General features: G+C 61.2%; 40 protein-coding genes, 1 tRNA gene and 1 riboswitch (1 of these 42 running past the window's edge). Of the genes, 18 read left to right on the top strand and 23 right to left on the bottom strand.

Going from position 1 to position 57,671, the window contains the following annotated elements:
- The 8 genes from QQL64_RS07710 to QQL64_RS07675 form a co-directional block, all read left to right on the top strand.
- Positions 1-205, top strand: the final stretch of a protein-coding gene (locus QQL64_RS07710) for a TonB-dependent receptor family protein (protein WP_284397798.1). Its footprint begins 1,985 nt before the window's first position; 205 of the gene's 2,190 nt are visible here — the last part of the coding sequence; its start codon lies beyond the left edge, outside the window; the stop codon is at positions 203-205.
- Positions 206-435: 230 nt separating this feature from the next.
- The gene (locus QQL64_RS07705; protein WP_284397796.1) at positions 436-3,663 is read left to right on the top strand and encodes a WD40/YVTN/BNR-like repeat-containing protein; all 3,228 of its coding nucleotides are present in this window, start codon (positions 436-438) and stop codon (positions 3,661-3,663) included.
- A gap of 285 nt (positions 3,664-3,948) precedes the next feature.
- Positions 3,949-5,595 (top strand): OFA family MFS transporter, encoded by a 1,647-nt coding sequence (locus QQL64_RS07700; protein WP_284397794.1) that lies wholly within the window; start codon positions 3,949-3,951, stop codon positions 5,593-5,595.
- A 10-nt stretch (positions 5,596-5,605) separates the two neighbouring features.
- Entirely contained in the window at positions 5,606-6,106 is a 501-nt protein-coding gene (locus QQL64_RS07695) for a formate dehydrogenase subunit gamma (RefSeq protein ID WP_284397793.1), read from the top strand.
- Entirely contained in the window at positions 6,103-7,662 is a 1,560-nt protein-coding gene (locus QQL64_RS07690) for a formate dehydrogenase beta subunit (protein ID WP_284397791.1), read from the top strand. The genes QQL64_RS07695 and QQL64_RS07690 overlap by 4 nt, the downstream gene beginning before the upstream one ends.
- Before the next feature lie 14 nt (positions 7,663-7,676).
- Positions 7,677-10,556, top strand: coding sequence for a formate dehydrogenase subunit alpha (gene fdhF / locus QQL64_RS07685; RefSeq protein WP_284397790.1), 2,880 nt, complete (start codon positions 7,677-7,679; stop codon positions 10,554-10,556).
- Entirely contained in the window at positions 10,537-11,388 is an 852-nt protein-coding gene (gene fdhD / locus QQL64_RS07680) for a formate dehydrogenase accessory sulfurtransferase FdhD (RefSeq protein WP_284397788.1), read from the top strand. Before fdhF ends, fdhD begins: the two co-directional genes overlap by 20 nt.
- Positions 11,385-11,627, top strand: coding sequence for a formate dehydrogenase subunit delta (locus QQL64_RS07675; protein WP_284397784.1), 243 nt, complete (start codon positions 11,385-11,387; stop codon positions 11,625-11,627). Before fdhD ends, QQL64_RS07675 begins: the two co-directional genes overlap by 4 nt.
- 8 nt (positions 11,628-11,635) lie before the next feature.
- On the opposite strand, the gene QQL64_RS07670 is transcribed toward QQL64_RS07675, so the two are convergent.
- The 11 genes from QQL64_RS07670 to yccS all read right to left on the bottom strand — a co-directional run bounded on the left by QQL64_RS07670 (position 11,636) and on the right by yccS (position 21,717).
- Positions 11,636-12,619: an ABC transporter ATP-binding protein gene (locus QQL64_RS07670; RefSeq protein WP_284397783.1), complete on the bottom strand. Its 984-nt coding sequence runs from the start codon at positions 12,617-12,619 to the stop codon at positions 11,636-11,638.
- Positions 12,619-13,380 (bottom strand): ABC transporter permease subunit, encoded by a 762-nt coding sequence (locus QQL64_RS07665; RefSeq protein ID WP_284397781.1) that lies wholly within the window; start codon positions 13,378-13,380, stop codon positions 12,619-12,621. The genes QQL64_RS07670 and QQL64_RS07665 overlap by 1 nt, the downstream gene beginning before the upstream one ends.
- The gene (locus QQL64_RS07660; protein WP_284397779.1) at positions 13,377-14,294 is read right to left on the bottom strand and encodes an extracellular solute-binding protein; all 918 of its coding nucleotides are present in this window, start codon (positions 14,292-14,294) and stop codon (positions 13,377-13,379) included. Before QQL64_RS07660 ends, QQL64_RS07665 begins: the two co-directional genes overlap by 4 nt.
- Positions 14,291-14,647 (bottom strand): hypothetical protein, encoded by a 357-nt coding sequence (locus QQL64_RS07655; RefSeq protein ID WP_284397775.1) that lies wholly within the window; start codon positions 14,645-14,647, stop codon positions 14,291-14,293. The genes QQL64_RS07660 and QQL64_RS07655 overlap by 4 nt, the downstream gene beginning before the upstream one ends.
- Positions 14,644-15,213, bottom strand: coding sequence for a molybdenum cofactor guanylyltransferase (gene mobA, locus QQL64_RS07650; protein ID WP_284397773.1), 570 nt, complete (start codon positions 15,211-15,213; stop codon positions 14,644-14,646). Before mobA ends, QQL64_RS07655 begins: the two co-directional genes overlap by 4 nt.
- Complete coding sequence (locus tag QQL64_RS07645; RefSeq protein ID WP_404601029.1) at positions 15,197-15,712, bottom strand: molybdenum cofactor biosynthesis protein MoaE; 516 nt, start codon at positions 15,710-15,712, stop codon at positions 15,197-15,199. The genes mobA and QQL64_RS07645 overlap by 17 nt, the downstream gene beginning before the upstream one ends.
- Entirely contained in the window at positions 15,709-15,969 is a 261-nt protein-coding gene (locus QQL64_RS07640) for a MoaD/ThiS family protein (protein ID WP_284397769.1), read from the bottom strand. The genes QQL64_RS07645 and QQL64_RS07640 overlap by 4 nt, the downstream gene beginning before the upstream one ends.
- Positions 15,966-17,219: a molybdopterin molybdotransferase MoeA gene (locus QQL64_RS07635; protein WP_284397767.1), complete on the bottom strand. Its 1,254-nt coding sequence runs from the start codon at positions 17,217-17,219 to the stop codon at positions 15,966-15,968. The genes QQL64_RS07640 and QQL64_RS07635 overlap by 4 nt, the downstream gene beginning before the upstream one ends.
- Positions 17,216-18,184 carry a bifunctional molybdenum cofactor biosynthesis protein MoaC/MoaB gene (moaCB, locus tag QQL64_RS07630; protein ID WP_284399697.1) on the bottom strand — a complete coding sequence of 323 codons (969 nt, stop codon included), beginning with the start codon at positions 18,182-18,184 and terminating at the stop codon, positions 17,216-17,218. Before moaCB ends, QQL64_RS07635 begins: the two co-directional genes overlap by 4 nt.
- 27 nt (positions 18,185-18,211) lie before the next feature.
- On the bottom strand, positions 18,212-19,195 hold the full coding sequence (gene moaA / locus QQL64_RS07625; protein WP_284397764.1) for a GTP 3',8-cyclase MoaA: 984 nt from the start codon (positions 19,193-19,195) through the stop codon (positions 18,212-18,214).
- Positions 19,188-19,328, bottom strand: a riboswitch (molybdenum cofactor riboswitch). (Overlaps the previous gene by 8 nt.)
- Before the next feature lie 223 nt (positions 19,329-19,551).
- Positions 19,552-21,717: a YccS family putative transporter gene (yccS, locus tag QQL64_RS07620; RefSeq protein ID WP_284397761.1), complete on the bottom strand. Its 2,166-nt coding sequence runs from the start codon at positions 21,715-21,717 to the stop codon at positions 19,552-19,554.
- 145 nt (positions 21,718-21,862) lie between these two features.
- On the opposite strand from yccS, the gene QQL64_RS07615 reads away from it, so the two are divergent.
- From QQL64_RS07615 to QQL64_RS07600, 4 genes are all read left to right on the top strand, one after another.
- Entirely contained in the window at positions 21,863-22,633 is a 771-nt protein-coding gene (locus QQL64_RS07615) for an ATP-binding cassette domain-containing protein (protein ID WP_284397759.1), read from the top strand.
- A complete protein-coding gene (locus tag QQL64_RS07610) occupies positions 22,630-24,111 on the top strand; it encodes an ABC transporter permease/substrate-binding protein (RefSeq protein ID WP_284397755.1) in 1,482 nt (493 codons plus the stop codon). Before QQL64_RS07615 ends, QQL64_RS07610 begins: the two co-directional genes overlap by 4 nt.
- A 188-nt stretch (positions 24,112-24,299) precedes the next feature.
- Positions 24,300-24,650 carry a response regulator gene (locus tag QQL64_RS07605; protein ID WP_284397754.1) on the top strand — a complete coding sequence of 117 codons (351 nt, stop codon included), beginning with the start codon at positions 24,300-24,302 and terminating at the stop codon, positions 24,648-24,650.
- Positions 24,651-24,780: 130 nt separating this feature from the next.
- Positions 24,781-26,064, top strand: a complete 1,284-nt coding sequence (locus tag QQL64_RS07600; RefSeq protein ID WP_284397752.1) for an NAD(P)/FAD-dependent oxidoreductase — start codon at positions 24,781-24,783, stop codon at positions 26,062-26,064.
- Positions 26,065-26,187: 123 nt separating this feature from the next.
- On the opposite strand, the gene QQL64_RS07595 is transcribed toward QQL64_RS07600, so the two are convergent.
- Positions 26,188-26,262, bottom strand: a tRNA-Val gene (locus tag QQL64_RS07595).
- Between the two features lie 136 nt (positions 26,263-26,398).
- Between QQL64_RS07595 and QQL64_RS07590 the strand changes: the two genes are divergently transcribed.
- The gene (locus QQL64_RS07590; RefSeq protein ID WP_284397749.1) at positions 26,399-26,731 is read left to right on the top strand and encodes a lipid-A-disaccharide synthase N-terminal domain-containing protein; all 333 of its coding nucleotides are present in this window, start codon (positions 26,399-26,401) and stop codon (positions 26,729-26,731) included.
- Between the two features lie 44 nt (positions 26,732-26,775).
- On the opposite strand, the gene metH is transcribed toward QQL64_RS07590, so the two are convergent.
- The 3 genes from metH to QQL64_RS07575 are packed head-to-tail and all read right to left on the bottom strand — an operon-like array spanning position 26,776 to position 31,567.
- Complete coding sequence (gene metH, locus QQL64_RS07585) at positions 26,776-29,526, bottom strand: methionine synthase (protein WP_404601007.1); 2,751 nt, start codon at positions 29,524-29,526, stop codon at positions 26,776-26,778.
- A gap of 8 nt (positions 29,527-29,534) precedes the next feature.
- Positions 29,535-30,620 (bottom strand): homocysteine S-methyltransferase family protein, encoded by a 1,086-nt coding sequence (locus QQL64_RS07580; RefSeq protein WP_284397744.1) that lies wholly within the window; start codon positions 30,618-30,620, stop codon positions 29,535-29,537.
- Positions 30,621-30,640: 20 nt separating this feature from the next.
- A complete protein-coding gene (locus tag QQL64_RS07575; RefSeq protein ID WP_284397741.1) occupies positions 30,641-31,567 on the bottom strand; it encodes an ArsR/SmtB family transcription factor in 927 nt (308 codons plus the stop codon).
- A gap of 154 nt (positions 31,568-31,721) precedes the next feature.
- Between QQL64_RS07575 and QQL64_RS07570 the strand changes: the two genes are divergently transcribed.
- Entirely contained in the window at positions 31,722-32,882 is a 1,161-nt protein-coding gene (locus tag QQL64_RS07570) for an acyl-CoA dehydrogenase family protein (protein ID WP_284397739.1), read from the top strand.
- A gap of 116 nt (positions 32,883-32,998) precedes the next feature.
- Here the strand turns inward: QQL64_RS07570 and QQL64_RS07565 are convergent, their stop codons facing one another.
- Complete coding sequence (locus QQL64_RS07565) at positions 32,999-36,181, bottom strand: efflux RND transporter permease subunit (protein ID WP_284397738.1); 3,183 nt, start codon at positions 36,179-36,181, stop codon at positions 32,999-33,001.
- A gap of 11 nt (positions 36,182-36,192) precedes the next feature.
- Complete coding sequence (locus tag QQL64_RS07560) at positions 36,193-37,389, bottom strand: efflux RND transporter periplasmic adaptor subunit (protein ID WP_284397736.1); 1,197 nt, start codon at positions 37,387-37,389, stop codon at positions 36,193-36,195.
- Between the two features lie 475 nt (positions 37,390-37,864).
- Between QQL64_RS07560 and QQL64_RS07555 the strand changes: the two genes are divergently transcribed.
- The 3 genes from QQL64_RS07555 (at position 37,865) to QQL64_RS07545 (ending at position 44,771) form a co-directional block, all read left to right on the top strand.
- Positions 37,865-42,784, top strand: coding sequence for an NAD-glutamate dehydrogenase (locus QQL64_RS07555; protein ID WP_284397734.1), 4,920 nt, complete (start codon positions 37,865-37,867; stop codon positions 42,782-42,784).
- A gap of 254 nt (positions 42,785-43,038) precedes the next feature.
- The gene (locus QQL64_RS07550) at positions 43,039-43,800 is read left to right on the top strand and encodes an NAD kinase (RefSeq protein ID WP_284397732.1); all 762 of its coding nucleotides are present in this window, start codon (positions 43,039-43,041) and stop codon (positions 43,798-43,800) included.
- A 44-nt stretch (positions 43,801-43,844) separates the two neighbouring features.
- Positions 43,845-44,771 carry a 5'-nucleotidase gene (locus tag QQL64_RS07545; protein ID WP_284397730.1) on the top strand — a complete coding sequence of 309 codons (927 nt, stop codon included), beginning with the start codon at positions 43,845-43,847 and terminating at the stop codon, positions 44,769-44,771.
- A gap of 16 nt (positions 44,772-44,787) precedes the next feature.
- Here QQL64_RS07545 and QQL64_RS07540 read toward each other — a convergent pair whose 3' ends face one another.
- The 6 genes from QQL64_RS07540 to QQL64_RS07515 all read right to left on the bottom strand — a co-directional run bounded on the left by QQL64_RS07540 (position 44,788) and on the right by QQL64_RS07515 (position 56,330).
- Complete coding sequence (locus tag QQL64_RS07540) at positions 44,788-45,663, bottom strand: aldo/keto reductase (protein ID WP_284397725.1); 876 nt, start codon at positions 45,661-45,663, stop codon at positions 44,788-44,790.
- A gap of 36 nt (positions 45,664-45,699) precedes the next feature.
- Entirely contained in the window at positions 45,700-47,154 is a 1,455-nt protein-coding gene (locus QQL64_RS07535) for an efflux transporter outer membrane subunit (RefSeq protein WP_284397722.1), read from the bottom strand.
- On the bottom strand, positions 47,151-50,459 hold the full coding sequence (locus QQL64_RS07530) for an efflux RND transporter permease subunit (protein WP_284397719.1): 3,309 nt from the start codon (positions 50,457-50,459) through the stop codon (positions 47,151-47,153). Before QQL64_RS07530 ends, QQL64_RS07535 begins: the two co-directional genes overlap by 4 nt.
- Positions 50,456-53,563: an efflux RND transporter permease subunit gene (locus QQL64_RS07525; protein WP_284397716.1), complete on the bottom strand. Its 3,108-nt coding sequence runs from the start codon at positions 53,561-53,563 to the stop codon at positions 50,456-50,458. The genes QQL64_RS07530 and QQL64_RS07525 overlap by 4 nt, the downstream gene beginning before the upstream one ends.
- Before the next feature lie 187 nt (positions 53,564-53,750).
- The gene (locus QQL64_RS07520; protein ID WP_284397714.1) at positions 53,751-55,007 is read right to left on the bottom strand and encodes an efflux RND transporter periplasmic adaptor subunit; all 1,257 of its coding nucleotides are present in this window, start codon (positions 55,005-55,007) and stop codon (positions 53,751-53,753) included.
- A 447-nt stretch (positions 55,008-55,454) separates the two neighbouring features.
- Positions 55,455-56,330, bottom strand: coding sequence for a DMT family transporter (locus tag QQL64_RS07515; protein WP_284397712.1), 876 nt, complete (start codon positions 56,328-56,330; stop codon positions 55,455-55,457).
- 242 nt (positions 56,331-56,572) lie between these two features.
- On the opposite strand from QQL64_RS07515, the gene QQL64_RS07510 reads away from it, so the two are divergent.
- A partial coding sequence (locus tag QQL64_RS07510; protein ID WP_284397709.1) for an acyl-CoA dehydrogenase family protein occupies positions 56,573-57,671 on the top strand: 1,099 nt, incomplete at its 3' end.

Below are 57,671 nucleotides of genomic sequence, written 5' to 3'. Positions count from 1 at the left end.
CAGCGGCGAAACTTATATGCCGGCGCGCATGCCGGCGTATACGGTGCTGGACCTGGCGTCGGATTGGCGGTTGAATCGTTCGCTGAAGTTATTGGCCGGTATCAGCAATCTGGGCAATCGCAAGTACTTCGATCGCGTTTGGCAGAACGGGCTTGAACCGGCCTTCGGTCGAACGTGGTACACGGGTTTTGATTTGAGTTTCTAACGCACTGCAAGCATTACTCCCTCTCCCCCTAGGGGAGAGGGCTGGGGTGAGGGGCCAATCTTGCGAAGATGATGATTCAGAGCATCGCTTCGATGTAGGTTTTGGCAAGAATGTCCCCTCACCTCGATCCTCTTCCTCGCTCCTCAAAACGGGGCCATCCATGGCCCCTCCCCGCGTCCCAAGGGGGAGAGGAGGAAAGGCGGCTATTTTTCCTATAACAGGAACTCATCATGTCGACACGCTCTCTGCTTCGTCCTCTTTCGGCAATCGCATGCGCATGGCTGCTTGCCAACGCTGTGCCGTTGCATGCCGATGCGTTGCCCACGCCAGATCATGCGACCGGCGCGCTCGAGTGGCGTCAGGTCGGTCCTTTCCGCGGCGGCTGGGCGACCATGGCGGCAGGCGATCCCAGCAAGCCGGATACGTTCTATATCGGCACCGCTGGCGGCGGCGTGTGGAAGACCAACGATGCCGGACGCACCTGGGAGCCGACCTTCGACAACGTGGCGACGGCGCCGATCGGTGCGTTGGCCGTCGCGCCGTCGAATCCGAACGTGGTCTACGCAGGCAGCGGCCAGGTCGCCGCGCGCTACGACGTGGCGGCCGGCAACGGCGTGTATCGCTCGGCCGACGGCGGCAAGAGCTGGCAGCACGTGGGCCTGATCGAGAGCAAGCACATTGGTGCCATCGTGGTCGATCCGCACGATGCGAACACCTTGCTGGTCGGCGTGCTCGGCCATTACTTCGGCCCGAATAAAGAGCGCGGCGTGTATCGCTCGACCGACGGTGGCAAGACCTGGACGCAGACCTTGTTTATCGACGCCGATACCGGCGTGGTGGATATGGCCACCGATCCGTCCAATCCGAAGATCGTGTACGCGGCGGCGTGGCAAGTGCGCAACTATCCATGGCTGTCGTATTTCCAGCCGAACGCGGGGCCGGGCAGTGGTCTGTACAAATCCGTCGATGGCGGCGTGACCTGGAAGCGCATAAGCGGGAACGGTTGGCCGACCGGCTCGCTGGCGCGCGTCGGTCTTGCTACCACCAGCGGCGGTCGTGTGTACGCCGTGGTCAACGACGCAACCTCGCATCAGCAAAGCGGCTTGTACCGCTCCGACGACGGCGGCGCGAACTGGCAGGCGGTGAGCCACGAATCGTGGTTGCCCAACGATTACTTCAGCCGCATCACCGTCGATCCCAGCGATCGCGATCGTATCTATTCGGCGGGTCAGTCGATCCGTCGTTCCGACGACGGTGGCAAGCATTGGGAAGTGTTCAAGGGTGCGCCGGGTGGCGACGATTACCACTTCCTGTGGATCAATCCGAAAAATCCGCAACGCATGATCGCCGCGAGCGACCAGGGCGCGGTGGTGAGCGTGAATGGCGGACAGAGCTGGAGCAGCTGGTACAACCAGCCCACCGGCCAGTTCTATCACCTGGGTGCCGACAATCAGTTCCCGTACTGGATTTATTCCGGCCAGCAAGATTCGGGCACGGTCGGCATCGCCAGCCGCAGCGATTACGGTGCTATTTCCTATCGCGATTGGCGACCGGTAGGTGGCGATGAGCGCGACTACGATCTGCCTTATCCGGGTGATCCGAACATCGTCTTCGGTTCCGGTCTTGGCGGTCGCGTCTCTCGCTGGGATCGCAACACGGGCGTCGTGCAGAATGTGACGGCGTGGCCAGTGAACAGTTACGGCCAGCGACCGACCAACTTCAAATATCACTACACGTGGATCACGCCGATCGCCTTTTCGGCGAAAGCGCCGTATGCGTTGTATTTGGGCGCACAGGTGCTGTTCCGCAGCACCGACCAGGGTCAGCACTGGGACGTCATCAGTCCCGATCTCAGCGGTAAGAAAGCAGATGCCAAAGATTGCGACGGCAATCCGACCGCGCAGCAGGCGCATGACTGCGGTTATGGGGTGATCTACAGCATCGCACCGTCGCCGCTCAGCAATGACGAAATCTGGATCGGCACGGACGACGGTTCGGTCCAGCTAACCCGCGACGTAGGCAAGAACTGGCAGAACATCACGCCGAAGGATCTACCGAGCTGGGGCATTGTCAGCTCGGTCGATGCGTCCGCTTTGCATGCGGGAACGGCTTATATCGCTGTCGATAACCACCGGCAGGACGATTTCCGTCCGCACGCCTGGCGCACGAGCGATTACGGCAAGACCTGGACGGACATCGCCGCGGGCTTGCCGCAAGATGATTTTGTCAGCGTGGTACGTGTCGACACGCAGCGCGAAGGTCTGCTGTTCGCCGGCACGGATCGCGGCGTGTTCGTGTCGTTTGACGACGGCGCACATTGGCAATCCTTGCAGCGCAATTTGCCGACTGCGTGGGTGCGCGATTTGCTGGTGCATGACAACGACCTGATCGTCGGCACACAGGGACGCGCGATCTGGATCCTCGATGACATCACGCCGCTGCGCCAGGCCAATGCAAATGCGGGACGCGAAACCGTGCTCTACAAACCGGCGTCCGCGGTGCGCGTGCGCGCCAACGAAAACCGCGACACGCCGCTGCCGCAGGATGAACCGCTAGGCAAGAATCCGCCGGCCGGCGCGATCATCGATTACCAGCTGGCGAGCGCCGCCAAGGGATCGGTAACGCTGGATATCCTCGATAGTGACGGCAAGACCGTGCGTCACTTTTCGAGTGCGGACAAACCGGAAAAGCTCCCAGCAGAGCGCTACTTCACCAAAGGCTGGCTGGGTTCTCCGGAAACACTGGGCACCACCGCCGGAGCGCATCGCTTTGTCTGGAACCTGCGCTATCCGCGCCCGCAGGCGCTGCTGTATGGCTACAGCATTGCCGCGACCTGGGATTCGGATACGCCGCTTACGCCCGAAGGCCCGCTGGTGTTGCCGGGCAACTATCAGGTCGTGCTCACCGTCGATGGCAAGTCGTATCGCGCGCCTCTGACGGTGACGATGGATCCGCGTGTTACGCCCGATCACGACGCGCTGGCCGCTGGCCTGGCGTTCTCGCGCGAGATCGGCGCCGCCTTGCAGCAAGTCTGGCAGGGGGATGGCGAACTGGAATCCGTGCGTGGCCAGCTCGACGAGTTGCAGAAAAAACTCGGTCCCGATGCCGCGCACAAACCCTTGCGCGATGAAGTCGACGCGCTGCGCAAGAAGACCGATCCGCTGGTATCAGGTGACGCCGAAACATCCACCAACCTGGCCGCAATGAACGATGCGCTCACCGGCATCGCCACCGACGTGGAAGGTGCCGATCGCGCGCCGACTGCTGGTCAGCAGCAGGCATTTGCCGAATACAAGGCGAATCTCGACAAGGCGGTGACGCAATGGCAGTCGATTCGCACCACGGATCTGGCGGCGCTGAACACGCATTTGCAGGCGGCCGGCATGAAGCCGATCACGGTGCCGGCGGCGAATCAGATTCATGTCGATGGGCCGGCCGATTCGGACGACATGCCCTGAGGCAATACGCGTACGGCAGTCGATGTCGTGCGCGTAACATCGGTAGCCATATTGCGCTGCACGACGGTATAGACTGCCGTGCAGCTGTCCCGTTGCCTTAAAACTTTGCCCGCATACATAAACTTGGAGCGCTGCGGCATGTCTTCTCGAATATGACATGTTGCGCAGCGATAAATAGTCGACTTAAGTCGTAAGCGCTTGCGGCTACGCTTGGGCTAAAGTTAGTCGTGTCGCTAGAGCGATGTATCAGTTGAGTTGTCCCATGCTTAACAAGGGGAAGCAATTATGACTGTCGTGCCTGAGGCTGTATCGGCGCCTAGTGGAAAAGCGCCGGGATTGTTGGCAAGGGAACGCACCATTGCAGGTCCGCGCTTCAATCGGTGGCTGGTACCACCGGCGGCTTTGGCCATCCATTTGTGTATCGGCATGGCGTATGGCTTTTCGGTGTTCTGGTTGCCGATGAGCAAGCTGGTGCCCGGTGCGGCCAGCTGCGAAAGCTTAGGTTTCTTCGCCCAGCTGTTTGCGACATCGTGCAACTGGACCGTGCCGGCGGTCACGCACATTTTTGAAACCTTCATCGCGATGCTGGGTATTTCAGCGGCGATCTGGGGCGGCTGGCTTGAGCGCGCCGGTCCTCGTAAGGCCGGTTTCATCGCCGCGCTGTGCTGGGGCGGTGGACTGGTCCTCGGCGGTATCGGCGTGTCGATGCACCAGTTGTGGCTGGTTTTCCTGGGCTGCGGTGTGCTCGGCGGCGTGGGGCTGGGCCTCGGCTATATCACGCCGGTGTCTACCTTGATCAAATGGTTTCCGGATCGTCGCGGTATGGCGACCGGTTTCGCGATCATGGGCTTCGGCGGTGGTGCGATGATCGGTGCGCCGATCGCGGTGGCTCTGATGGCGCATTTCACCCGCGGCGACGTGCCTGGCGTGGCCAATACCTTGATCGTGATGGGCATCATTTATTACATTGCGATGGCCGCCGGCGCGTTCGGCTTCCGGGTTACGCCAAATGGCTGGGCGCCGAAAGGCTGGAGCGCACCCGCAGCGTCGTCGAACAAGCTGATCACCCAGCACCATGTGCATTTGAACACCGCCTGGAAAACGCCGCAGTTCTGGTTGCTCTGGATCGTGCTGTGCATGAATGTGACGGCCGGCATCGGCGTGCTCGCGATGGCCAGCCCGATGCTGCAGGATGTATTCGGCGGACGCCTGCTTGGCGTGGGTACGACCGTAGCGCTGACGACGGTGCAGAAGGCTGCGCTTGCTGCTTCCGCGGCAGGGTTGGTCGGATTGATCAGTCTGTTCAACAGCCTAGGCCGTATTTTCTGGGCATCCACATCCGACTTCATCGGGCGCAAGACCACCTATGCGGTGTTCTTCGTGCTCGGCATCGTGTTGTATTGCACTTTGCCGACACTGGGACACCTGGGCCTCGCCGCCATGTTCGTGATTGCCGTCTGCGTGATCATGTCGATGTACGGCGGCGGCTTCTCTACGGTGCCGGCTTACCTGGCGGACATTTTTGGTACACAAATGGTTGGCGCCATTCACGGACGCCTGCTCACTGCATGGTCGGTGGCGGGCGTAGCGGGGCCGTTTCTGATCGCCGCGGTGCGTCAGGCGCAACTCGATGCGGGCGTCGCCAAGAGCCTGGTTTACGACCGCACTTTGTACATTCTGGCCGGTTTGTTGTTCATCGGGCTGATCGCCAACTTGCTGGTCAAGCCGGTCAAGGAAGCGCACCATATGACACCTGAGGAGCTTGCGCGCGAACGCGCGTTACAGCACGAGGCGCCTCTTGTCACGGCAAGTGCCGGCGACGCGGCGCGCGGAAGCTTCGGCGTGGTGGGCATCGTGGCCTGGGCGCTGGTAGGCATCCCGTTCCTGATTGGCGTATGGATAGCCCTCAGCAAGGCCGCTGCACTCTTCTGAGGTCGACTGAATGAAATCCGTAAAAAACGTTACGTCGCTGCCGCAGATCGACGAGAAGATCCGCGATGCGGTACTCGACGTAACCGCCCGGCTGAAGGATCAGCCGGGCGCGCTGTTGCCGGTGTTGCACGGTATTCAATCCGCATTGGGTTATGTGCCGGAGGATGCGATACCGCTGCTAGCACGCGAAATGAACCTCTCGCGTGCCGACGTGCATGGCGTCGTTTCGTTCTATCACTTCTTTCGCACGCATCCGGCCGGCAAGCGCGTCATCTACCTGTGCCGCGCGGAATCTTGTCAGTCGATGGGTGCGATGAAACTGGAACAGCACATCAAGCAACGGCTTGGCGTGGATTTTCATGAGACAACGGCCGACGGCGCGTGGACGCTGGAGCCGGTCTACTGTCTGGGCAACTGCGCCTGTTCGCCGGCGATGATGGTCGATGACGAATTGAAGGGCAGGGTCACCCCCGAAAGTTTCGACGCGTGGCTGCAATCGGAGGCGACATGAGCGTGACGGTTTACGTGCCGTGCGATGCCAGCGCGCTGTCATTGGGTGCCGAGGCCGTGGCGAAAGCGATCGCTGCCGAAGCCGCAGTGCGCAACGCCGACGTACGCATCGTGCGCAACGGTTCACGCGGCCTGTACTGGCTGGAACCGATGGTGGAAGTGGAGACAGGCCAAGGACGCGTGGCCTATGGACCGGTGCAGCCGGGGAATGTCGCCGCGTTGTTCGATGCCGATTTCCTGCATGGCGGCGACGATGTCCTGGCATTAGGTCCCACCGAAGACATTCCCTGGCTAAAGAGCCAGCAGCGACTCACCTTCGCACGCGTAGGCATCGTCGATCCGCGCAGCCTGGACGATTACCGCGCGCATGGCGGTTATCGCGGTCTCGCCGCCGCGTTGAAAATGGAACCTGCTGCCATTGTGCAGGCTGTTACCGATTCCGGTCTGCGCGGTCGTGGCGGCGCGGCGTTTCCTGCAGGCATCAAGTGGAAAACCTGCTTCGATGCGACGGCGGATCAGAAATACATCGTATGCAATGCCGACGAAGGTGATTCGGGCACTTTTTCGGATCGCATGGTGATGGAAGGCGATCCCTTCGTGCTGATCGAAGGCATGACGATCGCCGGCCTGGCGGTCGGTGCGACGCACGGCTATATCTATCTGCGTATCGAATATCCGCATGCGCAACGCGCACTCGAAGCGGCGATCGATGCGGCCAAAGCCGGCGGCTATCTCGGCGAGAATATTTGCGGCAGTGGCAAAGCCTTCCATCTGGAAGTGCGCATGGCTGCCGGTGCCTATATATGCGGTGAGGAAACATCCTTGCTGGAAAGCCTCGAAGGCAGGCGCGGGCAGGTGCGTTTCAAGCCGCCGCTGCCGGCGATCCAAGGGTTGTTCGGCAAGCCGACCGTCATCAATAACGTGATTACGCTGGCCACCGTACCGATCATCCTGGATCGCGGCGCCACGTTTTATCGCGACTTCGGCACAGGCCGGTCGCGCGGCACGATGCCGATCCAGCTGGCGGGCAATATCAAGCGCGGTGGCCTGGTAGAACGCGCCTTTGGTCTTACGCTGCGCGAATTGATCGAGGATTACGGCGGCGGTACGGCCAGCGGTCGTCCGGTGCGTGCGGTGCAGGTAGGTGGCCCGCTGGGTGCGTATATTCCCGTATCACAGTTGGATACGCCGATCGATTACGAAGCCTTTGCCGCCATCAACGGCATGGTCGGCCATGGCGGCGTGGTGGTGTTCGACGATACGGTCGACATGGCCGCGCAGGCGCGTTTCGCGATGGAATTCTGCGCGATTGAATCCTGTGGCAAGTGTACGCCGTGTCGCATTGGCTCTACGCGTGGCGTCGAGGTGATCGACCGCATGCTCGCAGGCAGCATCGCCGAACGCGAACGCAACGAAGTACTGCTGCGCGACCTGTGTCAGACCATGCTTGCCGGCTCGCTCTGTGCGCTGGGCGGCATGGCGCCGTTCCCGGTGCTCAGCGCGCTCGATCACTATCCCGAAGATTTCGCAGGTACGTCGCAACGCAAGGCGTCCTGAGGAGGTAATGCATCATGCTGTCCATCGTCGAAATCGACCGCGGTACACCTGCCGTCAAGTCGGATACGCAGATCACGCTGGAGATCGACGGCCGCAGCATCAGTGTGCCGGAAGGTACATCGGTGATGCGCGCTGCCGCCCAGGCGGGCATCAACATTCCGAAGTTATGCGCGACCGATATGCTCGAGGCTTTCGGTTCGTGCCGCTTGTGTCTGGTTGAGATCGAGGGTCGCAAGGGTTATCCGGCCTCATGCACTACGCCGGTCGCCGACGGTATGAAGGTCAGCACGCAGACGACGAAACTGGCCGATATTCGACGCGGCGTGATGGAGCTTTACATCTCCGATCATCCGCTGGATTGCCTCACCTGTCCGGCCAACGGGCATTGCGAACTGCAGGACATGGCCGGTGTAGTCGGTTTACGCGAAGTGCGCTATGGCTACGATGGCGACAATCACGTTTATGCAAAGACGAAGCAAGGCGAAGCCAATCCGCACTTCGTCGCCAAGGACGAATCCAACCCGTACTTCACCTTCGATCCCTCAAAATGCATCGTCTGCTCGCGCTGTGTGCGCGCTTGCGACGAAGTACAAGGTACGTTCGCGCTGACCATCCAGGGGCGCGGCTTCGAGTCGAAAGTTGCCGCCAGTCAGGACAACCGCTTCCTGGATTCCGAATGCGTTTCCTGCGGCGCCTGCGTGCAAGCCTGCCCAACGGCAACATTGTCGGAAAAATCGTTGATCGATCGCGGTCAGGCCGAACATAGCGCGGTCACGACCTGCGCTTACTGCGGTGTCGGTTGCAGCTTCCGCGCCGAGATGAAGGGCGATGAAATCGTGCGCATGGTGCCGAACAAGGACGGTCATGCCAACCATGGCCACTCCTGCGTGAAGGGCCGCTTTGCCATCGGTTACGCGACGCATCCGGATCGTATCAATACGCCGATGATCCGCAACAAGATCAACGAGCCGTGGCGCATCGCCAGCTGGGACGAGGCGATCGCGCACGTCGCCAGCGAGTTCAAGCGGCTGCAGGCTGCTTACGGGAAATTTTCGATCGGCGGCATCACCTCCTCGCGCTGCACGAATGAAGAAACCTATCTAGTGCAGAAGCTGGTCCGAGCCGGCTTCGGCAATAACAACGTCGACACTTGCGCGCGCGTCTGCCATTCGCCGACGGGTTACGGCTTGAAGGCGACCATGGGGGAATCTGCCGGTACGCAGGATTTCGATTCCATCGAGCAGACCGATGTCGTGCTGATCATCGGCGCCAATCCCACGGACGCGCATCCGGTGTTCGGTTCGCAGATGAAGCAGCGTCTGCGTGCGGGCGCGAAGCTGATCATTGTCGATCCGCGTCGTATCGATCTGGTGCGTACGCCGCATATCAAGGCCGACTACCACCTCAAGCTCAAGCCCGGCACCAATGTGGCGGTGCTCAATACGCTGGCTCATGTGATCGTGACCGAAGGGCTAGTTGACGAAGCATTCGTTGCGGCACGTTGTGATCGTGTGGCGTTCGACAAATGGCGTACGTTCGTCGCGCAAGACAAGTACAGCCCGGAAGCGATGGAAGCCGAAACCGGCGTGCCTGCCGCGTTGGTGCGCGGTGCCGCGCGTCTGTACGCCACGGGCGGTAATGGGGCTATCTATTACGGTCTGGGCGTGACCGAGCATGCGCAGGGTTCGACGGCGGTGATGGGTATCGCCAACCTTGCCATGGCCACCGGCAATATCGGCCGCGAAGGCGTCGGCGTGAATCCGCTACGCGGGCAGAACAATGTGCAGGGTTCGTGCGACATGGGATCGTTCCCGCACGAGTTCCCCGGCTATCGCCATGTCGGCGATGCGGAAGTGCGCGGATCGTTCGAGGCGGCCTGGGGTGTGCCTTTGCATGACGAGCCTGGCCTGCGCATTCCCAATATGTTCGAGGCCGCGATCGACGGCAGCTTCAAGGGCCTGTACATCGAAGGTGAAGACATCGCTCAATCCGACCCCAATACCCAGCACGTCACCGCCGCATTGCAGTCGATGGAATGCGTGGTAGTGCAGGACTTGTTCCTCAACGAGACGGCAAAGTTCGCGCATGTGTTCCTTCCCGGCTGCTCGTTCCTGGAAAAGGACGGCACTTTCACCAACGCCGAACGCCGCATTTCGCGCGTGCGCAAGGTGATGGAGCCGAAAGGCCGTTACGCCGACTGGGAGGTGACGCAGCTGCTGTCCAACGCGATGGGTTATCCGATGCATTACAAGCATCCATCCGAAATCATGGATGAGATCGCGATGTTGACTCCGACCTTCCACGGCGTGAGCTTCGACAAGATCGACCAGCTCGGCTCGATCCAGTGGCCGTGCAACGAGCAGCATCCCGATGGTACGCCAGTGATGCATGTCGGCGAGTTCGTGCGCGGCAAGGGCCGCTTTATGCTGACCGAATACGTGCCAACTTCGGAGAAGGTCAACGCAACGCACCCGCTGATCCTCACCACGGGACGCATTCTCAGCCAGTACAACGTGGGCGCGCAGACCCGGCGTACCGCCAATGTGATGTGGCACGACGAGGACCGCCTGGAAATTCACCCGCACGATGCGGAGGAACGCGGTATCAAGGAAGACGACTGGGCGGGCATTGAAAGCCGCGCGGGCCAGACTGTGCTGCGCGCGCGCATCTCCGAGCGCATGCAGCCGGGCGTGGTCTACACCACCTTCCACTTCCCGGGTTCCGGCGCCAACGTCATCACCACCGAAAACTCGGACTGGGCCACCAACTGCCCCGAGTACAAGGTCACTGCCGTGCAGGTCACGCGCGTTAATCAACCTTCGGAATGGCAGAAGCGTTACCAGGCGTTTTCCGACGAACAGCAGGCACTATTGGATGCTGCCGAAACGCCCTGAAGCACCGTCCATCGACCACGGCTACGTGACGCGTCGCGTAGACCGTTACCGCCATGGCGAGCACGAGCAGTTGAACGATGCCATCACCGAAGAAGTGCCGGTGGCGATGGTCTACAACGATGTGCCGTTCGCCGTGATGATGGTGACGCCGCTGGACTTGGAAGATTTCGCGCTTGGTTTTTCGCTTAGCGAAGGCCTGGTGGCAAAGCCGGAAGAACTGCGATCCATCGACGTGCGTCCGCGCCTGGAAGGTGTCGAGTTGGCCATGCAGGTGGATTCGAGCGTGGTCGAGGATCGCGCCGGCCGCGGTGGCGAACGTCTGCTGCCCGGACGCAGCGGTTGCGGCTTGTGCGGTGCGCGTATGCTGGAAGATGCGGTGCGTCATCCTGCACCCGTCGGCAATGGGCCTCGCATCGAAGCGGCGGCCTTGGAGCGCGCGCTCGATACACTGCGCGCCGCGCAACCCGTCAATGCGGCGACGGGTTCCGTGCACGCCGCGGCGTGGGTGGATGTCGACGGCACCATCCAGATGGTTCGCGAAGACGTCGGCCGGCATAACGCGCTGGATAAGCTGATCGGTGCCATGGTGAAGGCACGCATTGATCCGGCAGAGGGTTTTCTTATCGTGACCAGCCGCGCCAGCTATGAAATGGTGACGAAAGCGGCCAGTGCCGGTATCACGTTCATGGCAGCAATTTCCGCTCCCACCGCGTTGGCGATTCATCTTGCCGAAAGTACTCACCTTACACTGGTCGGTTTTGCACGACCGGGCAGCTTTGTCGTCTACACCCATCCGCAGCGACTGCTGCATGCTGCCGGAGTCCGCGCATGAATATCGAACGTCTGGTCACGATGGCCAATGACATCAGCCGCTACTTTGCCGCGGAACCCGATGAGGCTGCGGGTGCAGCGGGTGTCGCCGATCACCTCAAGAAATTCTGGGAGCCAGGTATGCGCAAGCGGATCGTGGCGCACCTCGCCGCCGGCGGCGAAGGCTTGGATCCGCTGGCGAAGAAGGGAGTAGAGAGATTGGCGGAGCTGGACAGTAAAGCACTTGCCGCCAAGGGATAGGTTGGATCCTATCGCGTCCAACAACGAATCGCGGTAGGCGGCCAGTATACGGCGGGCGATTCCGGTACCTGCATGCCATCGGACATCGCTACCCACAGTCGACTCTGGCCGCAACGAAGCCCCAGCTGCGTGATACGGCCATCGACGTGGCGAACTTCGATCGAAGCCGGGATGGCATTCGGCAACGCATCACGCACATCGGCCAGGCGAATTGCCGCCGGGTCGATCATCCAGTCGACGTGTGCACCTATCGCGGCCTGACCATTGATCGGAAACGAAACACCGCCGTCCGGCCATGCCAGTCGTGGTGCGTTTGTCGTGCCTTCGACATATCCGCGATGCACGTTGCGGTATCCAAGCAATCGCGCTGCCGCACCACTGGCCGGATTCCCGTAGACAGCCTCCGGTGTACCGATCTGGATGATGCGGCGGTCGTGCATCAACACCAGTCGATCGGCAACTGCTGCCAGATGTGGATCGTGACCGACGGCAAGCGTGGGAATACCGAAGTCGTGTACTTCGGCGATCAGTTCGGCGACGACGTCTTCGCGTGTCACCGGATCGAGCGCCGATGTCGGTTCGTCCAGCAGCAATAACTGCGGCCGGCGAGCCAACGCACGAGCCAACGCGACGCGTTGCTGTTGTCCTCCCGACAGCGTGGCGGGATAGCGTTCGGCGAGTTCAGCCATATGCACGCGCTCGAGCAGTTGCATCGCGTGTTCACGGCGTTGCGGCCCACGCAGCGCAAAGGCGACGTTCCGCCAAGCATTGAGGTGCGGAAACAGTGCATAACCTTGCGGCAGATAACCCACCGCGCGATGCTGCGCGGCCATGCCGCCGAAGGGCTCGCCTTGCGCGGAAACCAAACCGGCGATCGCACGCAGCAACAGCGATTTACCTTCACCGCTCGCGCCCAGCAGCACCGTAAACCCTTCGACGTCGAAAGCCGCGCGCAACGCGATAGGGTGCTCGATGGTGTAATCGATGCGCATCAGATCAGTCGCCGACGACGCGCGGCAAGGCCGAGTATCAGTGGCAAAGGCATTGCCACCAGAAAGAACACCCATAGCAAGGGATACACCGCGTTCAAACCGATGTTCTGCAGATTCACCCACAGCTTCACTGGAATACCTTGCGGGTAGTAGGCGACGATCAGCACTGCGCCGAATTCTCCGAGCGCGCGCACCCAGGCCAATGCAACCGCCGCCGCCAAACCGAGGCGTGCCAGCGGCAGGCTGACGTGCAAAAAGCTGCGCCAGGGCGAATGGCCCAAGGTGAGAGCGATCTGCTCCAGTTCGCGCGGCACACCTTCAAATGCAGCGCGCGCAGCGATCACGTAATACGGCAATGCACTGTAGAACTGCGCCATCACGAACGCGGGCGCCGAATTGGTGAGTATCAATCCTGCACGCTCCAGCAGATGGCCTGCAGGACCGTAGGGACCGTACACCGATGCCAGCAACAGACCCATCGCCAGTGGCGGCGTAAGCAGCGCGAGCAGCAGCAACGTATCGATCAACCAAAGGCCACGCAGCTGACGGCGCGCAAGCCACCACGCGAGCGGCGTACCCAGGGCGATGATCAGTACCAGTGCAAGCAAGCTATAGACGAGCGACACTGCAACCGCGTTGCCGTCGCCGTCGGCAAAGCCGAACTCGTTCCAGCGCGTGACGAGCGCAAGGCCTGCAAACGGCGCCGCCAGCAATAGCAAGGTTAAGGTACTGACTGCGGCGGGTAACCGGGCGTGACTCACAGATCGGTTCCGCGCGCGGGACTATAGCCATGCTCGCGCAACAGCGCTTGTCCCTCGGGACTTTGCAGGAAGGTCACGAAGTCGCGCGCCAATGCCGGTTGTTGGGCGTTGCTCAAGACTGCTGCGTAAAACACCAGCGGTTGCACGCGCAACGTCTTGCCGTTGTCGAGCGTGATCGAGGCGCGGTCGTACCATGGCGCCTGCATCGCCGGATCGCCGAGGTTGATCGCATCGGGCAGGGTGATCGTGGGCAAATGATGCGATTGCGCTGCGCTCAGATAGCTGATGGCTGCGTCGATCTGGCCTGCTTCCAGTCGCGACATCAAGGACGGTTCGGTGAAGATTTGTGCCGAGTTCTGCGGCGCACCCGAGATGGTCTGCATCATTCCAGGCCGATGGTAGTAATCCGCGGCAAGCTGCAAGGTAAGCAGTACGTTGGCGCCTTGCGGATCGATGGCCGGATCGGTACGACCCAGACGCAGTCCGGGTTCGCTCAGCACGTCATACCACGGTTTTTCACCACGTGCGGCGGCGGCGAGATCGGCAGCGAAGCGGCTATGCGGGCTGTAGGCAACGACCATCTGCGTGCCGGCGATGGGTACGGCCCGATTCACCAATCCAGCCTGCTTCAAGACTTGCATCGGTCCCGGCGTGATGGTGACGAATACGTCCGCTTGCAGTTGATGCGCGGCCAGCAGGTGCGCCAAGGCATACGATCCCTGGCCGATGCCCTGATAGGTGATGCCGTGCGCGCGGGCGAAGGTCGGGCCGATCGCGCCGTCCATGACCACGCCCATCGAACCGGCATAGGTCACGCGTAACACGGAGCCGGTTTCGGCGGTCGACGCGGATGTTGCGCAAAGAGCGGTCAGCGCAAACGCGATGAAAGCTGCACAACGTTGCATGACCTTCATGCTGCATCTCCTTTGGAGGGTTTGTGCAAACGTTGACGAGCGCTGTCGCGTACATCGACGTCGAACAACACCTGTAGCATCTCGCCATGGGGCGTCGGCAGATCGAAGCGCAGCCCTTCACGTGTGGGTAGGCGTGCACTGAGTGCGCGCACTTCCGACTCGGGTATATCGATGTGCCACACGGCGTCGTTGCGCTGCCAACTCAGACGCGCAGCGAGGCAAAGTCGCTGAATCTCGATGCGGCCGTCGGGTAAACGGGTGTGGTTCTCGACGGCGGTGCCGGCCAGCAATTGCGCCAGCTCGGCTTCGTCGATGCGCAGTCGCAGCGTCTGGCCTTCCAGTTGCACCCTCATTCGCATACCTCGTGCCAGGCTTCTTCAGTATTGCAGTCGATCAACTGCGCGGCCTCGTCGGCGTCCAGAGGGATTTCGCTTACGCCGACGCGGTTCTGCAATGCGCGCAGCGAGCGTGCGCGATCGTCGCCGGTAGCCATCAGTTCTGCCAGGGCCTTGCGGCAAGTCGCGTCCAGTCGAAGTCGCATCGGTAGTACATGGCTATCGAAATGCACGCAGGCAGCTTGGCTCATTTCCGTTCGCAGCCGTTGCAACAGCGAAGGCTGCAGGCGCGGCATGTCCACGGGGACGATGAGCAGTTCACTGTCTTCACAGGCGGCGGCGATGCCGGCGAGGCCGCCGAGAGGGCCGGCATGTGCCGACGGATCGGCGATGCCCTGGTATTGGGGACGGTCACCGCTGACTTTTACCGCATCCACGCCTGCAGCCTGCAGTTGGGCGATCTGATGTTCGATCAACGGCCGCCCATGCCACGGCAGCATGGCCTTGTCGTGGCCCATGCGCGAGGAGCGCCCGCCGGCAAGTACAACGCCGACACAGGGCGCCGGTTCAGTGGCTGTGTCCATGCGCGTCTCCACTGTGTTTCATCGCCAGCAGTTCGGCTTCCTTGTGTTCTTCGCATAAGGAACAGCCTTCGCTCCATGCGCTGTGGCCGTCGGTGTAATGCTCCTGCTTCCAGATCGGTGCCTCATGCTTTACCGCTTCGATAGCGAGCCGGCAGGCGCGAAAGGCTTCGTCGCGATGCGGTGTGGCCGCGGCAATGACCACCGCCAGATCGCCGATGCGCAAGTCGCCTTTGGCATGCGCGATGTACAGCTTCACCGGGCCGCCGATCTCGGACTGCGCACGCGCGCCGATCTCGTGAAATATGCGCAGCGCCAGCGGTTCGAACAGGTCATAGCTGACGCCGGTCACCACGCGCCCGAGATTGTGCTCGCGTACCCGCCCTATAAACGTGGCGATACCGCCGAAGCGTGGATCGGAGACAAAGTCGAGTGCAGCAGCGGGATCCAGCGGTGCACTGCGAATATCGACGATGGCGGTATGGATGTCGGTCACGCTCAGCCTCCACTCACCGGCGGCAACACGGCCAGCTCACCGTTGTCCGGTACGACACGATGGTTGTGCAGAATTTCGTCGTCGCTGGCGAACGCCGAGCGCTGCACCAGGCCGACGCTTATCGTGGGCGCGTGCTCCCGTAGGTGATGTTGCAATGCTTCACGCACAGTCGCGATGGTGCTGTGATCCGGCACGTCCAGTTCGACGAAACCGCGCGCATCGGCATCGCGCAACGCACCGAACAAGGTGATCCGAACTTTCATGCAAGGCTCTCATGGGGCAACGGGAATTCGAGGTGACCGGGGCCATAGACATCGACCAAAGCCCCACTAGGCAGAGCATCGACATCGGCCGGCACGACGACCCACGCGTTCGCATCGGACAACGGCCGGATGCGATAGGACTCCTGTCCATCGAGCACTTCGGCGGCCAGACGGCCTTGTGAATCGATGTGCAAGCGGGATTTCAGGTGAAAGCGTAGGCGTACGTTCTTCTTGTATGTGGCTGCAAGCGGCGCGCGGCGCGGGGTTTCTTTCGGCAGTCCCAGCATCACCCGCAATGCAGGTTCGATGAAAAAGCGCAGACCGACCGCCACCGCGATAGGGTTGCCGGGTAGGCCGAACAGCAGCGCATCACCGGGCAGTCGCGCGAAGAGCAAGGGCTTGCCCGGGCGAATCGCTACCTTATGGAATAAGGTTTTAGCGCCGATATGTTCCAGCGCTTGCGGTACGAAGTCGTAGCGACCCATCGATACTGCGCCGCTGGATACGATCACTTGCGCACCGGCATCCAATGCACGTCGCAATGCAGACTCGAATGCCGACACATCATCGCCGACGGTTTCTATATGCACGACTTCCGCGCCGGCCAGCGGCAGGCGCGCAGCGAGGAACGGCCCATTGGAATTGCGGATCTGACCGGGCGCTAAAGCCTGTGCAGGATCGTCGACGAGCTCACGACCGGTACACAGCACAGCGACGCGCGGACGATGGGTGACGAAAACCTTGGCAACCCCGAGCGCGGCCAGCAGCATCAGGTGTTGTGGCGCCAATACGGTGCCAGCCGCCAACACGGTTTCACCGTGCGGTACGTCGGAGCCGGCGGTGCGCACGTTCTGGCCGTGCGCTACATCGGCGAGCAGTCGTATGCGTGCGGCGGAAGCAAGGCGTTCGGTCTGTTCGACCGGGATCACTCGATCGAGGCCATCGGGCATGCGCGCACCGGTCATGATTTCCCACGCGCCGCCGTGTGCACGGACCACGCCGTCACCGGCGGCCTGTTCGCCTTTGATATCCAGTTCGGTGCCAGCAGTTACGGGGTTGGCATCGCCGCTAAGTGCGAAACCGTCCATCGCGGAGTTGTCGAACGGCGGCAATGCCGTCGTGGTGGTGACGTCGGCAGCGAGTACGCGACCAAGGCATGCGGCGATCGCACCATCTTCAGCAGGCAGACGGACGCTGGCGGCGAGGACGATGCGCAACGCTTCTTCGTAAGCGAGCGTGTCCTGACTCATGCATGCCCTCCGCCTGCGGCCATGCTCAACGCGTGAGCAAGAATCGGTGCGAGGATATCCATGCCCTCGGCTACCGCCTTGACGCTACCGGGCAGGGCGATCACCAGCGTCGTGCCGATCAGCACCGCATCCGCGCGGCTCAACCATGCCATTTGTGTGTGCTGGCCGCTTTCATTGCGAAATAGTTCGCCGATGCCATCGACATGACGATCGGCGACCATCGACAACGCCTCCGGTGTGCGGTCGCGCGGACCCAGACCGGTGCCGCCCGTGCAAACAATAAGTTGCGTGCCGGCAGCGGCCAATTGCAGCAGGCGTGCGGCCAACGGTTCCGGATCGTCCGCGCGCAGCTCCCCGTGATCCACCTCTGCGCCCAGCTCGCGCAGGCGCTCGACCAGCAGCGGTCCGGCAGTGTCGGTGTAGTCGCCGCGGCTGGCGCGATCGCTGAGTGTGATCACCTTGGCGGTTATGGATTCAAGCCTGGCTATCGCACGGGGCCGATAATGCTCGCGCTCGGCGTCGCTCATGCCTTCCGGGTGCAGCCAGAGTCCTTTTTTGCCGCCTTCCTTGAACAGCAATCGCACGCCGCCGAACGACAGCGCGGGCTCGACCGGTTTGGTCAGGTCGTACAAGGTCAGCAACGCAGCGCTGGCACCGGCGAGCGCCTCCATTTCTACGCCGGTGCGCGCGAAAGTCGCTACTTCGCAGTACACGCGGATGGCGTGGCGCTCGCTCACCGGCTCACAGCGCACATTGATGTATTCCAGCGGCAGCGGATGGCATAGCGGCATCAACTGCGAGGCGTTCTTGGCTCCTTGCAATCCGGCGATCTCGGCCATGGTCATGGCATCGCCCTTAGGTAAACGACGTTCGACGATTTGCGCAAACGCCGCTGCGCCTGCGCTCAACTCACCAACAGCGACGGCGCGACGGGCGGTGATGCGCTTATGGCGCACGTCGGCCATATGGAAGTGGGCGCGATCGTGCACAGGTCAGCCTCCGGTGGATGCGAGATGGGGGGTGATGCCGGTGCGGCCTTCGTGCAGGAAGTGGCCCTGTTCCTTGCGGCCGATCTGGCCGCCGACGGCACGCACCAGATCCTCGAGTTGTTCGTCCGCCTGCAGCAGCGGGCGCAGCGGAATACCGAATTCGCCGAACAGGCACAAACGCAGATCACCGGTGGCGGTGACGCGCAGACGATTGCAGCCGGCGCAGAAGTCTTTGGAGTAGGGCGCGATGATGCCGATGCGGCCGGCATAGTCCGGATGCCGATACTCACGCGCAGGACCTGCATCCGCGACACGCGGCAACGCCTGCCAACCGGATTCCAGCAATTGCGTTTCCAGTCCGGCGGCGCTCACGTGGTGGTCGCGGAAGAAGGCGAGGTTATCGCCGGTCTGCATCAACTCGATAAAACGCACGCCGACGTGGCGGTCGCGCAGATAGTCGAACCAGGCCGGCAGCTGGCGATCGTTGACGTCGCGCAGCAATACCGCGTTGAGCTTGACCGAAGGCAGGCCGGCATTGAGCGCCATGTCGACACCGTGCAGGATGTCTTCGAGGCGGTCATGGCCGGTGATGCGCGCGAAAAGCGCGCGATCGAGGCTGTCGACGCTGACATTGATGGCGTTCAGGCCGGCATCCATCCACTCGCCGAGCCGGCGCGTGAGCAGGGTGCCGTTGGTGGTCATCGCCAGTTTGGTCACGCCCGGCACCGCGGCGGCGGTGCGCAAGATCTCGGTAAGATCGTGGCGCACGCTAGGCTCGCCGCCGGTAATGCGCAGCTTGTGCATGCCCAGTTCCGTAAACCCGCGCAGCAAGCGCGTGATTTCCGCCAGCGATAGCGGTTCCGCTGCCTTCGCATCGGCGTGATAGCCATGCGGCAGGCAATACGTGCAACGGAAATTGCACGCGGGTATCACCGACAGTCGCAAATACGGAAACCGACGGCCGTAGCGATCAGCCAGCGGGGACATGGTCTGTGCTCCTTTCCAAAGCCGGGAGGCGAACGCGTTTCCGCGTCCACCCTGGTGATCCGAAGATCACGGACGCCAAGCCATATTCCTTGATGGGGAGCGCAGGCCGGACGCCTCGGAGTTGTGGGTCTATATACATTGTAACTATCCGAGCATCCGGCGAGTACGTCCAGCGATTTGTGGTCAGTTTTGCGCGGCAGTTCATGGTGAATCCTTCTCCCTTCGGGAGAAGGTGCCCGAAGGGTGGATGAGGGTACGGTCGGAGCGATAGATCTAACGACCGCTTCATGCTCCACCATCGCGCAAGCCCCGAACCCTCACCCCAACCCCTCTCCCAGCGGGAGAGGGGCTATGAGTCAGCCGGCCTGGATGTCTCGAACCACGGCCGCCAAGCGATCGCGGTGGGCCATGATCAACGCCAGCTGGCCGAGAACCAGGCGTGCCGTTTCGTCTTCGATGCCGTCCACATGCGGTGTCATGCTTTGCTGTAGTTCGCCATCGGCAGGCGACATGGTCGTGTGAGCGGTGAGGGCATCGGCGAGATGCTCAAGTTGGGTGACCATCAGATTGCCGGCGAGCGTGACCGTATCACGAGCTTGCGGAGATCCGATCGCTTGCCGATGTGCGCCCAGCGCGGAAATATGGCCAAGCATCGTATGCGCGATGGTAAGGAAGCGGAGCAGATCTTCGTTGCCGCGGCGCTGACGGCCGGGTTCGCGCAGCATGTTGGCGAGCACGCCGCTCAGGGCAGCATCGGCGTTGTGCGCTTCGCGCCGCGCGACGCGGTAGGCGAGATCATCGCGCTTGCCGTGGACGTATTGCGCCATGATTTGCTCAAGGTAACGGGCGTCGCTGCGCAAGGTATTGGCGAGCACCTGATCGAGCTGGCGTCCTTGCCAGTCGGGCAAAATCAGATAGATCGACAGCGCGGCGATGGCGGCCCCGATCAAGGTATCCAGCAGCCGTGGCCACATCACCTCGTAGCCGTTGCCGGCCTGGTTGAAACAGAGCACTACGAACACCGTGATCGCCGCCGTGGCGATCGAGTAGCGGCGCAATCGCGCGGCGAAAAAGACGACGCCCGATAACACAATCAATAGCAGCTGCCAGTGTGCAGTGGGCAACAAGCGCAGCGTCGCCCAGCCGATCACGACACCGATGACGGTGCCCAGCACACGCTGCAGCATGCGCATCCGGGTCGCGCCATAGCTTGGCTGGCAGACCAGCAAGGTAGTCAGCAAGATCCAGTAGCCATGTTGCGGATGGACCAGATGCAAGATGCCGTATCCGGCCATCAGCGCAACAGCCAAGCGAAGCGCATGGCGAAAGCGCGACGAGCGGGGCGTAAGCTGGATGGCGACGCGTTCCCACGCTTCACTCAACGACTGCGGCGCGGGATTTTGCAGCGCGCTGTCGTCACCCGTTACGGTCGCCATCGGCGATGTTTCATGCTCCAGCAGCGCCTGGATCGCCGTGATATTGCGCAGCAGGGCATCGAGCGACCGCAGTAAGGGTTTGGCTGGCGGCTGTATCTCGTTGCGCAGCAGCTCGATCGATGCATGCAAATCGGCCTGCGCAGCACGTAGTTCGGTCCCGTTCGCCGGTGCGATGCGCAAACGCAGAGCCTCGGCATGCCGGCGACACTGACGTGCTTCCAGCCGCAGCATGTGTTCGCAGCGAAACAGCAAGTCGCTGTGATAGAACGCTTCAGCGAGTGCGGCGTACGGATAGTGCGAGGAACTGATCCGCTCATGGATGTCCTGCGCCTTGAAATAGAGCTGCAAGCGCGCCGCCGTCGCACCACGCGGGCGACGCATGCCGATGCGATCGATCAGCACGATCCGCGTATCGTTAAGTGCTTCCACGACGCGTTCGTTCTGCATCGCCAGGGTGAGCAGCAAGGCATCCCGATCGGCCCCGCGCACGGGAGTGAACAGGGCAGCCTTGTTGTCCATGTAGTCGGCCAGCCCATCGAACACGCGGGCCAGTGCATGACGCACGGCGAGTTGCGGCGACAACACGCTCCACAGCAGCGAGAGCACGCCGTACCAGGCGGCACCTGCAAGCAATTGCACAGGTTCGCTCAACACATTCGCTGGTGGCCCCTGGGGCTGATCGGTGCCGATCATGGTGTAGACCGCCAGAATGAGCGTGCCGCCGGCGATCGTCGCGTAGCGCGCGCTCACCGCGCCGAGCATGACCAACACGAAGGTCATCAACGGCAATGCAAAGGCGAAGGCCACCGGATAGGGCAACAACCACTCGACGGCGAAGGCGACACCCGCAAAACAAGACAGGGTGATCAGTAACGTGCCGATACGGGTGCGCCAGTGATCCTCAGTCTCGGCCAAGGCGCAGGCGATGACGCCCAACATGGCGGGGACCATCGCTGCGGTCTGCCTCGTAGACAGGCCGTAGACGATCACCCCGTTGAGGGCAAGCAGCACCCTCAGACACTCGGCGAACCGGTCCGAGCCGCGAAGGCTGCGCCAGTAATGGGCGAAGGGGAGCCTGGGAAACATGAGGCAAGCATACGATGTTGCGTCGCACAATGCCGCCATTCGCACCGTTCTTTTCCCCTATTCCCAAAAGGAGAGAGGGAGACAGATGCGTAAATCCACGAGCTATGGGATAGATTGAAACCTTCATCGTCTCCGCGAACCTGGGATGCCTATCACCAGCAACCCCTTATCCGAAGCGTTCGCGCTTTCCGGTGTCAGTAAACGCTACGACACGGTCGTGGCCCTAGACAACGTCACGCTGAGTTTTTCGGCAGGAAGCACCACCGCGTTGGTCGGTAGCAGCGGCTCCGGAAAATCCACTTTGTTGCGTTTGTTGCTTGGTCTGGAGTGGCCAGATCAAGGCGTAGTCCGTGTGGATGGTCGCGTGCTCGGAAAAGACGACGTGCTGGCGCTGCGTCGACGTGTCGGCTACGTCATTCAGGATGGCGGTTTGTTTCCGCATCTCACCGCGTTGGGCAATCTCTCGCTATTGCCCCACCATCTTGGATGGAACAGAGAGCGGATTCGGCAGCGTGCGGAAGAACTGGCCGATCTAACCAACTTGCCGCGAGGTGTACTGGAACGTTATCCGGCTGAACTGTCGGGCGGCCAGCGCCAGCGTGTCGCGTTGATGCGTGGCCTGATGCTCAATCCCGACGCCTTGCTACTGGATGAGCCGCTGAGTGCGCTCGATCCCATCGTTCGGTATGAGTTGCAGGACGAACTCAAACCTATTTTCGACCAGCTCGGAAAGACAGTCATCGTAGTGACGCACGATATGGCGGAGGCGGCATGGTTTGCCGAACGCATCGTGCTGTTTCGGCAAGGCCGGGTCGTGCAGGACGGACGGCTCGCGGATTTTCGCGATCGGCCGACCGATGGGTTCGTCACCCGGTTTTTCCAGTCACAGCGGAGATTGGGAGAATCGTCGGTATGAGATTCTTGCTAACGGCTTTGTTGACACTCACGGTGTTGACGGCGAGCGCCTCTGCAGCACCTGTACGCATCGGCTCCAAGCAGTTCACCGAATCGGTGATCCTCAGCGAAGTGGCGCGGCTCGCTGCGCGGCAAGCCGGCATTCCCGTGCAACATCTGCGCGAGTTGGGCGGCACCAGCATTCTCTGGAGCGCGTTGCAGCATGGCGATATCGACGCTTATCCCGAGTACACCGGCACGCTTACCCATGAATTACTGAAGAATGTGACGCCCGATGCGGATATCGCTACCTTGCGGGCCGCACTCAAGCCACTGGGCATCGGCATTACCGATTCGCTCGGGTTCAACGATACCTACGCTATCGGTATGCGCGAGGATCGTGCGGCACAGTTGGGCATCCAACGTCTATCCGATCTGGCAGCACACCCGGATCTGCGCTTCGGCTTCTCGAACGAGTTCATGGATCGCACCGACGGCTGGCCCGGATTGCGACAACGCTATGGACTGACGCAAACGCAGGTACGGGGATTGGATCACGTGCTGTCGTATCGGGCCTTGTCCAGCGACGCCGTCGATGCGATCGACCTCTACAGCACCGATGCCGAGATTCCCTACTACCACGTGCGCACGCTCGACGACGACAAACACTATTTTCCACATTACGACGCCGTTTATTTGTACCGGCTTTCTTTGCAGCACAGCTCGCCGGCGTTTTTAGAGGTGCTGCAAAAGCTGGCCGGCCGTATCGACGAAAGCGCCATGCGGCGCATGAACGCGGAGGTCAAACTTCAAGGCGAAAAGGAAACGGCGGTAGCGGCGGATTTTCTTGGTGTGTCTCCAGATACCGACGGGGCAGGCTGGTTGTCGCGCTTGTTGCAACGCACGGCCGAACATCTGAAGCTGGTATTCATATCGCTGACCGCGGCTATGCTGCTTGCCGTTCCGCTTGGTGTGTTTTCCGCACGCTCCGCGCGGCTCGGTCACGTGATCATGGCGGTTAGCGGCGTACTGCAGACCATTCCGTCGCTGGCCATGTTCGTTTTCATGATCCCGTTTTTCGGCATAGGGACCTGGCCTGCCATCGCTGCGCTGTTTCTCTATAGCCTGCTGCCCATTGTGCGCAATACGTATGCAGGTCTCGTCGGCATTCCGCCGCATCTACGCGAGTCCGCTGCCGCGCTGGGTCTTCCGCGTGGTGTCCGCCTTCGTCGCGTGGAACTGCCGATGGCGATGCGATCCATCCTTGCGGGCGTGAAAATCGCGGCGGTGATCAACGTCGGTACGGCCACGCTAGGCGCGTTGATCGGCGCTGGCGGTTACGGCCAACCCATCGTCACCGGTATTCGACTGGACGACATCGACCTGATCCTCGAAGGCGCCATCCCGGCCGCGCTGATTGCATTGGCAGTGCAGGCCCTGTTTGAAGGTATCGAACATTGGCTTACGCCGCGTGGCATGCGGCTCGAAGCACGGGACTAGCGGTGACGCATGCTCTCAAAACATGGGTGGAAAGGCCTGGGTGCGGACGCGTCATGCCGCTTGCATTGACCTGATCCTCACGTCTGCCCGCTGCTGTCGGTTTCCTGACGCCGAATCACTACACGCCAACTTAACGTGGAATACCGTTTCATCCCGTTATGGGGGCGACGTATTCAAGTGAGGACGGCATGAAGACGGTTCTGCTTGTCGAGGACAATCGCGATGTTCTGGAGTCCACTGCGTTCATACTCCAGGACGCGGGCTACGAGGTCGTGGCCGCCAACGGCTCGGAGCAAGCCATACAAGTTGCCTCGGTACGCGCGGATATCCGCCTCATTGTCACCGACCTGAATCTTGATGAGGGCATGACCGGCATCGAGATGGGCATTGCCATGCACAAGGACGGGTTGAGATGCCCGCTGATCCTCATGTCCGGAAATGCCGAGCCGCCCGAGGCGGGACTCCAGTCATGGATGACCTATCTGGCCAAGCCTTTCGATCGAAAAGCACTGCTGGCGGCCATCACCGGATACGCGTAAAAAACGCCGAGACGAGGCGTTGAAGTGTCTACTGTGCCAGGGATGGGGCACTCGCTAAACTACGGCCAAGCCATGATCTGGGCTTGCAGGCTTATAGCGCTGCTATGTAGGCACTTCCCAAGGATTCTGGATGCATCGCATTGTGGTTGTCGGTGGCGGCGCAGGCGGTCTCGAGCTTGCGACCAAACTCGGGAAAACACTGGGCCGCGGTGGCATCGCCAACGTAACGCTCGTCGACTGCAATCTCACGCATATATGGAAGCCGCTACTGCATGAGGTCGCGGCGGGTTCGCTGGATGCGGCGACGGAAGAACTTAGCTACGTCGCGCAGGCCAAGTGGAATCATTTCGATTTCATTTACGGTCGGATGACCGGACTCGATCGTCAGCGACGTGCCATCAAGCTGGCCGGCTGGAAAGGAACGTACGGTGAAGTGGATGTACCACCGGTCGAGGTGCCTTACGACACTCTGGTGATGGCCGTAGGGAGTGTCTGCAATGATTTCGGCACGCCGGGCGTGCGAGAGCACTGCATTTTTCTCGATTCGCGCAGCGATGCGGAACGTTTACGCCAGGAAATGCTGGAGCGTCGTCTCGCCGCCACTGCACATGGCAGATCAAGCAGCTTGCGTGTCGCAGTGATCGGCGGCGGTGCCACCGGTGTGGAACTGAGCGCCGAACTGCGCGATGTCAACCGAAAACTGGTCCACTACCAGGGTCGACATGGCACGGTAGAAGACCTCGAAGTCACGCTTATCGAAGCCGGCCCAAGACTGCTTTCCGCGCTGCCCGAACGAATTGGGCTTTCCGTGGAAAACGAGCTGCGCAACAAACTGGGTATTCGCGTACTGACCGGCACGACGATCAAACGAGCGGAGGCGGATGGTCTTTTCGATGCGCAGGGCAACAAGATTCCAGCCGACATGATGGTCTGGGCCGCGGGTATTCGCGCACCTGCATTCCTCAGGGAGCTGGACGGTCTCGAAAGCAACCGTATCGATCAATGGGTAGTACGGCCGACATTGCAAACCACGCGCGATGAAAACATCTTTGCGTTTGGCGATTGTGCAGCCTGTCCGCTGGACGACAGCGGTGCTGGCAACGTGCCGCCGCGGGCACAAGCGGCACATCAGCAAGCCGACCTGCTGGCTCGCAACTTGCGTCTTCGGCTGGAGGGCAAACCTCTGATTGCCTATCGTTACCAGGATCATGGATCGCTGGTCTCCCTGGCTTCGTTCAACACCTTCGGCAACCTGCTTGGAAACCGAACCATCGAGGGCAGGGCGGCGCATTTTTTCTACGCGTCGCTCTACCGCATGCATCAATCGGCGTTGTACGGGAATTGGGGAACGCTGCGGCTCATGGTCGGCAGCATCATTGCGAGAAATACACGTCCGGTGTTGAAGCTGCACTGAGTTAGCCGTGCCATGGTCGTGAAAGTCGAAACACGCGAGCGCACGCATATTCTCAGGTAAGTGGACAGACCGACCCTACGAAAAAGGCCACCCTTGTGAGGTGGCCTAAGTCGTTGAATTCGTTGGTGGGCGGTACAAGGATCGAACTTGTGACACCTGCCGTGTGAAGGCAGTGCTCTACCGCTGAGCTAACCGCCCGCCGGGAACGCGCAACTATACGGATTGTAGGTGAATGGGTCAACCTCCCGGCGGCCGTCGGCGTTCAATGGGAGCGACCCGGTGCGTCTGCGGGGCGGCTAAAATAACCTGTTCCCCTCGCCAAGCGACCCTTCCCATGTCCGTCGATCTATCGCATGTCCTGCAGTCTCTGCAGCATTTCCAGCTGACGCCGTGGAAGCTGGTCGGCTATGTGGGTACGCTGATGTTCACGGGCCGCTGGTTCGTGCAGCTGTACTACACGCGCAAGTTCAAGCGAGTGGTGATGCCGTTGTCGTTCTGGTGGATGTCGGTGACGGGCAGCGCTTTGCTGCTGGCCTATTTCATTTTCGGCAAGAACGATTCGGTGGGCATTCTTTCCAATTTCTTTCCCGTGTTCGTGTCGGTCTACAACCTGGTCGTGCACATGCGCCATCAGAGGAACAATGCGACAGGCGATGAGACGACCTAAAGACAGGTCGGGGTGAGCAAAGCAAACCCCAACCTGCGTTCCGATTATTCGGGGTCGTAGTCGAGGTTGGGCGCCAGCCAGCGTTCGACTTCTGCGCGCGTCCAAGCTTTGCGCTTGGCATAGTCCTCTACTTGCTCGCGGGTGATGCGTCCGACAACGAAGTACTGGCTGCCGGGGTGCGAGAAATACCAGCCGGAAACAGCCGCGGCGGGGTACATCGCGAAACCTTCGGTGAGTTGGATGCCAGCGTTGCGGTGGGCGTCGAGAAGTTCGAACAGCGCGGTCTTCTCGGTGTGATCCGGGCAGGCGGGATAGCCGGGAGCAGGGCGGATGCCGCTGTACTTTTCGTCGATCAACGATTCGTTGTCGAGCGATTCGTCAGGCTGGTAACCCCAGAACTCGCGGCGCACACGTTCGTGCATGCGTTCGGCGAAAGCTTCCGCGAGGCGGTCGGCTAGCGACTTGAGCAGGATGGCAGAGTAATCGTCGTGGCCGGCTTCGAAGCGGGCGACGTGTTCTTCAATGCCGATGCCGGCGGTGACGGCGAAACCACCGAGCCAATCGTGCTTGTTCGCGCTCTTGGGGGCGATGAAATCGGACAGGCAGAAATCGGGGCGCTCGACAGGCTTTTCCGCTTGTTGGCGGAGGTGGTGGAGTTTTACGCGAGGTTGGCCCCTCATCCCGTCCTTCTCCTCGCTCCTCAGAGCAGGCGCCATCCCTGGCGCCTCCCCGCGTGCCCCGCGGGGGAGAAGGAGTTCGATGTCGTCGCCATCGGCGACGGCTTCCCAAAAGCCAATCACGGCGCGTGCCGTGAGCCAACGTTCGGCGATGATCTTGTCGAGCATGGCCTGGGCATCGGCGAACAGTTCGGTGGCCTGTTTGCCGACGATGTCGTCTTTGAGTATCGCGGGATAACGCCCAGCCAGTTCCCACGCCTGAAAGAACGGCGTCCAGTCGATGTAACGGCGTAGTTCGGTGAGGTCGTAGTTGTCGAAAACAGTCAGGCCGGGTTTGTTCGGTTGCGGCGGCGTGTAGTTGGCCCAGTCGCACTGGAAGCGTTGCGCACGGGCGTGCTCCAGCGGTACCAGGGTTTTGGCCGCGCCGCGGTTCTTGTGGCGCTCGCGAATGTCCGCATATTCGGCGCGGATCTTCTCCATGAACTTGTCCACCAGCTCCTTGCTCACCAGCGACTGCGCGACGCCGACGGCGCGCGAAGCGTCTTTCACCCACACGGTGGGCGATTTGTAATGCGGTTCGATCTTCAGAGCGGTGTGCGCGCGCGACGTCGTGGCGCCGCCAATGAGCAGCGGGATGTGAAAATCCTGACGCTGCATTTCGCGCGCGACCTGGCTCATTTCTTCCAGCGAAGGCGTGATCAGGCCGGAAAGCCCGATGATGTCGGCATTGTGTTCGCGTGCAGTGTCCAGGATCTTTTGTGCAGGCACCATCACGCCGAGGTCGATCACTTCGAAATTGTTGCAGCGAAGTACCACACCGACGATGTTCTTGCCGATGTCGTGCACGTCGCCTTTTACCGTCGCCATGATGATGGTGCCGTTGTTCTTGCCAACGTCGCCGGTGCGCAGCTTTTCTGCCTCGATGTAGGGCAGCAGGTAAGCCACGGCTTTTTTCATCACCCGAGCGGATTTGACTACCTGCGGCAAAAACATTTTGCCGGCACCGAACAAGTCGCCGACCACATTCATGCCGGCCATCAAGGGGCCTTCGATCACATCGAGCGGGCGCGTCGAAAGTTGGCGCGCTTCCTCGGTGTCTCCGTCGACGAACTGGTCGATGCCGTGGACGAGGGCGTGAGCAAGGCGTTCTTGCACCGGCTTTTCGCGCCATGCCAGATTTTCGACGACGGCCTCGCCTTTCTTTGCCCTATAGCGATCGGCAATGTCCAGCAAACGCTCGGTGGCATCGGAGCGGCGATTGAGCACCACGTCTTCGACGCGCTCGCGCAGTTCTTCCGGCACGTCGTCGTAGATCATCAGCGCACCGGCGTTGACGATACCCATGTCCATGCCCGCCTTGATCGCGTGGTACAGGAACACGGAGTGGATCGCTTCACGCACGGTGTTGTTGCCGCGGAACGAAAACGAGACGTTGGAGACGCCGCCGGAGATATGGCTGAGCGGAAAGCGCTTCTTCAGCTCGCGCGTGGCTTCGATGAAGTCCACGGCGTAATTGTTGTGTTCCTCGATCCCCGTGCCAATGGCGAAGATATTGGGATCGAAGATGATGTCTTCGGGCGGGAAGTCCAGTTCTTCGGTCAACAGCTGATAGGCGCGCGAACAGATGTCCACTTTGCGCGCGCAGGTATCGGCCTGTCCCTGTTCGTCGAAGGCCATCACCACCACGGCGGCACCGTACTGTTGGACTTTGCGTGCGTGCTCGAGGAAGGCTTCTTCGCCTTCTTTCATCGAGATGGAATTGACCACGCCTTTACCTTGCAAGCAACGCAGGCCGGCTTCGATCACTGTCCACTTGGAAGAGTCGACCATCACCGGTACGCGCGCGATATCGGGCTCGGCGGCGATCAGGTTGAGGAAGCGCGTCATGGCCGCTTCGGAATCGATCAAGCCTTCGTCCATGTTGACGTCGACGATCTGCGCGCCGTTGGCGACTTGCTGGCGCGCGACTTCGACCGCTTCTTCGTAACGGTCTTCCTTGATCAGTTTCTTGAACTGCGCTGAGCCCGTGACATTGGTGCGTTCGCCGATATTGACGAACAGCAGATCCGGGGTGATGACCAACGGCTCAAGGCCGGAAAGACGGGTGTAGCGTGGCATTGTGACGCTCATGCGGCCTGGGCAGTTTCGGAGGGAAGGGCGCGGGGTGCGCACTGGCTTACGGCTTCAGCGATCGCCTTGATATGCGCCGGCGTGGTGCCGCAGCAGCCGCCGACCATGTTGAGCAGACCATCGCGCGCGAAGCCGCCGATCACGGACGCCATTTGCGCAGGTGTTTCGTCGTACTCACCGAAGGCATTAGGCAAGCCCGCGTTCGGGTGCGTGCTGACGAAGCACTCCGCGATGTTGGATAGCGTCTGCACGTGCGGGCGAAGATCGGCTGCGCCGAGCGCGCAGTTCAAGCCAACCGAGAGCGGACGTATATGTTGGACGGAGTAATAGAACGCTTCGGCAGTTTGGCCCGACAGTGTGCGGCCGGAGCGGTCGGTGATGGTGCCGGAGATCATCACCGGCAAACGATTGCCGCGCGCGCGGAACAACTCGCTCAGCGCAAACAAAGCGGCCTTCGCGTTAAGCGTGTCGAAAATCGTTTCGACCATGATCAGGTCGGCACCGCCGTCCATCAAACCGCCGGCCGATTCGGTGTAGTTGGCGACGAGTTCTTCGAACGTGACATTGCGAAAGCCGGGGTCGTTGACGTCCGGCGATAGCGATGCGGTGCGGCTGGTCGGGCCGAGTACGCCGATCACGAAGCGCGGCTTTGCCGGCGTTTTTGCGCTGTAAATGTCGCAGGCTTCGCGGGCAAGTTTGGCGCCTTCGCGGTTCAACTCGTAGGCGAGGTGTTCGAGGTGGTAATCGGCCTGGCTGATGCGCGTGGAGTTGAACGTGTTGGTTTCGACCAGGTCGGCACCGGCTTCCAGATACGCCTCGTGCACGCCGCGGATAATCTCCGGTTTGGTGAGCGTGAGCAGATCGTTGTTGCCCTTCAGGTCGCAGCTGCCCGGATGATCATGGGCGTGCGTGTGGTTGTTGTCGCGCCCATCCGCGAAGCGTTCGCCGCGAAAGCCGTGTTCGTCCAACTCGTGGCCTTGCAACATGGTGCCCATGCCGCCATCGAGGATCAGGATGCGTTCGCGCATGGCCGCTTCTAGCAATGCCACGCGTTGGGGATGCAGCCAGGGTAGGGTGCTCATGAGGGTCTCCTTACAGCTTGTTACGGCTTGCGCGCGAGCAGGCTGATGACTTCGAAATACGGCGCCTTGCGTTCGCGGCTTAGGCGGTTGCAACTGATCACTTCGAGGCCGGCGTGCTTGGCCAGATGGGTGAGGTCGCTTTGTGTAAAGCCGAGATTGCGGTGATCGAACGGTTCGACCACGGCAGGGTGATCGTGTTTGCCTAGCGTTACTGCTAACAGACGCCCACCCGGACGCAGCACGCGGGCTGCTTCGGAAAGCGCTTTGGGGGGATGCTCGGAATAAGTGAGGGCATGCAGCATCAGCACAAGGTCGAAGCGGCTTGCTTCCGACGCCAGTGCATGCATGTCGCCATGGCGCACTTTGACGTTGCTGAAGTTGGCGAGGCGTTTGGCTGCCGCTGCTGCCACGCGCTCGCTCGCATCCACGCAGACGATCGACCGTGCATGCGGTGCGAGTAGCTCGGCGGTTACGCCGTCGCCGGAAGCGATATCGAGTACGTCACCGGTTTCCAGCAGTTGAAGCAGCGAGCGGGTGAGTGTTTCCCAGGTGCGGCCGGGCGAGTAGTGTCGCTCCATGTCGCCGGCTACCGTGTCGGCCCAGCCTTCCTCGCGGGCGCGTTGCGCGAGGACGCTTGGCAGACGTGCCACATCCTCACGCAGCAGGGCATCGTCGATACTTTCGCGCAGGGAACGGATCAGCGCGTGTTGATGCTCGTCGCCTTCGCTGTTGGCGCGGTAATACGCCGAGACGCCGGCACGACGGTCGCGCACCAGCTCGGCTTCCTTGAGCTTGGCCAGATGGGTGGATACGCGCGGTTGCGCCAGATGCAGCACCGCGGCCAGTTCCGCCACAGTCAATTCCTCGCGCTCGAGTAGGGCCAGTAGCCTTACGCGAGTGGGATCGGCCAGTAGGCGTAACACGCTGGAGGCTGTTGCCAGATCCATCGTGCATCCTTATATCGCGATAGAGAGATGTTAAGAGTAGGCGCGGTTGTCTGGGGCGTCAAGAGAGCGCTTGCTGCACCCGCACAATGCTCACCCTCTACCCCAGCTAAAATGGGCGGCTTCCTCTATCCCCACCCGTTTCCGGAGCACCCCCATGGATTTCCGTTTCACCGAAGACCAGCTGGCCATCCAGGCCATCGCCCGCGATTTCGCGCAAAAGCGCATCGTGCCGGTGGCGGCTGAACTCGACGCCAAGGGTGAGTTCCCGTTGGACAACATCCGCGAGATGGGCCAGTTGGGTCTGATGGGTATCGAAGTGCCGCATGAGTATGGCGGTGCAGGGCTGGATCCGATCGGCTATGTGCTGGCGATGATCGAAATCGCGGCGGCGGATGCGGCCACCTCCACCATCATGTCGGTGAACAATTCGCTGTTCTGCAACGGCATTCTCAAGCACGGCAACGAGGCGCAGAAGCAGAAGTACGTGCGCGCCATCGCACAGGGCGAAGCCATCGGTGCGTATGCGTTGACCGAGCCGCAATCCGGTTCGGACGCCTCCGCCATGCACACCCGTGCCACCAAGAATGACGACGGTGACTGGGTGATCAACGGCAAGAAGAGTTGGATCACGTCCGGTCCGGTGGCGCGTTACATCGTGCTGTTCGCGATCAGCACGCCGGGCATTGGTGCGAAGGGCGTGTCTGCTTTCATCATCGATACGCACAAGCCAGGCTTCCATGCCGGCAAGACGGAACCCAAGCTCGGCATTCGCGCTTCCGCCACCTGCGAGATCGAGTTCAACGAGTACGTATGCTCGAAGGACGATCTGCTGGGCAAGGAAGGCAAGGGCTTCTCCATCGCGATGGGCGTGCTCGATGCCGGCCGCATCGGCATCGCGTCGCAGTCGGTGGGCATTGCCCGCGCCGCGTACGAGGCCACGCTGCAGTGGTCGCGCGATCGCAAGGCGTTCGGTCACCCGATCGGCACCTTCCAAATGACCCAGGCCAAGATCGCCGACATGAAGTGCAAGCTCGACGCCGCCACGCTGCTTACGTTGCGTGCAGCGTGGGCGAAGGGCGAGGCGGAGAAGAACGGCGGTCGCTTCGGTACCGAAGCATCGGTCGCCAAGCTGGTGGCTTCCGAGGCCGCGATGTGGATCGCCCATCAGGCCGTGCAGATTCACGGCGGTATGGGTTATTCCAAGGAGATGCCGCTGGAGCGTTACTTCCGCGATGCCAAGATCACCGAGATCTATGAAGGCACCAGCGAGATCCAGCGCATGGTGATTGCGCGTGCCGAGACGGGTTTGCGCTAATTCATTTGTTTAACGCTGATAGCTAGACAAAAAAAGCCCCGCTCGTATGAACGGGGCTTTTTGCATCACCGATGTGCAGATCGCTTCACGCGATGCAGATCCGAAGCGAAGGGTTACTAGTGCTCATGGCGAGCCAGCTTGTGCGTCGTCTCGTCCAGCTTGTCGCCGAGCAGGCGCCGCACGCTCACGTAGAACACCGGAATCAGCAACAGCCCCAGGAAGGTAGCGAACAACATGCCGCCGATCACGCCGGTGCCGATTTCGTGGCGGGAGTTGGCGCCCGCGCCAGTGGAGGTGACCAGCGGCAGCACGCCCAGGATGAAGGCCATGGAGGTCATCAAGATAGGGCGCAGTCGTTGGCGGGATGCTGTCAGCACCGCATTGAACAAGGTCTGGCCTTCCGCTTGCTGCTCCACGGCGAATTCCACGATCAGAATCGCGTTCTTCGCCGCCAGGCCGATCACCGTCACCATACCGATCTTGAAATACATGTCGTTCGGGAAGCCGCGCAACATGGATGCCAGCACCATACCCAGCAGGCCTAGCGGCACCACGAGCAGCACAGCTACCGGAATCGACCAGCTTTCGTATAGCGCGGACAGACACAGGAACACGATCACGATCGATAACAGCATCAACAGCGTGGACGAGTTGCCGGCGAGCAGTTCCTGATAGGACTGACCGGTCCAGTCCGCACCGAAGCCCTTGGGCAGGTCGCTGTCGACGATGTTCTGCAACGTCGACATGGCCTGGCCCGTGGAATAACCCTTGTTGGAGTCGCCGACGATTTCTATCGCGGGATAACCGTTATAGCGCGTGAGCGATGGTGCGGACGTGCTCCAGGTGGTATGCACCACGCTGGACAACGGGATCATGCTGTACGGGCCGTTGGCGGAGCCAGCGCTGCTTGAACTGCCGGACGTGCTAGCAGTAGTAAGCGAGCTGGGCGTATAGACGTGGCTCAGCGAGCCCGTGTCCATGCGGTAGGGCGCATCCGCCTGCACCATGACGCGTTTGACGCGGTCTTCGTAGATGAAATTGTTGATATAGACCGGCGCCAGCATGAGCTGTATGGCGTTATACACATCGCTCACCGACAGACCCAGCGCCGATGCCTGCACGCGGTCGACAGTGAGGTTGTACTGGGGTGCATCCGGCAGGATGTTCGGGCGGGTTCCGAACAGCGTGGGGCTTTGTCCGGCCTTGCCCAACAGCATGCCCATCGCTTGCCCAAGCTCGCCGCGCGACTGGCCTTTACGTGCCTGCAGGTACATGTCCAGGCCGCCGAACTGGCTGAGGCCGCGGATGGTCGGCAGGTTCACCACGAAGATCTGTGCGTTGCGAATACCGTGCAGCACGCCGTTGGCCTGACGGATGAAATCATCCGCCGTGATCGAGCGCTCGCTCCAGTCCTTGAGCTTGATGAAGACCATGCCGGCGTTTTCGCTGCGGCCTACGAAGCTGAAGCCGCTGATCTGGTACATGCCCACATAAGTGTCCTTCAGCGGGCTCGCGGCCAGCTTGTCGCTGACCTCCTTCATCACTTCTTCCGAGCGCTCCACCGTGGCGCCCGGCGGTAGGCTGACGATGGCCAGCGCGAAGCCCTGGTCCTCGCTGGGCACAAAGCCGGTGGGTAGCTTGGTGAAGAAGAAGACTGCCACCATGCTGACCAGCACAAACACGATCATCCAACGGGGTGCATGACGCACGGCGCTACCGATATGGCCGTTGTAAGTGTGCGTCACCCAGTCGAAGGTCTTGTTGAACCAGTTATAGAAGAAGTTCTTCTTCTCTTCGTGCGTGGGCTTGAGGATGGTGGCGCACAGCGCCGGCGTGAACGACAGGGCGAGGAACGCGGAGAAGCCCATCGACACGGCGATGGTCAGCGCGAACTGCTTGTAGATCACACCGGTGGCGCCCGGCTGCAGCGCGGACGGCACGAACACTGCTGCCAGCACCACCGTGATGGCCACGATGGCGCCGGTGATCTGGCCCATCGCCTTGCGCGTGGCCTCCTTCGGCGGCAGGTTTTCCTCCGTCATGATGCGCTCGACGTTCTCGATCACCACGATCGCGTCGTCCACCACGATACCGATCGCCAGCACCATGCCGAACAAGGTGAGCTGGTTGATGGTGAAACCCATCGGCGCCAGGCCGATGAAGGTGCCCAGCAGGGCGACCGGGATCACCAGGGTGGGAATGATGGTCGCGCGAATGTTCTGCAGGAAGATCAGCATCACGAAGAAGACGAGGATGATCGCCTCGATCAGTGTGTGCATCACTTCCTTGATCGACACCTGCACGAACGGCGTGCTGTCGTACGGAGCGAACCAGGTGACACCCTGCGGAAAGTCCTTGGCCAGTTCGTCCATCTTGGCGCGCACCGCTTCGGCCACATTGAGCGCGTTAGCGCCCGGCAGCAACTGGACGCCGAAGCCGCCGACGGGTTTGCCGCTCCACGTGGACGTGAAGCCGTAGGTTTGGGGGCCAAATTCGATGCGCGCGATGTCTTTCATGCGCACGACGGTGCCGTCGGCGTTGGCGCGCAGGATGATGTTGCCGAACTGCTCGGGCGTGGAGAACAGGCCCTCGGCCGACACTGTGGCGGTGAAGCTCTGCCCGTTGATGGCCGGATCGGCGCCCAGCGAGCCAGCGGCAAATTGCACGTTCTGGGCGGAGATCGCGCTTTCGACCTGGGTCGCGGAAAGACCGTAGCCCTGCATCTTGTCCGGATTCAACCACACGCGCATGGCGTACTCGGAACCCACCTGGAAGGTGCTGCCTACGCCGGGAATGCGGCCGACCTGGTCGATCACCTGCGTGCCGACGATGTCACTGAGTCGGTTGCCGTCGATGTCCGAATTATTGGAGATCAGGCCCACGAACATCAGGAAGTCCGGGTTGGCCTTGGCGACCACCACGCCCTGCTGTGTCACTGCGGCCGGCAATTGCGGTTGTGCCAACGACACTTTGTTCTGCACCTGCACCTGGGCGATGTCCGGGTTGGTGCCGGTGGCAAAGCTCAGGGTGATCGTGGACGTGCCGTTCGAGTTCGAGGCCGAACTGAAGTACAGCAGGTTGTCCACGCCGGTCAGCTGCTGCTCGATCACCTTGGTGACCGTGTCTTCCATGGTCTGGGCGCTGGCACCGGGGAAGGTGGCCGTTACCGTGACCTGCGGCGGCGCGATGTTGGGATAGGACTCCACACCCATGCTCAGCACCGAAATGATGCCGACCAGGGTGATGAGAATGGCTACCACCCAAGCAAAAATGGGGCGGTCAATGAAGAAACTCGGCATCAGCGGTCTCCTTACTGCTTGCCGGCGGCGGGGGCCGCCTGGCCGGCTTGCGCCTGATCAGGCTGCCAGGGGCTGGCCTTGGCCGGTGCGCCCGGCTTGACCGTTTGCACGCCGGAAACGATCACCTGATCACCTGCGTCGAGGCCGCTGGTCACGATCCAGCTGGTGCCATTGAAGTTGTCGGCAGTGACCCGCTTCTGGACGACCTTGCCGTCCTGTCCGACGACCAGGGCAAAAGCGCCGCTGGGGTCGCGCTGGAGCGCGGCCTGTGGAATCAGGAACACGCTGTTCTGGCTGCCTATGTTGGCGGTCAGCGTCACGTACATGCCAGGCAGCAGGCGGCGATCCGGATTGGGTACCAAGGCACGCAGGTTGATCGCGCCGGTGGTGGGGTCGACCGTGGTGTCGGAGAAGTCCAGTGTGCCCTGCTGGTCATACTTGGTGCCGTTGGGCATGGTGATCTGCACCGTGGTCTTGTCCTGCTCGGCCAACGCCACCTTGCCCGCCTTCTGAGCGTGCCGGAGGTTTTCCAGATCGGCGGCGCTAAGCGTGAAGTTCACGTACATCGGATCGAGCTGGCTGACCGTGGTCAGTAGCGTCGAGCTGGAGCCGGCATCGGACGTGCCGTTGCCGACGATCGCGCCTTCGGTCACCTGCTGCTCGCCGGAGTGACCGTCGATCGGCGACACGACGTTGGTATAGCTGAGGTTGACCCGTGCAGTCTGCACGTTCGCCTGGGCCTGTTTCACGGCCGCTGCCGAACTGCGCTCAGTAGCCTCGTCCGCATCCAGCTGAGCCTTGGAGACATAGCCCTGGGGGATCAGAGTGCGATCGCGTTCGGCCGTGACGTGGGCATTGGTATAGGTGGCCTGTGCCGAGGCCAGGGTGGCCAGGGCGGCGTCCAGCGCGGCCTTATACGGGGCCGGATCGATCTGGAACATCAGCTGGCCCGTTTTTACCTCGGAACCTTCCTTGTAGACGCGCTTGAGCAGCAGACCCGATACGCGGGCGCGCACATCGGCGCTGCGATACGCCGACAGGCGACCGACCTGATCCTTGGTCAGCGGCACATTCTGCGGGTGGGCCTCCACCACGCCGACCGTTGGCACGGGCATCTGAGGTGGACCTTGTTCCTTGCCGCTACCGCAGGCAGCGAGCGCCAGCAGGCTCAGGCACAGCACCGGTGTGCGCATTGACGTCGACTTCATGAGAACTCCATGACTTGCGTGATCGGGGATAGGGGTGAGCAACGGCATTCCTGATGCCCGGCTGCTTCTGGCCGGAAAAACTTACGTTTATCGGATAGCAGGCGATTTGTCCCGTGTCGTTTGTCCCCTACGGCGGGGTACGAACCAGACTATACCGATCAGTTTACAATTTATTCGCACGGCGAATCCAGTCCCTAGCCGTCATGACTGAAGGCACGTTGCGTCGGATAGGTCTTTTCCGTGCACGACATCCGTAGCCTTCGACTTGTTTGAGCAATAAAGACACGCGTCGCATTTGTCATACGCCAGCGTATCGGTGCGCCGTGCAAGTTGCTTTGCGTGACTGCGCGCTGATCGAAGTACGCGCAAAGGGTGCTTGTTGCTGCGCTGCCGATGGATTCAATGCAAGCCCAAGCGTATCCTTTTACGGCTTTCCGCTCCATTCCCACCCGTCTCCACTTCCTAAGTTGAAGCCATGAATGCGATCCGTGCGGCCAACGACATCCCCCTTGCGTCTATCGTGCTCGAAGAGTTGAAGAAAAGCGGTTTTCCGACCAAGCGCCTTGATGAGGCGCAATTTTTTATCGGCGCCTTTTTTGCGCGCATTGCCAGTACCGACATCCACCTGCACACGCCGGCTGAATGGGCGACAGTGATCGCCGGGCTGATCGATTTCATGCAGCAGCGCCAGCCGGGTCGTGCCGCGGTACGCGTAATCGGTGCCGGCCACGCTGCGCGCAACGCCGTCGAGATCGTCACCGACGACATGCCGTTCCTGGTCGACACGGTGAGCATGGTGCTGTCGACGCATTCGCCGATCCACGCGGTGATTCACCCGGTGGTGAAGGTCAGCCGTGATGCGAACGGTCAGCTGCAACGCATCGGCGACGAACATGGCCTCGCCGAATCGGTGATGCATTTTGAAGTGGACCACCTGGCGGACGACGCCAAAGCGCGGCTGATCGCCCAGATCGAAGCCGCCCTGGAAGACGTGCGCGCGGCTGTGCGCGACTGGGCTGCGATGCGCGACAAAGCGCTGGCCATTGCGGCGGACTTGCCCAACCGCAAGCTGCCGCTGGATGCCGCTTCGGTCAAAGAGGCCGGCGAATTCCTGCGCTGGCTGGCCGAGGAGAACTTCACGTTCCTCGGCTACCGCGAATACGAAGTCACTCAAGCCGATGGCGACGAAGTGCTGCGCTCGGTCGAGGGTTCGGGCCTAGGCATACTGCACAAGAGCGAGCGCTCGGTCGCACCGCGTTCGCTGCGCACGCTGGTGGCCACCGAGCTGCCACAGTCGGGTTCCACCGACGCCATCATCCTGACCAAGACCAATGCGCGTTCGCATGTGCATCGCGCAGGCAACATGGATTACATCGGCGTGCTGAAGTTCGACGCCAACGGCAAGCCGGTGTCCGAACAGCGCTTCCTCGGCTTGTTCACTTCCAATGCCTATATGACGCGCCCGCAGGACGTGCCGATGGTGCGCCAGCGTGTGGAAGCGGTGCTGACGCGTTCGGGCCTCAAGCGCGATTCGTATTCCGGCAAGTCGCTGCGGCACATTCTGCAGACGCTGCCGCAGGAAGAGTTGTTCCAGGCTAGCGAGGACGAGCTGTTCACGACAGCCACCGGCGTCCTCGAGCTGCAGCAGCGCGCCCGCACGCGCCTGTTCGTGCGCCGCGACCGCTATGGCCGCTTCTTTACCTGTCTGGTCTTCGTGCCGCGTGATCGCTTCAACACCACGGTACGCGAAAACATCGAGGGCATGCTGCGCGAGGTCTTCCATGGCGAAAGCCTGGATTCCAATGTGCTGATGGGTGAGTCCGCGCTGGCGCGTCTGCATGTGACGGTGCGTCCGCATCTGGGCGATCATCCGAAGTTCGACGCGCAGGAACTGGAAACGCGCCTGCAGCACATCGTGCGCAACTGGCACGATGGTTTGCGCGATAACCTCGCCGGCCACACTGGCGAGGCGCAAGCAGTGGCGCTATTCAACCACTTCGGCAAGGTGCTGCCCGCTGGCTATATCGAAGACGTATCGCCGGAAGCTGCCGCGCACGACGTCGTGGCTTTGGCCGGCCTCAAGAGCGACGACTCGATCCACCTGAACCTCTACAACGATCCGCGCGATCAAAGCCTACGCTTCAAGGTGATTCACGTCGGCGCGCCGATCCCGCTTTCCGAAGCGCTGCCGATGCTGGAGAACATGGGCGTGCGCATGCTCGCCGAGCATGTCTACACGCTGGAGAGCGACGGCCGTCTGCTGACCATCCACGATTTCGAGCTGAAGACGAAGGCGCCGCTGGCGTTCGATCTGCCGCATCTGCGCGAGCGCTTCGAACGCGGTTTCGAGGCGTTGTGGCGCGGTCAGGCCGAAAGCGATGGTTTCAACAATCTGGTGCTATCGGCGCAGGCCGACTGGCGTCAGGTGGCGGTGTTGCGCGGTTACTGCAAATACCTGCAGCAGGTGGGCATTGCGTTCTCGCAGAGCTACATGGAAGAAACGCTCAACCGTTATCCGGCCATCGCCGGCTTGCTGATCGAGCTGTTCAACGCCAAGTTCGATCCCCGCCGCGAGCAGCTTAGTGCCGCCGAGCTGGAAAAGTCGCAGGCCGACCTGCGCCGCGAAATGCAAACACTGATCCCAGCGGAAACACAGAAGGCGAAGCCGGAGCTGATCGATGGCATCGTTGCCGCGCTGGCGCATACGCGCGAACAGCAAGTACATGTGTTGTGGGAAGCGTTGAAGGCGCTGCTCGATGACGTCGCCAGCTTGGACGATGAGCGCATCCTGCTGAGTTTCATGAACACCATTCGCGCCACGCTACGCACCAGCTTCTTCCAGCTGTGGGATGGCGTGCCGCGGCACTACATCAGCTTCAAGTTCGACTCCAAGCAGGTGCCGGACGCACCCAAGCCGGTGCCGTATCGCGAGATATTCGTGTACTCGCCGCGCGTGGAAGGCATCCACTTGCGCTTCGGGCCGGTGGCGCGCGGTGGTTTGCGCTGGTCCGACCGCCGCGAAGATTTCCGCACGGAAGTGCTGGGTCTGGTGAAGGCACAGATGGTGAAGAACACCGTCATCGTGCCGGTCGGTTCCAAGGGTGGCTTCTTCGTCAAACATCCGCCGGTGGGCGGCGATCGCGATGCGCAGTTGGCCGAAGGTATTGCCTGCTATCGCTTGTTTATTAACGGTCTGCTGGACATCACCGACAACCTGGTCGAAGGCAAGTTGGTGCCGCCGCACGATGTGGTGCGTCACGATAATGACGATCCGTACTTGGTGGTGGCTGCCGACAAGGGCACGGCCACGTTCTCCGATATCGCCAACGCGATTTCGATCGAACACGGTTTCTGGCTTGGCGACGCCTTCGCTTCCGGTGGTTCCAACGGTTACGACCATAAAGGCATGGGCATCACCGCCAAGGGCGCGTGGGAATCGGTAAAGCGCCATTTCCGCGCACTGGGCCGCGATTCGCAGACGGAAGACTTCACCTGCGTCGGTATCGGCGACATGTCCGGCGACGTGTTCGGCAATGGCATGCTGCTGTCCACGCACATCCGCCTGCTGGCCGCGTTCGACCATCGTCATGTGTTCCTTGATCCGAACCCGGATACGGCGAAGTCTTTCGCCGAGCGCGAGCGCATGTTCAAGCTGCCGCGTTCCAGCTGGGAGGATTACGACAAATCGCTGATCTCCGCCGGTGGCGGCGTATGGCCGCGTAGCGTGAAGTCGATTCCGATTTCGGCGGAAGTGCGTTCGGCTTTGGGCCTCAAGGCGGACGTGCAGCACATGTCGCCGAACGATCTGCTCAATGCGATCCTCAAGGCGCCGGTAGATCTGTTGTGGAACGGCGGTATCGGCACCTATGTGAAAGCCGCCAGCGAAACACATGCCGATGTAGGCGATCGCGCCAACAACGCGTTGCGTATCAACGGTGCGGAATTGCGCTGCAAGATGGTGGGCGAGGGCGGCAATCTCGGCTTCACACAGAAAGGTCGCATCGAAGCGGCGCAGCACAATGTGCTGCTCAACACCGACTTCATCGACAATTCGGCCGGCGTGGACACCTCCGACCACGAGGTGAACATCAAGATTCTGCTTGACGATGCGGTGCAGCGTCATGAAATCACCGACGAAGGCCGCAATCAGCAGCTCGCCTCGATGACCGACGAAGTCGGCCAGCTGGTGCTGTGGGACAACTATCGCCAGAACCAGGCGATTACGCTGATGGAACATCAATCGGCCAAGCGCATCGGTTCGATGGCGCACTTCATCCGCACCTTGGAAGGCGAGGGTCTGCTCGATCGCCAGGTGGAAAACCTGCCAAGCGAAACCGAACTCACCGAACGCAAGACGCGTGGACAGGGCCTCACTCGTCCGGAGCTGTCGGTGCTGTTGTCGTACGACAAGATCCGTCTGTACCAGCAGCTGCTGGATTCGGACGTGCCGGAAGATCCGTACCTGTCGAAAGAACTGGTGCGCTACTTCCCCGCGCCGTTGCACGAGAAGTACGCCGCGCATATGCAGCGCCATCGCCTGAAGCGTGAAATCATCGCCACCGCGGTAACCAACTCCACCATCAACCGCATGGGCGCCACATTCATGATGCGCATGCAGGAAGACACGGGGCAGGGGCCGGCGGCGATTGCCAAGGCGTACACGGCAGCGCGTGAAATTCTCGGCGCACGTGACTTGTGGGCGCAGATCGAGGCGGAGGACAGCAAGGTGGCCGAAAACACGCAAGTCGACGCGATCATGCAGATCTGGTCGATGCTGCGGCACATCACGCGCTGGCTGCTCAGTCGTCCCGGCGGCACGCTGGAAATCGCCGCCAACGTGGAGCGTTATCAGGCCGCTGTCGCTGAACTCAGCGCCACCGTGCCGGATGCGCTGACACCGGCAGGCAAGGCCGATTTCGGCACCAGCCAGGAAAAATGGGAAGGTTTGGGGTTGCCTGCCGGTCTCGCACTGCGTCTGGCCAAACTGCCCGAACTGCGCGCCATGCTCGATATGGTGGAAGTGGCGCAGCAAACCGGCCAGCCGGTCGCCAAGGTCGCGAACGTTTTCTACGAATTGGGCGAGGCGCTGGATCTGGAATGGTTGCGCGGCCAGATCGAAGCCCTTCCGGTGGATGGCCATTGGCATGCACAAGCGCGCGGTTCGCTGCTGGATGAACTCAACCACCAGCACCGTGCTCTGGCTACGCAGGTACTCGCGCTATCCGGCGGCAACAAGAATGTGTCGCCGGTGCAGGCATGGCTCGAACGCGACGACGCCACGCTGAAGTACACCCGCAGCATGCTGTCGGAAATCCTCACCCAGAACGCGGATTATCCGATCGCGTCGGTGGCGGTGCGCCGCCTGGCGCAGTTGGCGCAGGTGCCGGTGGCCTGACACTTCGCATAAGTGTTTCCCTCTCCCCTCTGGGGAGAGGGCAGGGTGAGGGGCCAATCTTGCGTTGTAGTTGGATCGAGGCGCGCTTCGATTGAAGATTGGAGCAAGCCTTGGTCCCCTCACCTCAATCCTCTCCCCGAAGGGGAGAGGAGGCGAACGCAAAAAAGCTACATTTAGAAGGGCAAGGTCATCATGGCCTTGCCCCTCGTCGTGTCGTAAGCTCAAAGGCACGATTCCAACCGAAGACGGATCTTATGCGCCTCGCGTTCGTCGCCAGTGAAACCAACGTCGCCCAGCAAGCGCGTCGCAAACTCGTCGACCGCTACGGCGACGTGCCAGCCGCCGACGCGCAGGTGATCGTGGCACTGGGTGGCGACGGCTTCATGCTGCGCACGCTGCATACGCACCGCGACATCGGTGTGCCCGTTTATGGCATGAAGCTAGGCCGCGTCGGCTTCCTGATGAACAAGCACCGGCTCGACGAGCTGCCGGAGCGTATCGAACGCGCTCACACTGCCGAACTGTTTCCGCTGGAAATGGAAGCGACCGATGCGGATGGTCAGACACGTCGCGCATTGGCATTCAACGAAGTTTCGCTGCTGAGGCAAACCAACCAGGCCGCTCACCTGGAAGTGAAGCTCAACGACATCGTGAAGCTGGCCACGCTGATCTGCGACGGCATCCTGGTTTCCACACCGGCCGGTTCCACCGCCTATAACCTGTCCGCACACGGTCCCATTCTGCCGCTGGATGCCAAGGTGTTGGCGCTCACGCCGATCAGCCCGTTCCGTCCGCGTCGCTGGCGTGGCGCGATCCTTCCGCATCGCACTCTAGTCAGTTTGCGCGTACTGGATCCGACCAAACGACCGATAAGCGCTACCGCCGATTTTCTCGAAGTGCGTAATGTGCGGACTGTCGAGATTAGCCAGTCGCAAGAGCTGGGCGTGCGCCTGCTTTTCGACCCGGAGCACAATCTGGAACAGCGAATTCTGGACGAACAGTTCGCGGCGGACTGATGACGTCTCTCTACTCGATGAATCAGGTACTCTGATCGTTCCACATGACCCGTCCAAGCAAAATCGCTCACGACCCTGCGGCCACCGACAATCGGCTGGTAGTCGCTATCTCGTCGCGTGCGCTGTTCGATCTGGGCGACAGTCACGAACTGTTCGAGCGCGATGGTCTGGACGCTTATCGCGCTTTTCAGATCGAACATGAAAACGAGATTCTGCAACCGGGCGTGGCGTTTCCGCTGGTGCAGAAACTGCTGGGCCTCAACAAGCTTGCAGGCGATGTACCGCCCGTCGAAGTGATTCTGCTCTCGCGCAATTCCGGCGACACCGGCTTGCGCATCTTCAACGCGATCCAGCACTACGGTCTGGAAATCAGCCGCGCCGCGTTTACCAGCGGGGCGCCGACGTCCGATTACATCGCGCCATTCCATGCCGATCTGTTTCTCTCGGCCAACGCCGAAGACGTGGGACGGGCACTGACGGCCGGTGTCGCTGCAGCCACCATTTTGCCGTCCACGGCGCGGCCGCGTGCCAGCGAACAACTGCGCATCGCTTTCGATGGCGATGCGGTGATCTTCGGCGACGAAGGCGAGCGCGTTTCGCGCGAGGAAGGTTTGGAAGCCTTCCACCGCAACGAAACCGAACTCGCCGATGAGCCGCTGTCGGTCGGTCCATTTCGCGGATTTCTCACCGCCGTGCATCGTCTGCAGGCGGCCTTTCCGGCCGAGAACTCGCCCATTCGCACCGCGCTGGTTACAGCGCGTTCAGCGCCGGCGCACAAACGCGTCATCCTTACGTTGCGCAGCTGGGGTGTACGCATCGACGAAGCGCTGTTTCTTGGTGGTCGCGACAAAGGGCCGTTCCTCGACGCCTTTGGCGCCGACATCTTTTTCGATGATTCACCGGCAAATGTCGAATCCGCACGGAAGCATGTGGCAACGGGGCATGTGCCGCACGGGGTGAGCAATCCGTAGGTCGGCAGCGCGCCAGTTAAGGTACCGAATGTCCCTTGCTCGCTGTCCAGATCGCATACCAATCTTCCTCACCAAGCCGCACGTTCAATGCGGCGGCGGCATCGCGCAGGCCATCGATACGACCGCTGCCAGTAATCGGATGAGGACGGGAGGGATGGCGAAGTACCCACGCGAAGGCGAGGGTGGTGAGGCTGACGTTGTAGCGCGCAGCCATGGCGGTCATTTCCGCACGTACGCGTTGGGCTTGTTCGTCTTCGCCGGTAAATAGACGGCCACCGGCCAGCGGCGACCAGATCATCGGGCGTAGACCTAGCTGCTGCGCCTGGTCGAGCGTGCCGTCGTCCAGCGCGCCCATCTGCAGCGGCGATAGCTCGACCTGGTTGGTCAGCAACGCATGGTGCTGGTGCAATAGCGCAAACTGGTTGGTGCTGTGATTGGACACGCCCCAGTGCGCAACCTTCCCTTCGCGCGTGAGCGCAGCGAATGTCTCCGCCAGTGCGGCGGCGTCCATCAGGTAATCGGGGCGATGGATCAGCACGAGATCCAGTCGATCGATATGCAGGTTGCGCAGCGACTGTTCCACCTGCGCCCGTACGTATGCCGCGCTGGTGTCGTAGTAGTTGATGCGATAGGGCCGTTGTGCGGAGCGAAGGCGGATGCCGCATTTGGTGATTAGCTGCATGCGATCACGCAAGTTGGGTGCCGCTTTCAATGCCTCGCCGAACAATCCCTCGGCGCGATAATCGCCATAGATATCCGCGTGATCGAACGAGCTGATGCCTAGCTCCAGCGCGTGCTCGATCCAGCGCACGCGCTCTTGCACGCTGAGATTCCAGTCGACGATGCGCCAAAGGCCGGCAACGATGGGGGAAAGTTCGAAGGCTTGTGTCATCGTCTTGATTGGCCTGGCAGATAAGGGATGTTGTAGTCAGCGCGTAGCAGTGGGCTTTTTCGAATCGCCAAGCTCATCGGCAGACCATCCGCCGCCGAGATCGCCGATCAGCGATGCCGTATCGAGCAGACGTTGTTGCTGCACGCTTAGCGCGCTTTGCTGAGCGCTCAGCAGCGTCGCCTGAGCCGTGGCCGCGGTGGTGTAATCGACCGTACCGGCCTGGTATTCGTTGAAGGCAATCCGTGCGCCTTCGGTGGCGTTCTGCACCACCGCATCCTGCACTTGGGCCTGCTGGGCAAGAATGCTCAATCCGGAAAGATCGTCTTCGACATTCTGCAAGCCGGTCAGCACGCTGCCGCGATAGTTGGCGACCGACGCTTCATACGCAGCCTTCGCCGCAGCAACTTCGCTATGACGTGCACCGAAATCGAATACGGTCTCACTGGCGTCGGCACCTATCGACCAGACGTGGTTGGCGATGTGCAACAAACCAGCCAGCGGCGATTGCGAGAAACCATCGGCAGCCGACAATGAAAAGCTCGGGTAATAAGCAGCCACGGCAACACCGACGGCGGCGTTCTGTGCGGCCATCTGTCGCTCGGCGATGGCGATGTCCGGTCTGCGCTGCAGCAGCGTCGAAGGCACGCCGACGGGAACCGTGGGCAAGGTGGGCAACGACGTGCTGTGCGGAATATCGAGTTCTTCCGGATTCTTGCCAACCAGCACGGCAATCGCATGCGCGTCCTGCGCGCGCGCGACGCCAAGCGCGATCAGGCTCGATTGCGCATTCTCCAGCTGCGTCCGCGCGTTAATCACGTCGGACGGGGGCGTGGTGCCGGCTGCGCCCTGGTTGGCAACCACGCGCAGGTATTCCTTGTATTGATCGATCGTCTGCTGCAACAGATCGGCATTGGCATCGTTCACGCGCAGTTCGATCACCGCGGTAGCCAGGGCGACCTGTTCGGACAAAGTGGCATTGGCCAGTATCGCTTCGCTGGCCTGGGCGGTGGCTTTGTTCTCTTCGAGCGTGCGGCGAACCTTGCCCCATAAATCGGGTGCCCAGCTGATATCGCCTTCGAGAGAACCCGAAGTACTTATCGGCCGGAAGTTGGCGGCGCTGCTGCTGAGACCGCTCCTGGCAGTGCGCTGCTTGCTGGCCGATCCGGTAACGCCTAACGTGGGGAGCAAGGAGCTACGCGCCAACTGCACGTCGGCCAGCGCTTGCTGGTAGTTGGCGTAATCCTGCCGCACAGTCTGGTTGGAGACCGACACCATCGGCTCCAGCTGATTGAGCATCGGATCGTTGAACACCGTCCACCACTCGCCCTTGGGCGCTTCGGCAGCCGGTGTCGCGGGCGTCCAGCCGGGTAGCGGTTTGTATTGCGCCGGCACCGGTACCTGCGGGCGATGGTAGTCGGGGCCGACTGCGCACCCGCCGAGCAACAGTGCCAGCGAGGCAGCTAGAGCGGTGTGGAAAATCTTCATAGTCATGCGCTCGCGTCCGATCTGTTCCACGGCAGAGTGGCCGACCACCTGGCGAGTCGGGCGCGCAGGCGGTCGAGGAAAAGGTAGATCACGGGTGTCGTGTACAAGGTAAATACCTGACTGAGAATCAAGCCGCCCATGACGGTAATGCCGAGCGGCTGGCGCAGCGATGCGCCCTGGCCGATACCGATCGCCAGCGGCACCGCGCCCAGCACGGCGGCGGCGGTGGTCATCATGATCGGTCGCAGACGTATCACCGCTGCATCGTGGATCGCCTTCTGTGGCGCATAGCCGTCGTCGCGCTGCAGGTGGATGGCGACGTCGATCATCATGATTGCGTTTTTCTTCACGATACCGATCAGCAGAATGATGCCGATCATGGCGATAACCGAGAACGGCGTGCCGAAGAGCAACAGCGCCAACGTAGCGCCAATCCCAGCGGAAGGCAGGGTAGAAAGAATCGTCAAGGGGTGCACGGTGTTCTCGTACAGAACGCCGAGCACGATATAGACGGCCGCCAGCGCCGCGAGAATCAGCAGCGGCATGGTCGACATCGATTGCGCGTACACCTGCGCCGCACCCGCCGAACTGCCGTGGATGGAGGCCGGCATACCCATTTCCTGCATGGACTGGTTGATTGCGGCCAAGGCGTTGCTCAACGAACCGCCAGGCGGCAGGTTGAAGGAAATCGTGGCCGCCACCAAACCATCCTGATGGCTGACCTGGGTGGCGGTGTGGTTGCTTACGTACGTCGCCAGCGCAGGGAAAGGAACCATTGTTTCTGACGAGGTGCTGTCCGCACTGCCGCTGGAGCTGCCGCCCTTGGAATTGGAAATGGAGTTGGTGAGCTGGTTGGCCTGCGCATCCGCATTGAGCGAGTTGGAGCTGGACGCGTTGCTCTGCGCGGCGCTTACGGCAGATCCCTGCTGAACCCCTTTGACGGTGCCACCAGGCATCTGCGTCTGCTGCGTTCCGGTCGGATTGCCCGCCGCAGTACTGAAACGCATGCGATTGAGCATCTGCGGATACTGCCAATACTTCGGCGCGACCTCCATCACCACGTAGTACTGGTTGAGCTGGTTGTAGACGGTCGAAACGGTGCGTTGGCCAAAGGCGTCATACAGCACGCTGTCGATCTGGTTCGGTGCAAATCCATAGCGCGCAGCGGTGGCACGATCGATGTTGATGTAGACCTGCAAACCATTCTGTTGCAAGTCCGAGTTCACGTCCTGCAGCTGGCTGCGATACTTGCCGAGCGCAGCCACCAGTTTCGGGACCCAGGTGAACAATGCGGTGGGATCGTCGCTGGTCAGCGTGTATTGATACTCCGCGGCCGACGACCGGCCGCCGATATGCAGATCCTGCGCCGCCTGCAGAAACAACTTGGCGCCCGACACGGCATTGAGCTTGGGACGCAGGCGATCGACCACCTGTGCCGCTGAGAGTTTGCGTTCCGCCAGTGGCTTGAGTTCGATAAACACGTTGGCTGTGTTGAGCGCACGACCGCCGGTAAAGCCTGCCACCGATGCGACCGCCGGATCTTTCTGCACGATACCCTGCAATTGCGCGAGCTTCTGCTCCATCGCCTGGAACGAGATGCTCTGGTCGGCAATGATCTGGCCGATCAGGATGCCGTTGTCCTGCTCCGGGAAAAAGGTCGATGGCACCAGTTTGATCAGGAAGACATTGAGCACGATCAGGCCGACCAACGTCAGACCGACCATCAGCGCGTTGTCGAGCACGGCTGTAAGCGAGCGGGAATAGGCGTTCTTGAAACGATCGAACTGTCGTTCGTACCAAACGGCCCAACGCGCCCTGGAATGCATCGCGGCGCCACGGCGGAGCACATAGGCGGCCATGGTCGGCGTGACCGTCAGCGAGATCAACAAAGAAAGCAGGATCGCGACCGACAGCGTGACTGCGAATTCGTGGAACAACAGGCCGATGATGCCGGGCATCAGCAGAATCGGCAGGAACACCGCGATCAGCGACAGGCTCATCGAGATCACGGTGAAGCTGACTTCGCCGCTACCCTTCAGCGCCGCCTCGCGTACATCCATGCCTGCTTCGACGTGCCGGACGATGTTTTCCAGCACCACCACCGCGTCGTCGACCACGAAACCGGTGCCGATGGTCAAGGCCATCAGTGAGAGATTGTCCAGGCTGTAGCCGAGCAAGTACATCGGCCCGAACGTGCCGACGATCGATAGCGGCAAGGCCACCGCCGGTATCAGGATGGCTCGCGACGACTGCAGAAACACATACACCACGCCAATCACCAGCAGCACCGCGATGAACAGCGTGCGCTCGGTATCGCCTACGGCCGCGTTCACCGACTGAGAGCGATCTACCGCGATGCCGATATGCACCGTGCGCGGCAGCGTCGCTTCGATCGACGGCAACACTTTGCGGATCTGTGCGACCGTCTTGACGATATTGCCGCCGGGCAACGGATAAACGATAACCAGCACTGCAGGCTTGCCGTTATACAGACCCATGTTGCGCAGGTTTTCCGCCGAGTCCTGCACATCGGCGACATCGCGCAGCAGCACCGGCGCGCCGTTGCGATAGGACACCACCAGGTCGCGGTACGGTGCCGCTTTGTTGATCTGATCGTTGGACGTCACTTCGTAGCGCTGGCCGTCCTGATCGATATGCCCCTTGGCGCTATTCGCGTTCGCAGCGCCGATCGCGGCGCGTACGTCTTCCAGGCCGATGCCATAACTGTTCAATCGATCCGGCTCGAGTTCGACGCGCACCGAAGGCAGGGCGCTGCCGCCCAGCGTGATCTGGCCTACGCCGTCGACTTGCGACAGCTGCTGCTGGATCACCGAGTTGGCCGAGTCGTACAGCTGCGCGCGCGTCAACGTGTTCGACGTCATCGCCAGCACCATGATCGGCGAGTCGGCGGGGTTGTACTCGCGGTAACTGGGGTTGTTGCGCAGCGTGCTCGGCAGATCCGCGCGCGCCGCCTGGATCGCAGCCTGCACATCGCGAGCGGCGCCGTTGATGTCGCGGTTCAAGCCGAACTGGATGGTGATCTGGGCGGAACCGACGTAACTGGTCGACGTCATTTCCGTGACATCGGCAATCGCGCCTAACCGCTTTTCGAGCGGCTCGGCCACCGTGGACGCCATAATGTCGGGGCTCGCACCCGCCATATTCGCCTGTACCACGATGACGGGAAAGGTGATGTTCGGCAGCGGTGCGACGGGCAGATGGAAGTAGGCCAACCCACCCGACAGCAGGATAGCGATCGCCAACAAGGTGGTCGCCACCGGCCGCTTGATGAAGAGCGCCGAGATGTTCACGGCGTACTTTCTCCCGCGGCTGGCTCGGGCTTGCGCTGGAACCGTTGCGCCAGTCGGTCAAAGTACAGATAGATCACCGGCGTGGTGAACAGCGTCAGCAACTGGCTCAACGTCAAACCGCCAATGATCGCGAGGCCGAGCGGGCGGCGCAGTTCCGAGCCGGTGCCGGTGCCTAGCAGCATCGGTAGCGCGCCGAGCATGGCGGCCAAGGTGGTCATCAGGATCGGCCGGAAACGCAGCAGCGATGCCTCAAAGATCGCCTCCGCCGGCGGCTTGCCGTGCTCGCGTTCGGCTTCGAGCGCGAAGTCCACGATCATGATCGCGTTCTTCTTCACGATGCCGATCAACAGCACGATGCCGATGATGCCGATCACATCGAGATCGCTACCCGCGACCATCAGCGCGAGCAATGCGCCGATACCGGCCGACGGCAGCGTCGACAAAATGGTGACTGGGTGGATAAAGCTCTCGTACAGCACACCAAGCACGATGTACACCGCGACCAGCGCCGCAATCAGCAAGTACACCTCACTAGACAGCGAGTCCTGGAAAGCCTGCGCCGCGCCCTGGAACGAAGAGGTGATCGAGGGCGGCAGGTTCACCGCCTGCTCGGCCTGGTTGATTTCTTCCACCGCCTTGCTTAGCGACGCGTCCTGAGCGAGGTTGAACGAGATGGTGACGGCAGGGAACTGAGCCAGATGACTGATCACCAACGGTGATTTGGTGACCTGGATGTTGGCGATTGCTTTTAGCGGCACTTGTCCGCTGCTGCTGGTCTGGCTGGGCAGATAAAGCTCGCCCAGCGACTGCAGCGTCGGTAATTTTTCCGGTTTGGCGACCAGGATCACGCGGTACTGACTGGACTGATCGAAGATGGTCGAGACGATACGCTGGCCAAGCGCATCGTAAAGGGCATTATCGATGGTCGCCGCCGTAATGCCGAAACGCGCCGCCAGCTGACGGTTCACTTCGACATTCACACTCAAGCCGTCGTTGTTCAGATCGCTGGTGACATCGGTGATCGAATGAATCTGTTTCATGCGATCGATCAGCGCCGGCACGTATTGCATGAATGCCTGCTGGCTCGGGCCCCGGAGCACGAACTTGTACTGGTTCGGCGATACGGTGGTATCGAGAGTGAGATCTTGCTCAGGCTGCAGGTACAGCTTGATGCCGGGTATGTTCGCCACTTCACCCTGGATGCGCCGTGCGATTTCTGCTGCCGTCTGCGAGCGATCGTCGCGCGGTTTCAGGTCGATCAGGAAGCGCCCGTTGTTGAGCGTGGTGTTGGTACCGTCGATGCCGACATAGGAGGTCAGATTGGTGACGTCTGGATCCTTGAGAATTGCCTCCGCCAGTGCCGACTGACGATTCACCATGGTGGTGTAAGACACCGAGTTGTCGGCGATGCTGATGCCCTGGATCACGCCGACGTCCTGCACCGGGAACAGACCCTTCGGGATGACGATGTACAACATCACCGTAATGGCGAGGGTGGCGAAGAAGACAAGCAGCGTCGCCAGCTGATGACTCATGACGAAGCGCAAGCCGCGCTCGTACGCCGCCAGTGTCTTGTTGAACAAGCCTTCGCTGATCTTTTCGAAACGGCTGGGATGCCGCTCCGCCTGCGCGCGCAGGATACGCGCGCAGAGCATCGGCACCAGGGTCAGCGACACCACACCGGAAAGCACGATGGTGACGGCGAGGGTGACAGCGAATTCGCTAAACAATCGCCCGATCACGCCGCCCATGAACAGCAGCGGGATCAGCACTGCGATCAGCGATACCGTCAGCGAGAGAATGGTGAAACCGATCTGCCCGGCGCCGATCAGCGCGGCGTTCAACGGCGTCTCGCCTTCTTCCAAGTAGCGCACGATGTTCTCGATCATCACGATCGAGTCGTCGACCACGAAGCCGGTGGCAATGATCAAGGCCATCAGCGACAGGTTGTCGATCGAGTAATTCAGCTCGTACATCATCGCCAGCGTGCCGATCAGCGAGACCGGCACGGAGATGCTGGGAATGATCGTGGCCGGCAGATTGCGCAGGAACACAAAGATCACCAGCACCACCAGCACCACCGCCAGCACCAACTCGAACGCGGCGTCGGCCACGGAGGAGCGGATCACGCCGGTGCTGTCGGACACGATCTCGACCTTCATCCCCGCGGGCAGGGTGGATTCCAACTGTGGTAGTTCTTTCTTGATCTGATCGACCGTGGCGATCACGTTTGCGCCCGGTTGGCGCTGCACGTTCAGCACGATGGATGGCGTCTTGTTGTACCAGGCGCCTTGTTCGGTATTTTGCGCAGCCTGGGTGACGCGGGCGACATCGCGCAGGAAGACCGGTGCACCGTTCTGGTAGGAGACCACCGTATTCAGGTAATCCTTGGGATCCTGGATCTGGTCGTTGCCGTTGATCGTGTAGTCGAGTTCAGGGCCGTCGAAATTACCCTTGGGCTGGCTGACGTTGACGTTCGAGATCAGTGAGCGCAAATCGTCGATGCTGAGTCCGTAAGCCGCCAGCTTCTGCGGATCCGCCTCGACGCGCACCGCCGGTACGTTGCCGCCGGATGGTGTCACCAGGCCGACGCCCGGCACTTCGGAAATCTTCGTTCCGAGCCGATTGTTGGCCACATCCTGCAACTGTGGCAGTGACATCGACGTGGAGGTGACCGCCAAAGTAAGGATGGGCTGGTCGGCAGGATTTACCTTGGCGTACGTCGGCGGCGCCGGCAGGCCGCTGGGCAACAGGCTGTTGGCGGCGTTGATCGCCTCCTGCACATTCTGTTCGGCCACGTCGAGGTTGAGCGACAGGTCGAATTGCAGCGTGATGACCGATGCACCCGCCGAACTGTTCGAGGTCATCTGCTGCAGACCGGGAATCTCGCCCAGCTGCACTTCCAGCGGCGCGGTAACGGTGGTCGCCATCACCGAAGGGCTGGCGCCCGGGTAGAAGGTCTGCACCTGGATCGTCGGATAGTCCACGGCGGGTAGCGACGACACTGGCAGAAAGCGCATCGCAACCAGGCCCACCAGCACCAGGGCGATCATCAGCAGCGATGTCGCCACCGGCCTGAGTACGAACAGGCGGGAAATATTCATCGGAACGCGCGCCCGCTCAAGAGCCTGTCCTCATAGTCCACTCAGCGACAACCCGGAGGGCCGGGTCTGCTTGCCCGCAATCCTGCGTCATCACTCGCTCATGTATCGACATACACTTCACTCGTTCTTCCTGGTCTTGCGCGCAAACAGATCCCGGCGCGGGCCACGTGGACTATGAGGACAGGCTCTAAGATTGTGAGGATGAAGTGGAACTACGAGCCCGCTTGCTACCGTGTTGCTGCGTACTCACCGACGAAGAAGATGCCGGCGCAGACGCGCTGCCTGCTTCTGCCGGCTTCGCCTGCGCGAGCTTGATCTTGGCGCCGTCGTTGAGACGATCCATGCCATCGGTCACCACTGTTTGACCAGCCGACAGGCCGGCCAGGATCGCGGTGTACTTACCGTCGCTGGGACCGGGCGTCACCTTGTGGACCGAGACGGTGTCGTCCGCGTTGACCAGATAGACATAATCGCCCGGCGCACCGGTTTGTACAGCCGGCGTTGGGACCAGCACGGTTTTTTGCAGCGTATCGACCAGCAGCTGCACGTTGACGAATTCGTTCGGATACAGCGATTCGTCGTCGTTAGGGAAGGTTGCGCGCAGCGACACCGTACCGGTGCTGGTGGCCATCTGATTGCTGACGGCGTACAGCGTGCCCGTAGCAAGCTGCTTGGTGTTATCGCTGTTGTAGACCGTCACCGGCAGCTTCGCGCGGGCATTAATGCGTTGCAGTACCTTGCCCAACGCATTCTGCGGCACTGTGAACTGCACCGTAGTCGGTTTCATGGTGGTGATGACCACGATGCCCGGTGAGCTCGACTGCGTGACGTAGTTGCCGGGATCGACCAAACGAAGGCCGACGCGACCGGCCACCGGCGCGGTAATGCGGCAATACGCCAGATCGAGCGCGAACTGCGCGATGCTCGCCTGGTCGGCTTTCACGGCAGCTTCGCCCTGCTGCACCGTGAACTTCTGATCGATATAGGTTTGCTCGGCGATCGACTTCTGCTCGTGCAATTGCGTGAAGCGGGCGAGGTCGGCGCGGGCCAGATCGAGACTGGCCTGGTCCTTGGCCAGCTGGGCTTCGGCCTGCTGCTTGCTGATCTCATACTGACGCGGATCGATCTGGGCAAGGAACTGTCCCTTCGTTACATCCTGACCTTCCTGGTAACCCACTTCCGTCAGGTAGCCACTCAACTGCGGCAGCACGGTGACGGTGGCGACGGGCGTTACGGTGCCGAGCTCGTTCAAGATTTCCGGCATATCGCCCACACTGGCGGCGGCAGCGCTCACGACTTGTGGCGGCGTACCTGTTTTCGCAGGCGGACGATTGAAGATGTGGACCAGTACAAGAGCGATGGCTGCGAAGAGAACCACCACGGCGATCAGCATGCCGCGCCTTTTGCGAAAGTGTCCGGCTGCTTGCATCGTGTCGGCACTCATAACCATCTCCAGGTGTTTGTCTTTCAGTTTACAAAAGTGCTTTTGCGCCGAAAAAGTGTTGACCGTGTGGCCGAACCGATGGTCATCAGATGCTTTTGTTGGCGTGCCGGCATTTTGCGCTCACATGGCTTCGCTCGGGCGCACACGGATGGCCGGTGGGCTCGCGAGCGGTCAGGTGGATTCGGGAGCGCCGGTTACCGGCGCAATGTGAACCCGGGGTGGGGAGTTGCAGGATCATCGGCGAAATAACGGCCACGATCTTGACGTGTCACGCTTATCGATGTCTTAGAGGGGCTTCTTCTTCAGCGGTGCTGCATGCTAACGGTTGCGCTGGGGGATGGGCGAGGTACGTGAGTCATGTAAACGCCAATGACGCTCATACGTTGACGCCCGGTTGCGCCGAGATGTCCTTGCCATCGCCGCAACCCACTGAAAGTGCGAAAAGAATCACACCATTTTGGTCCGTTTCCACCACGGTGTCACCCTCTCTTCACGCACCAATGTGAAGAGACCTGCACCGAGAATCAGCACGATACCTATCAGCATGGGCCAATCGAGCTTGTCCCCGAACAACCAATAGCCAAACCCGATGGCCCAGAGCATCTGGCTGTATTGCGTGGGCGCCACGCGATTGGCGGGAGCTATAAGGGTGGCGTACATCAACAGCACGCCGGCCAATGCGGCGAGCAAGCCATAGCCGGCGAGCAGACCCCATTCGTGCCAATTCGGCCAGACGAAGTGCGGAATCATCAAAAGCCCGCCGATGATGAGCGGCCCAATCACGCCAGCACCATAGAGACTGATGCGCTTTTCATGCGGCCCAGCCATGCGCAGCGCCACGACTGCCGCCGCCGCAAACAAGCCGCATATCAGCGCAGCGATATGGCCGACACTCAAGGCGCGAAAGCCAGGCCGCAGCACCACCAGCACGCCAAGGAATCCGATAAACACCGCCGACCAGCGCCGCCAGCCCACATGTTCTTTCAAGAAAAGCACGGAAAGCAGCGTCACGAAAATCGGCATCAGGAAGATCAACGTGAACACTTCGGCCATCGGCAGCAAGGTAAAGGCCGTGACGGAGGCAATGTTGCCGACGGCACCTGCGACGGCGCGCACCCACCACAGAGCTGGACGTTGCGCTGTGACCACGTCGCGCCAACGATCACCCTTGGTCATGATGAAAGGCAGCGCCATCAGCCCGAACACGGCGCCGAAAAATACGGATTCGTAAGGCGGTACCGAGCCATGCAGGGATTTCACGAATGCATCGCTGATCGCATAAGCCGCGAAGCTGGCGAAGCCGAGAAGTACACCTTTGATCATGCGGATTCCGTTCGATGTGCTGCAGGAGGCTGTCGGCGCGGCTTCCGGTTCAGGCCGGGCAAGGCGTCCTTGCGAGCAATGCTTGCCAGAATACCGGGGAACGTCAGAGTGACAAGATTTGAAGCATTTTCATGTGGCAACCGCACTTGGCCCTAGGCTGACGGGCTGTTGCACCCCGGCATGACCGGAAAGACGGGCCCAGGCTACAATGTAGGGCTTCCCCGACCGTTTCCGGAACCTTTATGGCAGCCCGATTGAACCCGCTCGACCTGTACGACGTCCGCTCCCTGCTCACCGACGAAGAGCGCATGGTTCAGGATACCGTCGGCCGTTTCGTCGATGAAAAAGTGCTGCCGATCATCGGCGACTGTTTCGACCAGGGCCGCTTTCCGAAGGAACTGGTTCCGGAAATCGCCAATCTGGGCCTGCTGGGCGCCACGATTCCCGAAAAATACGGCTGCGCTGGCATGAATGGCGTTAGCTACGGTTTGATCTGCCAGGAGCTGGAGCGTGGCGACTCGGGCCTGCGCAGCTTCGCCTCCGTGCAGAGTTCGCTGTGCATGTATCCGATCTACGCCTACGGCAACGAAGAGCAGAAAATGCACTACCTGCCCAAGATGGCGGCGGGCGAGATCATCGGCTGCTTCGGCCTGACCGAACCGCACGGCGGTTCCGACCCGGCCAACATGAAGACCCACGCCAAGAAAGACGGCGGCGACTGGGTCATCAATGGCGCCAAGATGTGGATCACCAACGGCAACATCGCGCATATCGCCATCGTGTGGGCGCAGACCGAAGACGGCATCCAGGGCTTTATCGTTCCGACGGATACCAAGGGCTTCACCGCGCAGGAAGTGCATAAGAAGATGAGCTTGCGCGCCTCGGTGACTTCGGCGCTGTTCTTCGACAACGTGCGCATTCCTGACGCCAACCGCTTGCCGAATGTAAAAGGCCTGAAAGGTCCGCTCGGCTGCCTTACGCAGGCACGCTACGGCATCACCTGGGGTCCCATTGGCGCCGCGCAGGCCTGCCTGAAAGAAGTGCTGGATTACACGCAGGAACGCATCCTGTTCGGTCGTCCGCTCGCGTCCAACCAGGCGATCCAGCTGAAAATGGCGGACATGGCTCGCCGCATCACCAGCGCGCAGCTGCTCTCGTTGCAGTTAGGTCGTTTGAAAGATGCCGGCAAGATGGAACCCACCCAGGTATCGCTGGCAAAGTGGAACAACTGCCGCATGGCGATCGATATTGCGCGCGAATGCCGCGACATCCTCGGTGGCGCCGGTATCACCGTCGAGCATTCGGCGATCCGCCACGCGTTGAACCTGGAATCGGTCATCA

The organism is Dyella lipolytica, from assembly GCF_030160075.1.
Taxonomy (GTDB): Bacteria; Pseudomonadota; Gammaproteobacteria; order Xanthomonadales; family Rhodanobacteraceae; genus Dyella_B; species Dyella_B lipolytica.
The sequence above is the reverse complement of the archived record's forward strand: the minus strand, read 5'-3'. Positions and strand labels throughout refer to the sequence as shown.

Bases quoted from the DNA above. Each gene is read 5' to 3' on its own strand.
- moaCB (WP_284399697.1), bottom strand. From the start codon at position 18,184: ATGGCCGACGTGCGCCATAAGCGCATCACCGCCCGTCGCGCCGTCGCT.
- QQL64_RS07695 (WP_284397793.1), top strand. From the start codon at position 5,606: ATGAAATCCGTAAAAAACGTTACGTCGCTGCCGCAGATCGACGAGAAG.
- QQL64_RS07675 (WP_284397784.1), top strand. From the start codon at position 11,385: ATGAATATCGAACGTCTGGTCACGATGGCCAATGACATCAGCCGCTAC.
- QQL64_RS07670 (WP_284397783.1), bottom strand. From the start codon at position 12,619: ATGCGCATCGATTACACCATCGAGCACCCTATCGCGTTGCGCGCGGCT.
- QQL64_RS07580 (WP_284397744.1), bottom strand. From the start codon at position 30,620: ATGAGCACCCTACCCTGGCTGCATCCCCAACGCGTGGCATTGCTAGAA.
- QQL64_RS07690 (WP_284397791.1), top strand. From the start codon at position 6,103: ATGAGCGTGACGGTTTACGTGCCGTGCGATGCCAGCGCGCTGTCATTG.
- QQL64_RS07635 (WP_284397767.1), bottom strand. From the start codon at position 17,219: ATGAGTCAGGACACGCTCGCTTACGAAGAAGCGTTGCGCATCGTCCTC.
- QQL64_RS07660 (WP_284397779.1), bottom strand. From the start codon at position 14,294: ATGAAGGTCATGCAACGTTGTGCAGCTTTCATCGCGTTTGCGCTGACC.
- QQL64_RS07655 (WP_284397775.1), bottom strand. From the start codon at position 14,647: ATGAGGGTGCAACTGGAAGGCCAGACGCTGCGACTGCGCATCGACGAA.
- QQL64_RS07605 (WP_284397754.1), top strand. From the start codon at position 24,300: ATGAAGACGGTTCTGCTTGTCGAGGACAATCGCGATGTTCTGGAGTCC.
- fdhF (WP_284397790.1), top strand. From the start codon at position 7,677: ATGCTGTCCATCGTCGAAATCGACCGCGGTACACCTGCCGTCAAGTCG.
- fdhD (WP_284397788.1), top strand. From the start codon at position 10,537: ATGCTGCCGAAACGCCCTGAAGCACCGTCCATCGACCACGGCTACGTG.
- QQL64_RS07560 (WP_284397736.1), bottom strand. From the start codon at position 37,389: ATGAAGTCGACGTCAATGCGCACACCGGTGCTGTGCCTGAGCCTGCTG.
- QQL64_RS07600 (WP_284397752.1), top strand. From the start codon at position 24,781: ATGCATCGCATTGTGGTTGTCGGTGGCGGCGCAGGCGGTCTCGAGCTT.
- QQL64_RS07515 (WP_284397712.1), bottom strand. From the start codon at position 56,330: ATGATCAAAGGTGTACTTCTCGGCTTCGCCAGCTTCGCGGCTTATGCG.
- yccS (WP_284397761.1), bottom strand. From the start codon at position 21,717: ATGTTTCCCAGGCTCCCCTTCGCCCATTACTGGCGCAGCCTTCGCGGC.
- QQL64_RS07555 (WP_284397734.1), top strand. From the start codon at position 37,865: ATGAATGCGATCCGTGCGGCCAACGACATCCCCCTTGCGTCTATCGTG.
- QQL64_RS07610 (WP_284397755.1), top strand. From the start codon at position 22,630: ATGAGATTCTTGCTAACGGCTTTGTTGACACTCACGGTGTTGACGGCG.
- mobA (WP_284397773.1), bottom strand. From the start codon at position 15,213: ATGGACACAGCCACTGAACCGGCGCCCTGTGTCGGCGTTGTACTTGCC.
- moaA (WP_284397764.1), bottom strand. From the start codon at position 19,195: ATGTCCCCGCTGGCTGATCGCTACGGCCGTCGGTTTCCGTATTTGCGA.
- QQL64_RS07615 (WP_284397759.1), top strand. From the start codon at position 21,863: ATGCCTATCACCAGCAACCCCTTATCCGAAGCGTTCGCGCTTTCCGGT.
- QQL64_RS07570 (WP_284397739.1), top strand. From the start codon at position 31,722: ATGGATTTCCGTTTCACCGAAGACCAGCTGGCCATCCAGGCCATCGCC.
- QQL64_RS07540 (WP_284397725.1), bottom strand. From the start codon at position 45,663: ATGACACAAGCCTTCGAACTTTCCCCCATCGTTGCCGGCCTTTGGCGC.
- metH (WP_404601007.1), bottom strand. From the start codon at position 29,526: ATGCCACGCTACACCCGTCTTTCCGGCCTTGAGCCGTTGGTCATCACC.
- QQL64_RS07520 (WP_284397714.1), bottom strand. From the start codon at position 55,007: ATGAGTGCCGACACGATGCAAGCAGCCGGACACTTTCGCAAAAGGCGC.
- QQL64_RS07565 (WP_284397738.1), bottom strand. From the start codon at position 36,181: ATGCCGAGTTTCTTCATTGACCGCCCCATTTTTGCTTGGGTGGTAGCC.
- QQL64_RS07550 (WP_284397732.1), top strand. From the start codon at position 43,039: ATGCGCCTCGCGTTCGTCGCCAGTGAAACCAACGTCGCCCAGCAAGCG.
- QQL64_RS07590 (WP_284397749.1), top strand. From the start codon at position 26,399: ATGTCCGTCGATCTATCGCATGTCCTGCAGTCTCTGCAGCATTTCCAG.
- QQL64_RS07535 (WP_284397722.1), bottom strand. From the start codon at position 47,154: ATGACTATGAAGATTTTCCACACCGCTCTAGCTGCCTCGCTGGCACTG.
- QQL64_RS07640 (WP_284397769.1), bottom strand. From the start codon at position 15,969: ATGAAAGTTCGGATCACCTTGTTCGGTGCGTTGCGCGATGCCGATGCG.
- QQL64_RS07700 (WP_284397794.1), top strand. From the start codon at position 3,949: ATGACTGTCGTGCCTGAGGCTGTATCGGCGCCTAGTGGAAAAGCGCCG.
- QQL64_RS07575 (WP_284397741.1), bottom strand. From the start codon at position 31,567: ATGGATCTGGCAACAGCCTCCAGCGTGTTACGCCTACTGGCCGATCCC.
- QQL64_RS07705 (WP_284397796.1), top strand. From the start codon at position 436: ATGTCGACACGCTCTCTGCTTCGTCCTCTTTCGGCAATCGCATGCGCA.
- QQL64_RS07525 (WP_284397716.1), bottom strand. From the start codon at position 53,563: ATGAATATTTCCCGCCTGTTCGTACTCAGGCCGGTGGCGACATCGCTG.
- QQL64_RS07545 (WP_284397730.1), top strand. From the start codon at position 43,845: ATGACCCGTCCAAGCAAAATCGCTCACGACCCTGCGGCCACCGACAAT.